At 65.2% G+C, this 57671-nt stretch carries 50 protein-coding genes and 1 pseudogene (1 of these 51 running past the window's edge); 36 read left to right on the plus strand and 15 right to left on the minus strand.

The features are described 5' to 3' along the window. Positions 1 to 314: 314 nt before the first annotated feature. The 11 genes from BLIN9172_RS13315 to BLIN9172_RS13360 all read left to right on the plus strand — a co-directional run bounded on the left by BLIN9172_RS13315 (position 315) and on the right by BLIN9172_RS13360 (position 13912). The gene (locus tag BLIN9172_RS13315; protein WP_240812156.1) at positions 315 to 1535 is read left to right on the plus strand and encodes an aromatic ring-hydroxylating oxygenase subunit alpha; all 1221 of its coding nucleotides are present in this window, start codon (positions 315 to 317) and stop codon (positions 1533 to 1535) included. Continuing rightward, a complete protein-coding gene (locus BLIN9172_RS13320) occupies positions 1532 to 3046 on the plus strand; it encodes a flavin reductase family protein (protein ID WP_101555492.1) in 1515 nt (504 codons plus the stop codon). Before BLIN9172_RS13315 ends, BLIN9172_RS13320 begins: the two co-directional genes overlap by 4 nt. A gap of 69 nt (positions 3047 to 3115) precedes the next feature. Continuing rightward, on the plus strand, positions 3116 to 5674 hold the full coding sequence (locus tag BLIN9172_RS13325) for a GcvT family protein (RefSeq protein ID WP_101555493.1): 2559 nt from the start codon (positions 3116 to 3118) through the stop codon (positions 5672 to 5674). Positions 5675 to 5914: 240 nt separating this feature from the next. After that, entirely contained in the window at positions 5915 to 7078 is a 1164-nt protein-coding gene (locus BLIN9172_RS13330; RefSeq protein WP_101555494.1) for a thiolase domain-containing protein, read from the plus strand. Further along, the gene (locus BLIN9172_RS13335; RefSeq protein WP_101555495.1) at positions 7078 to 8817 is read left to right on the plus strand and encodes an AMP-binding protein; all 1740 of its coding nucleotides are present in this window, start codon (positions 7078 to 7080) and stop codon (positions 8815 to 8817) included. The genes BLIN9172_RS13330 and BLIN9172_RS13335 overlap by 1 nt, the downstream gene beginning before the upstream one ends. Next, positions 8814 to 9737: an SDR family NAD(P)-dependent oxidoreductase gene (locus BLIN9172_RS13340; RefSeq protein WP_205751060.1), complete on the plus strand. Its 924-nt coding sequence runs from the start codon at positions 8814 to 8816 to the stop codon at positions 9735 to 9737. Before BLIN9172_RS13335 ends, BLIN9172_RS13340 begins: the two co-directional genes overlap by 4 nt. Then, positions 9734 to 9868 (plus strand): hypothetical protein, encoded by a 135-nt coding sequence (locus BLIN9172_RS18615; RefSeq protein WP_257904173.1) that lies wholly within the window; start codon positions 9734 to 9736, stop codon positions 9866 to 9868. Before BLIN9172_RS13340 ends, BLIN9172_RS18615 begins: the two co-directional genes overlap by 4 nt. A 46-nt stretch (positions 9869 to 9914) precedes the next feature. After that, complete coding sequence (locus tag BLIN9172_RS13345) at positions 9915 to 10955, plus strand: DctP family TRAP transporter solute-binding subunit (RefSeq protein ID WP_240812154.1); 1041 nt, start codon at positions 9915 to 9917, stop codon at positions 10953 to 10955. A 1-nt stretch (position 10956) separates the two neighbouring features. Further along, positions 10957 to 11511 (plus strand): TRAP transporter small permease, encoded by a 555-nt coding sequence (locus BLIN9172_RS13350; RefSeq protein WP_101555498.1) that lies wholly within the window; start codon positions 10957 to 10959, stop codon positions 11509 to 11511. After that, positions 11508 to 13028: a TRAP transporter large permease gene (locus BLIN9172_RS13355; protein ID WP_101555499.1), complete on the plus strand. Its 1521-nt coding sequence runs from the start codon at positions 11508 to 11510 to the stop codon at positions 13026 to 13028. Before BLIN9172_RS13350 ends, BLIN9172_RS13355 begins: the two co-directional genes overlap by 4 nt. Before the next feature lie 116 nt (positions 13029 to 13144). Further along, on the plus strand, positions 13145 to 13912 hold the full coding sequence (locus tag BLIN9172_RS13360) for an SDR family NAD(P)-dependent oxidoreductase (RefSeq protein ID WP_101555500.1): 768 nt from the start codon (positions 13145 to 13147) through the stop codon (positions 13910 to 13912). Positions 13913 to 14032: 120 nt separating this feature from the next. Here BLIN9172_RS13360 and BLIN9172_RS13365 read toward each other — a convergent pair whose 3' ends face one another. Next, positions 14033 to 14986, minus strand: coding sequence for a PCC domain-containing protein (locus BLIN9172_RS13365; protein ID WP_101555501.1), 954 nt, complete (start codon positions 14984 to 14986; stop codon positions 14033 to 14035). Between the two features lie 63 nt (positions 14987 to 15049). Next, positions 15050 to 15751, minus strand: a complete 702-nt coding sequence (locus tag BLIN9172_RS13370; RefSeq protein WP_101555502.1) for a YoaK family protein — start codon at positions 15749 to 15751, stop codon at positions 15050 to 15052. 203 nt (positions 15752 to 15954) lie between these two features. Here BLIN9172_RS13370 and BLIN9172_RS13375 point away from each other — a divergent pair, with 203 nt between their 5' ends. Together BLIN9172_RS13375 and BLIN9172_RS13380 are read left to right on the plus strand one after the other, a co-directional pair. Continuing rightward, a complete protein-coding gene (locus BLIN9172_RS13375) occupies positions 15955 to 17760 on the plus strand; it encodes a gamma-glutamyltransferase family protein (protein WP_101555503.1) in 1806 nt (601 codons plus the stop codon). Between the two features lie 2 nt (positions 17761 to 17762). Next, positions 17763 to 18446: a GntR family transcriptional regulator gene (locus BLIN9172_RS13380; protein WP_101555504.1), complete on the plus strand. Its 684-nt coding sequence runs from the start codon at positions 17763 to 17765 to the stop codon at positions 18444 to 18446. A 61-nt stretch (positions 18447 to 18507) separates the two neighbouring features. On the opposite strand, the gene BLIN9172_RS13385 is transcribed toward BLIN9172_RS13380, so the two are convergent. Beyond that, a complete protein-coding gene (locus BLIN9172_RS13385) occupies positions 18508 to 18999 on the minus strand; it encodes an SRPBCC family protein (RefSeq protein WP_101555505.1) in 492 nt (163 codons plus the stop codon). Position 19000: 1 nt separating this feature from the next. Next, a complete protein-coding gene (locus BLIN9172_RS13390) occupies positions 19001 to 19411 on the minus strand; it encodes an ArsR/SmtB family transcription factor (protein WP_240812153.1) in 411 nt (136 codons plus the stop codon). A gap of 360 nt (positions 19412 to 19771) precedes the next feature. Here BLIN9172_RS13390 and BLIN9172_RS13395 point away from each other — a divergent pair, with 360 nt between their 5' ends. The 3 genes from BLIN9172_RS13395 (at position 19772) to BLIN9172_RS13405 (ending at position 23131) form a co-directional block, all read left to right on the plus strand. Further along, positions 19772 to 21232, plus strand: a complete 1461-nt coding sequence (locus BLIN9172_RS13395) for an APC family permease (protein WP_101555506.1) — start codon at positions 19772 to 19774, stop codon at positions 21230 to 21232. Beyond that, on the plus strand, positions 21229 to 22146 hold the full coding sequence (locus tag BLIN9172_RS13400) for a universal stress protein (protein WP_101555507.1): 918 nt from the start codon (positions 21229 to 21231) through the stop codon (positions 22144 to 22146). Before BLIN9172_RS13395 ends, BLIN9172_RS13400 begins: the two co-directional genes overlap by 4 nt. 133 nt (positions 22147 to 22279) lie before the next feature. After that, positions 22280 to 23131: a fumarylacetoacetate hydrolase family protein gene (locus BLIN9172_RS13405; RefSeq protein WP_101555508.1), complete on the plus strand. Its 852-nt coding sequence runs from the start codon at positions 22280 to 22282 to the stop codon at positions 23129 to 23131. Between the two features lie 390 nt (positions 23132 to 23521). On the opposite strand, the gene BLIN9172_RS13410 is transcribed toward BLIN9172_RS13405, so the two are convergent. Beyond that, positions 23522 to 25321 carry a hypothetical protein gene (locus tag BLIN9172_RS13410; RefSeq protein WP_101555509.1) on the minus strand — a complete coding sequence of 600 codons (1800 nt, stop codon included), beginning with the start codon at positions 25319 to 25321 and terminating at the stop codon, positions 23522 to 23524. Positions 25322 to 25527: 206 nt separating this feature from the next. On the opposite strand from BLIN9172_RS13410, the gene BLIN9172_RS13415 reads away from it, so the two are divergent. The 10 genes from BLIN9172_RS13415 (at position 25528) to BLIN9172_RS13460 (ending at position 35434) form a co-directional block, all read left to right on the plus strand. After that, on the plus strand, positions 25528 to 26808 hold the full coding sequence (locus tag BLIN9172_RS13415) for a CaiB/BaiF CoA transferase family protein (RefSeq protein ID WP_101555510.1): 1281 nt from the start codon (positions 25528 to 25530) through the stop codon (positions 26806 to 26808). 72 nt (positions 26809 to 26880) lie between these two features. Next, on the plus strand, positions 26881 to 27135 hold the full coding sequence (locus BLIN9172_RS13420) for a dihydrofolate reductase family protein (RefSeq protein WP_101555511.1): 255 nt from the start codon (positions 26881 to 26883) through the stop codon (positions 27133 to 27135). 156 nt (positions 27136 to 27291) lie between these two features. After that, complete coding sequence (locus tag BLIN9172_RS13425; protein ID WP_101555512.1) at positions 27292 to 28239, plus strand: hydroxymethylglutaryl-CoA lyase; 948 nt, start codon at positions 27292 to 27294, stop codon at positions 28237 to 28239. Between the two features lies 1 nt (position 28240). After that, positions 28241 to 29425, plus strand: a complete 1185-nt coding sequence (locus BLIN9172_RS13430) for a CaiB/BaiF CoA transferase family protein (RefSeq protein ID WP_101555513.1) — start codon at positions 28241 to 28243, stop codon at positions 29423 to 29425. A gap of 69 nt (positions 29426 to 29494) precedes the next feature. Beyond that, a complete protein-coding gene (locus tag BLIN9172_RS13435; protein ID WP_101555514.1) occupies positions 29495 to 30559 on the plus strand; it encodes a Bug family tripartite tricarboxylate transporter substrate binding protein in 1065 nt (354 codons plus the stop codon). Next, complete coding sequence (locus BLIN9172_RS13440) at positions 30556 to 31188, plus strand: tripartite tricarboxylate transporter TctB family protein (protein ID WP_101555515.1); 633 nt, start codon at positions 30556 to 30558, stop codon at positions 31186 to 31188. Before BLIN9172_RS13435 ends, BLIN9172_RS13440 begins: the two co-directional genes overlap by 4 nt. 9 nt (positions 31189 to 31197) lie before the next feature. After that, positions 31198 to 32712, plus strand: a complete 1515-nt coding sequence (locus BLIN9172_RS13445) for a tripartite tricarboxylate transporter permease (RefSeq protein WP_101555516.1) — start codon at positions 31198 to 31200, stop codon at positions 32710 to 32712. Between the two features lie 9 nt (positions 32713 to 32721). After that, the gene (locus tag BLIN9172_RS13450; RefSeq protein WP_240812152.1) at positions 32722 to 33420 is read left to right on the plus strand and encodes a helix-turn-helix domain-containing protein; all 699 of its coding nucleotides are present in this window, start codon (positions 32722 to 32724) and stop codon (positions 33418 to 33420) included. A 329-nt stretch (positions 33421 to 33749) separates the two neighbouring features. Beyond that, entirely contained in the window at positions 33750 to 34691 is a 942-nt protein-coding gene (locus BLIN9172_RS13455) for a putative endonuclease domain-containing protein (RefSeq protein WP_145997963.1), read from the plus strand. A gap of 242 nt (positions 34692 to 34933) precedes the next feature. Further along, positions 34934 to 35434 carry an NADPH-dependent FMN reductase gene (locus BLIN9172_RS13460; RefSeq protein ID WP_101555519.1) on the plus strand — a complete coding sequence of 167 codons (501 nt, stop codon included), beginning with the start codon at positions 34934 to 34936 and terminating at the stop codon, positions 35432 to 35434. Positions 35435 to 35617: 183 nt separating this feature from the next. Here BLIN9172_RS13460 and BLIN9172_RS13465 read toward each other — a convergent pair whose 3' ends face one another. The 3 genes from BLIN9172_RS13465 to BLIN9172_RS13475 form a co-directional block, all read right to left on the minus strand. Then, positions 35618 to 35947, minus strand: a complete 330-nt coding sequence (locus tag BLIN9172_RS13465) for a putative quinol monooxygenase (RefSeq protein WP_025777470.1) — start codon at positions 35945 to 35947, stop codon at positions 35618 to 35620. Between the two features lie 82 nt (positions 35948 to 36029). Beyond that, positions 36030 to 36815, minus strand: a complete 786-nt coding sequence (locus tag BLIN9172_RS13470; protein ID WP_101555520.1) for an SDR family oxidoreductase — start codon at positions 36813 to 36815, stop codon at positions 36030 to 36032. A 151-nt stretch (positions 36816 to 36966) separates the two neighbouring features. After that, positions 36967 to 37509: an IclR family transcriptional regulator gene (locus BLIN9172_RS13475; RefSeq protein WP_101555521.1), complete on the minus strand. Its 543-nt coding sequence runs from the start codon at positions 37507 to 37509 to the stop codon at positions 36967 to 36969. On the opposite strand from BLIN9172_RS13475, the pseudogene BLIN9172_RS13480 reads away from it, so the two are divergent. The 5 genes and pseudogenes from BLIN9172_RS13480 to BLIN9172_RS13500 all read left to right on the plus strand — a co-directional run. Then, a pseudogene (locus BLIN9172_RS13480) lies at positions 37460 to 38233 on the plus strand (GMC oxidoreductase); the annotation flags it as partial. The gene BLIN9172_RS13475 and the pseudogene BLIN9172_RS13480 sit on opposite strands and share 50 nt — an antisense overlap. Positions 38234 to 38459: 226 nt before the next feature. Further along, positions 38460 to 39020, plus strand: a complete 561-nt coding sequence (locus tag BLIN9172_RS13485) for a dihydrofolate reductase family protein (protein WP_101555522.1) — start codon at positions 38460 to 38462, stop codon at positions 39018 to 39020. Between the two features lie 117 nt (positions 39021 to 39137). Further along, a complete protein-coding gene (locus BLIN9172_RS13490) occupies positions 39138 to 39896 on the plus strand; it encodes an HpcH/HpaI aldolase family protein (RefSeq protein WP_164742740.1) in 759 nt (252 codons plus the stop codon). A 119-nt stretch (positions 39897 to 40015) separates the two neighbouring features. Then, entirely contained in the window at positions 40016 to 41482 is a 1467-nt protein-coding gene (locus BLIN9172_RS13495; protein WP_101555523.1) for a dihydrolipoyl dehydrogenase family protein, read from the plus strand. Between the two features lie 22 nt (positions 41483 to 41504). Beyond that, positions 41505 to 42446: a phosphoglycerate dehydrogenase gene (locus tag BLIN9172_RS13500; RefSeq protein WP_096168351.1), complete on the plus strand. Its 942-nt coding sequence runs from the start codon at positions 41505 to 41507 to the stop codon at positions 42444 to 42446. A gap of 12 nt (positions 42447 to 42458) precedes the next feature. Here the strand turns inward: BLIN9172_RS13500 and BLIN9172_RS13505 are convergent, their stop codons facing one another. Then, a complete protein-coding gene (locus BLIN9172_RS13505; protein WP_096168350.1) occupies positions 42459 to 43247 on the minus strand; it encodes a hypothetical protein in 789 nt (262 codons plus the stop codon). Positions 43248 to 43385: 138 nt separating this feature from the next. Between BLIN9172_RS13505 and BLIN9172_RS13510 the strand changes: the two genes are divergently transcribed. Then, complete coding sequence (locus BLIN9172_RS13510; protein ID WP_101555524.1) at positions 43386 to 44252, plus strand: aldo/keto reductase; 867 nt, start codon at positions 43386 to 43388, stop codon at positions 44250 to 44252. Positions 44253 to 44313: 61 nt separating this feature from the next. Next, complete coding sequence (locus BLIN9172_RS13515; RefSeq protein WP_101555525.1) at positions 44314 to 47856, plus strand: DEAD/DEAH box helicase; 3543 nt, start codon at positions 44314 to 44316, stop codon at positions 47854 to 47856. 13 nt (positions 47857 to 47869) lie between these two features. On the opposite strand, the gene BLIN9172_RS18160 is transcribed toward BLIN9172_RS13515, so the two are convergent. Next, a complete protein-coding gene (locus BLIN9172_RS18160) occupies positions 47870 to 48226 on the minus strand; it encodes a helix-turn-helix transcriptional regulator (RefSeq protein WP_101555526.1) in 357 nt (118 codons plus the stop codon). 2 nt (positions 48227 to 48228) lie between these two features. Beyond that, complete coding sequence (locus tag BLIN9172_RS18165) at positions 48229 to 48681, minus strand: hypothetical protein (protein WP_101555527.1); 453 nt, start codon at positions 48679 to 48681, stop codon at positions 48229 to 48231. Positions 48682 to 48897: 216 nt separating this feature from the next. Here BLIN9172_RS18165 and BLIN9172_RS13530 point away from each other — a divergent pair, with 216 nt between their 5' ends. After that, positions 48898 to 50193 (plus strand): PepSY-associated TM helix domain-containing protein, encoded by a 1296-nt coding sequence (locus BLIN9172_RS13530; RefSeq protein WP_096168427.1) that lies wholly within the window; start codon positions 48898 to 48900, stop codon positions 50191 to 50193. 44 nt (positions 50194 to 50237) lie between these two features. Here the strand turns inward: BLIN9172_RS13530 and BLIN9172_RS13535 are convergent, their stop codons facing one another. Next, on the minus strand, positions 50238 to 51359 hold the full coding sequence (locus tag BLIN9172_RS13535; protein WP_101555528.1) for a pyridoxal-phosphate dependent enzyme: 1122 nt from the start codon (positions 51357 to 51359) through the stop codon (positions 50238 to 50240). 138 nt (positions 51360 to 51497) lie between these two features. Here BLIN9172_RS13535 and BLIN9172_RS18310 point away from each other — a divergent pair, with 138 nt between their 5' ends. Then, positions 51498 to 51671, plus strand: coding sequence for an Lrp/AsnC ligand binding domain-containing protein (locus tag BLIN9172_RS18310; RefSeq protein ID WP_205751059.1), 174 nt, complete (start codon positions 51498 to 51500; stop codon positions 51669 to 51671). A gap of 8 nt (positions 51672 to 51679) precedes the next feature. Here the strand turns inward: BLIN9172_RS18310 and BLIN9172_RS13545 are convergent, their stop codons facing one another. The 3 genes from BLIN9172_RS13545 to BLIN9172_RS13555 form a co-directional block, all read right to left on the minus strand. Then, the gene (locus BLIN9172_RS13545) at positions 51680 to 52600 is read right to left on the minus strand and encodes a carbon-nitrogen hydrolase family protein (protein WP_101555529.1); all 921 of its coding nucleotides are present in this window, start codon (positions 52598 to 52600) and stop codon (positions 51680 to 51682) included. A 129-nt stretch (positions 52601 to 52729) separates the two neighbouring features. After that, complete coding sequence (locus BLIN9172_RS13550) at positions 52730 to 54703, minus strand: hydantoinase B/oxoprolinase family protein (RefSeq protein ID WP_096168345.1); 1974 nt, start codon at positions 54701 to 54703, stop codon at positions 52730 to 52732. A 10-nt stretch (positions 54704 to 54713) separates the two neighbouring features. Continuing rightward, positions 54714 to 56801 carry a hydantoinase/oxoprolinase family protein gene (locus BLIN9172_RS13555; RefSeq protein WP_096168344.1) on the minus strand — a complete coding sequence of 696 codons (2088 nt, stop codon included), beginning with the start codon at positions 56799 to 56801 and terminating at the stop codon, positions 54714 to 54716. A gap of 143 nt (positions 56802 to 56944) precedes the next feature. Here BLIN9172_RS13555 and BLIN9172_RS13560 point away from each other — a divergent pair, with 143 nt between their 5' ends. Next, positions 56945 to 57671 carry the 5' portion of a helix-turn-helix domain-containing protein gene (locus BLIN9172_RS13560; RefSeq protein ID WP_096168343.1) on the plus strand. The gene runs 425 nt beyond the window's last position, so 727 of the gene's 1152 nt are visible here — the first part of the coding sequence; the start codon lies at positions 56945 to 56947; its stop codon lies beyond the right edge, outside the window.

Here is a 57671-nt window from a genome sequence, read left to right on the forward strand (position 1 = left end):
AGACCTTCGCGAGTGGGTTAAGGCGTGGAACGAGGACCCGCAACCATTCGTGTGGACGAAAACCGCGGAAGAGATACTGGAATCTCTCTCACGACTAATGCAACGAACTACCGGCGCAGGACACTAGTGTGACTGTCGAGATCGTTCCGGCAGCACACGGTTTCCGCGGTCTCTGCCGAGGAATTCGCCCGTTCCACCGGGGGGCCGCTGCAGGCAGACATCAAGGGAGATGAGAATTGACCGCGACCAACCTGGCACCGACGAAGAAGGGCTTCCCTGCCGGCTTCACCGAGGAGAAGCTCGACGAGACCCGCATCCGCCTCGACACTCGTCGGACCGGCTTCTCGCTCGAGGCACCGTTCTACACGGACCCGAACCTGTTCAACCTCGACATGCAGGCCATCTTCGGTCAGCATTGGGTCTTCGCGTGCAGCGTCGCCGAGATCCCCGAGCCGGGTGACTATGTCACGCTCGACTACGGTCCGTACTCCCTCATCGTCCTGCGAGGCGACGACGGCGGCCTCAACGTCCTCCACAACGTCTGCCGGCACCGCGGGGCACGAGTCCTCACCGATCCGCAGGGAACGACGGGCAACCTCGTCTGCGGCTACCACTCGTGGACGTACTCTCCCGAGGGCGACCTCATCCACGCCTCGGCGCCGGGCGAGATGACGTTCGACAAGTCCTGCTACGCGCTCAAGCGCGCGCACGGCAAGATCGCCGCCGGGCTCGTGTTCATCTGCCTGGCCGAGGAACCGCCGACGGACTTCCACGAGACCGCGAAGATCTTCGAACCCTATATCGGCCCGCACGAGCTGGGGAAGACGAAGGTCGCCTTTCAGCAGAACATCGTCGAAGAGGGCAACTGGAAGCTCGTGATGGAGAACAACCGCGAGTGCTACCACTGCGACGGCCACCCGGAGCTCGCGTGCTCGCTGTTCCCGACCTGGGGGCTGACCGACGAGACGATCCCGCCGCACCTCGAAGACGTCTGGGACCGCAACCAGCAGGCGCAGGCCTCCCTCGAATACCGCTGCCGCCGCTACGGCCTGCCCTATGAGGTCGTCGAAGAGCTCGACACGCGCGTCGGCGGGATCCGCATCTCCCGCGAATCGCTCGACGGGGCGGGGGAGTCCTTCTCCGCAGACGGGCGTCGGCTGTCGAAGAAGCTGCTCGGCGACCTGCCCGACTTCCGGCTCGGACGGTGCTCGATGCACCTGCAGCCGAACTCCTGGTTCCACCTCCTCGGCGATCATGTCATCACCTTCGCGGCGTTCCCGATCAGTGCCTCCAAAACGCTCGTGCGCACCACCTGGCTCGTCGCCGATGACGCCGTCGAAGGCGTCGACTACGACCTTGAGACCCTGACGCACACGTGGAAGCAGACGAACCTGCAGGACAAGGCTTTCGTCGAACTCTGCCAGCAGGGAGCGGCGAGCCCGTTCTACGAGCAGGGCCCGTACATGAAGAGCGAATACCAGGTCGAGGCCTTCATCAACTGGTACGTCACTCGGATGCGGGAGCACATCGGATGAGGTCCTCCGCTGTGCCGGCGACACCGCTCGCCCAGCGGGTTCGGGGCCTGGAGATGCCGTGGAACCGGGTGCTGTCGAGTACCGCGGGCCCGGCCGGGGCCGCCACCGCGCTGGGCCCCTGGCACCCGCAGGAGTTCACCGCCGAATGTGTGGAGACCATCCCCGAGGCGGGTGGCATGATGGTCTTCGTCTTCCGTCGCATGGACGGTGCGCCCCTGGCGTTCCGCTCCGGGCAGTACATCAACATCGACTTCCCCGTCGACGGTCCGGGCGCCGAACCGGCCTCCCGCAGCTATTCGATCTCGTCGGCTCCGACCGAACCGTGGACGTTCTCGATCACGATCAAATGCGACGAGAAGGGTCGGGTGTCTCCGTGGGCACACGAGAACATCCGACCCGGAACGACCCTCGACATGCTCGGCCCTGTCGGGGCCTTCCACTTGGCCGACTATGACCGTCGGGCGCGGTTCCTGCTGCTCGCGGCCGGGGCCGGGATCACCCCGCTGATGTCGATGATCCGGACCGTCCATGCCCTGCCCGGGCAGGCCGACGTCGTCCTCCTCTACCACGGTTCGGCCCCCGACTCCTTCGCCTTCTCCGATGAACTCGACTTCCTCGCCAAGGCGGACTTCAGGATCAAGGTCATTTACTGCCTCGGCGATCGCGAGTGCGGTGAGGAGTGGACGGGGCGAACGGGTCGGCTGTCGCAGGAGCTGCTCGAGGAGCTCGTCCCCGATGCCAACGGTCGGCAGGTCTTCGCCTGCGGCCCGGAGGGCTACCTCAATTCCGCGACCGAACTGCTGCGCAGCGTCGGTGTCGACGACACCTCGGTGTTCATGGAGTTCTTCTCCGGCGACCGCGAGATCCGCGCCGAATACGCCGAAGAAGTCGCCATCGCCGGCGAGATCGCCGAGGAGATCGCGGCGACGATCGAGGAGTACTTCGAGTCTCAGCCCGCCGCTCTGGATCTGTACGAACCCGAGTACGACGCCGATGGTCCCGTCGAGGCCGTCGGCGTACCGACCGAAGCGGTCGACGCAGAGGCGGTCGTGCCCGTCGAGGACGAGGTCGAGATCGAGGTCGTCGGCGTCACCGACGACAACCTCGCCGAGGCGGGTCCCGAGTCCGCGTCCGACGCTGGGTCTGCGGGTTCGGCCGGGAGCGGGACGGCCGCCTCGGCGACGGGATCGTCCGACGATGACGAAACGGAGGTCGTCGACCCGGCCGCACTGCCTACTGTGGGTGAGGGTGAGCACACGATGTCGTTCGTGCGCACCGGCCTCAACGTCTGCGTCGGGGAGGACGAAACGGTCCTGCTGGCCGCGCGGAAGGCGGGGGTGAAAATCCCCGCGAACTGTCAGGAGGGCATGTGCGGATCCTGCAAGGTCGTCAAGCTCGACGGGGACGTCGAGATGAATCATCTGGGCGGAATCCGCGCCCGCGAGATCGACGCTGGCAAGTTCCTGCCGTGCTGCTCGACGGCGAAGACCGACCTCGTCATCGACGCCTGAATCACGAGCACCTGTCGGACATCGGCTGCGACATCAGCCTCTACCACCGTCAACAACAAGGAGTACTCAGTGCCGAAGACATCACCACGAGTCGTCATCATCGGAGCCGGCATCGTCGGCGCCAACCTCGCCGACGAACTCGCGCAGCTGGGCTGGACCAACACCCTCGTCATCGAACAGGGCCCGCTGACCATCCCGGGCGGCTCGACCTCCCACGCCCCGGGACTCGTCTTCTCCTCGAACGGGTCGAAGTCGATGACCGAGTTCGCGCAGTACACGATCGAGAAACTCACCTCGCTCAAGGACGCCGACGGGCGCGGATCGTTCCTGCCCGTCGGAGGCCTCGAGATCGCCACCACCGAGGATCGGCTGCAGGACCTGCACCGTCGAGCCGGATGGAACCGCTCCTACGGCGTCGAAGCCGACGTCATCGACGCCGAAGAGTGCGCGAAGCTCTTCCCCATGCTCAACCGGGACATGGTCCATGGCGGACTGCTCACCCCGGGTGACGGGCTTGCATTGGCGGCGAAGGGAACTCAGCTCGTCATCGACCGTGCCCGTGCCGCTGGAGTCGAATTCCGCGACCGGACCACCGTGACCGACATCGAGACGACAGGCGGGCGGGTCAGCGCTGTGATCTGCGGCGATGACCGGATACCGGCCGATATCGTCGTCTCCTGCGCCGGGTTCTGGGGACCGAAGATCGGTGAGATGGTCGGCACCCCGATTCCGCTGCTGCCGCTGGGCCACCAGTTCGCCTGGACCACCGAGGTGCCCTCTTTGGTGGGTGCGAACGAACTGCCCGCCGGGGCGAAGCGCCCCATCCTGCGCTACCAGGACAAGGACCTGTACTACCGCGAATGGGGTGAGCGGATCGGCATCGGCTCCTACGCCCACCGCCCGATGCCCGTCGACCTCGACACCCTGCAGACCTACTCGCCGGACGAGATCACGAGCGAACGGATGCCCTCGAGCCTCGAGTTCACCCCGGACGACTTCGCCCCCGAGTGGGAGGCGACGAAGACTCTGCTGCCCGAACTCGCACAGACGCAGATCCAGCGCGGGTTCAACGGAATCTTCTCGTTCACCCCGGACGGCGGGTCGCTGGTCGGACAGTCCCGTCAGGTCGACGGATTCTTCGTCGCCGAGGCGGTGTGGGTGACCCATGGCGCCGGTATCGCCCGCGCCGTGGCTGAGCTCATCGCCGAAGGCCGGTCGAAGACCGACCTGTCCGGCATCGATCTCAACCGGTTCGAGGACGTGCAGACGACTCCGGACTACGTCAGCGAGACCTCGCAGCAGAACTTCGTCGAGATCTACGACATCATCCACCCGCTGCAGCCGCGAGTCTCCCCGCGTGACCTGCGGTCGAGCCCGTTCCGGCGGCAACAGGAGGAACTCGGTGCGTTCTTCCTCGAAACCTCCGGCTGGGAGCGTCCGCACTGGTTCGACGCGAACGCCGCACTGCTGTCGGAGATGCCGCCCGAGTGGGCGGCACCGGAACGCGACGCCTGGGCGGATCAGTTCCACTCGCCTATCGCGGCGGCCGAAGCGTGGAAGACCCGCACCTCGGTGGCGATGTTCGACATGACCCAGCTCAAACGCTTCGAGGTCACCGGCCCCGGTGCCGGCGAGCTGCTGCACGGGATGACCACCTCGTCGATGCTGCGCAAGCCCGGAGCGGTCAGCTATACGCTGCTGCTCGATGAGGCCGGAGGCATCACGAGCGACATCACGGTCGCGATCCTCGATGAGGAGACCTACCAGGTGGGAGCGAACTCGAACATCGACCTCGCGGCCATCTCGCGGGCGGCCAAGCATCAGTCGGCCGCCGACCCGTCGAAGTGGGGCACCGTGCGCGAGACGACTCCGGGCACCTGCTGTATTGGTCTCTGGGGCCCGCTGGCCCGGGATGTCATCGCCAAGGTCACCGATGAGGACTTCAGCGACGCCGGACTCAAATACTTCCGTACGAAGCCCGCGGTGCTCGGGGGAGTGCCGGTCACGGCGATGCGCCTGTCCTACGTCGGCGAACTCGGCTGGGAGATCTACACCTCGGCGGATCTTGGGTCGCGACTGTGGGACGTGCTGTGGGAAGCCGGTGAGGAATTCGGCATCATCGCCGGAGGCCGCGAAGCCTTCAACTCAATGCGGCTGGAGAAGGGGTTCAGGTCCTTCGGCACAGATATGACCAGCGAACACGAACCGGTTCAGGCCGGACTCGGATTCGCCGTGAAAGCCTCGAAGACCGACGACTTCACCGGCAAGGCCGCGCTGGAGTCGAGGGCGGCGGAGGCGACGACGAAGCTGACCTGTCTGACCCTCGATGTGCCCTCTGACGTCGTGCTCGGCAAAGAGCCGGTGTACGTGGTCGGCGGCTCGGGTGGCGCGGAGGACGGGGCCGCCTCGGCGAAGTCGGACGGATCGGTCGGTTCGGGTGTCGCGGACGGCTACGTCACCTCGGCGGCGTATGGATACTCCATCGGGAAGTCGATCGCCTACGCCTGGCTGCCGAACACTCTGTCGGTCGGTGACGCCGTGGAGATCGAATACCTCGGGCGACGACTGCCGGCCACAGTCACCGCCGAGCCGCTCTTCGACCCGGAGATGACGCGCCTCAAGGGATGAGGTCGGGGGCGGTGAGTCCCTGCCGAAGTTCATCGAAAAACGCATGGAGCGTCGAGAAACGGGTGTGCGCGCCCGTTTCTCGACGCTCCGCCCGTTTTTCGGCGGCTGGGCCTGTGGTGGAGTGGAGAAGGCCGACACGAAAGTTCCATATGGTGGATTTTCTTTGACCAACTGATGGGACCGGGAAAGTATGTGAGGACAGTGCTCGTTCCGCAGAGCCCGGTACCCGAAGGAGTGTCCATGTCCTCACCTGCGATCATCGGCTGGTCCCACGGCAAGTTCGGCCGGTCCGAATCACCGCTGCCCCAGATGATGGCCGACGTCGCCCGCGACGCCATCGCCGAGGCGGGACTGGAACCCGCCGACATCGACGTCATCCACGTCGGCGTCTTCAACAACGGACTCTCCCGCCAAGGCTTCGAAGCCGCCCTGCCGGGCACCGTGTTCCCCGAACTCGCCCGCACACCCGCCCACCGGCACGAGAACGCCTGCGCCACGGGATCTGCCGCGATCTTCGCCGCCCACGACTCCATCGCCGCCGGCCGCCACAAGACAGCCCTGGTCATCGGTGCCGAACGCATGACTCAGTCCTCCGGCCACGACGTCAATGAGGTGCTGCTCAGCGCCAGCTTCCGGGAAGAGGAAGAGCACTTCAAATCCTTCGCCGGAGTCTTCGGCGAGATCACCCGCCAGTACTTCGCCCGCTATGGCGACCACTCGGAGACACTGGCGAGGATCGCCGCGAAGAACCACGCGAACGGATGGCAGAATCCGCTGGCGCATATGCAGAAGGACCTCGGCTTCGACTTCTGCAACACCGTGAGCGAGAAGAACCCGTACGTCGCCGAACCCCTGCGCCGCACCGACTGCTCGATGGTCTCCGACGGAGCCGCGGCGCTGGTCCTGGCCGCCGAGGATGTCGCCGCCTCCGCGCCGCAGGCCGTGACGTGGAGGGGCATGGGCAACGCCAACGACGTCCTGCCGCTGTCCCAGCGCGACCCGCTCGAGATGGCAGGCGCCCGCGCGGCCATGGACCAGGCGCTCACGGCCGCCGGCATCGGCATCGACGACCTCGACTTCCTCGAGACCCACGACTGCTTCACCATCGCCGAACTCCTCGAATACGAAGCCTTCGGCCTCGCCGCCCCCGGTCAGGGCCACACCCTGCTCGACGAGGGCGCCACCGAGGTCGGCGGCCGCCTGCCCGTCAACCCCTCCGGCGGGCTCAAGGCCAAGGGCCACCCCATCGGCGCGACCGGTGTGTCCATGCACGCCCTGGCCGCCGCTCAGCTGACCGGTCGGTCGCCCGGCATCCAGATCGAGTCCCCGGAACTCGCCGGAGTCTTCAACATGGGCGGTGCCGCCGTGTCGAACTTCGCCTCGATCCTCGAGCGCGTCCGCTGATGCGCGCCGTCTCCCAGACCTCCCCGGCCAAGGACTTCACTCCTACACCTCGGCGCGGGGTCAACGTCTCCCACTTCCTCACCCAGACCGCCCGGCGTCTGCCCGACCGCCTCGCCGTCGTCGACGACGATCACGGGCAGCGGTGGACCTGGGCCGAACTCGACGCCCGCGCCGAGGCGCTCGCCGCCGCCCTCCAAGCCGGTGGCGTGGATCGTCGCGACACCGTCCTCCTCGTCTCGGCCAACCACGCCGAGGTGATCCAGTCGTTCTGGGGGATTCTGCGCTCCGGCGGGGTGATCGCCCCACCGAACGCAGCCCTGTCGACCGAGGAGCTGCTCGGCATCAGCGCCGAGGTGGCCCCTGCGGCCGTCATCGCCGACCGCGCCCACTCCGACTTCGTCACGGCACTGAAGGACACGGGCTTCACCGGCCCCGTCCTCTGGATCGGAGAACTGCCTACCGGCGGCACCTCGCCGAGCGCACGACTTGACGTCGACAGCATCCTTTACGAAGAGTCGTCTCGGCGTGAAGGTGTGCTCTCGGCGGAGGTGAGTGATGCCGAAGCCGTCGACTCGGCAGTCGACGAGGACGACCCCTGCTGGTACTTCTTCACCTCCGGGTCGACCGGCCGACCCAAGGCCGCGACGTTCACGCACCGCCACCTCGGCGCGGTGCTCATGAACCACCGCTGCGACCTCTTTCCCAACGAGGACGAGACGGGAGCCTCCCTTGTGCTCGCGCCGCTGTCGCACGGGGCGGGCATCCACATGCTCGGACAGGTCTTCGGCGGCACCCCGTCGGTCATCCACCCCGGTGGCAAGCCCAGCGTGGAGTCCCTGTGGCCGGCCATCGATGCCTACGGGATCACGAACGCCTTCACCGTCCCGACCATCCTCAACCGCATCGTCGCCGGCTTTCCCGACGGCCGCGGACCCGAGGACCACACCCTCGAGCGCGTGATCTACGCCGGTGCCCCGATGCTCGCGACCGACCAGGCCCGGGCGCTCGAGCGGCTCGGACCCTGCCTCGTCCAGTACTTCGGCCTCGCCGAGGTGACCGGTGCGATCACGATCCTCCGGCCCGAGGACCACGGAGTCATCCCCGTCGACGACGCCGGCATCGGCACCTGCGGCCGCGCCCGCACCGGAGTCGAGATCGCCATCGTCGACGAGACCGGCACGCAGCTGCCCGCCGGTGTCCAGGGCGAGGTCTGCGTGGCCGGACCGACCGTGTGCGCCGGCTACCTCGGTCGCCCCGATGCCAACGCCGAATCCTTCGCCGGCGGACTCTTCCACACCGGCGACGTCGGCTACCTCGACGACCGCGGATACCTGTTCCTCACCGGCCGCAAATCCGATATGTACATCTCCGGCGGATCGAACGTCTACCCCCGCGAGATCGAGGAACTCCTCCTCACCGACACCGAGGTGGCCCAGGCCGTCGTCGTCGGCGTGCCCGATGCGCAGTGGGGCGAGATCGGCGTGGCCGTCATCGAACGCGCGACGGTGCCGGCAGGTGCCGATGCTGGTCACGGCGGCGACCGGGCCGGTGCCGCGAATACGAGCAGCGTCGCCGACTTGTCCGAGCGGCTGACCGCGCTGTGCAAATCGGGGCTCGCCGCGTACAAGGTGCCCAAGGAGATTCACATCGTCGAGCAGATGCCGGTGACGGCCTACGGCAAACTCGCGCGCAAGGAACTCAAGGCCGAATACTCACAGGGACGGGGCAGCGCACGATGAGCACAACAGACACGGCAGCCGTGTCAGGGCCGGCAGGTAGGTTAGTCGGCACGACGATCATGGCCATCGGCTGCGGCACTCCGGACGGGGAGGTGAACAACGGCTTCGCTGCGGCTATCGGATTCCTTCGCGAGGGGGCGAAGGTCTGCATCGTCGACCGTGACCCAGGTGCGCTTGACGAAGCGACCCGGGCCCTCGCCGAGGCGGCCGCCCGGGCCGACTCGAACGGTGCGGTCACGGCCGGGCGGGGCCACCTCGGTGGGGCCGCTTTCGATGCCCAGGTTGATCTCGACGCTCAACTGACCACGGTCGTCGCCGATGTCGGCGACGAGGACTCGCTGGCGGCGGCGTTCGCCCATTGCGCCGACCGTCTCGGCGGGCCGACCGTGCTCCATTACAACGTCGGAATCGTCGTCAACGGAGGAGTCGACGACCTCGCCACCGACGGCTTCCGCCGTGTCCTCGACATCAACCTCACCGGGGCGTTCTCGGCGATCAAGCATGCCCTGCCGCATATGCGCACGGCCGGGCACGGGTCGATCATCACGGTGTCCTCGGTCGGCGGGATGCGGTATATGGGCTATGACTATCCGGCGTATGCGGCCTCGAAGGCCGGGCTCATCGAGCTGACGAAGGTCGTCGGCGCGCAGTATGCCTCCGAAGGCATCCGCGCGAACTCGATCGCCCCGGGCCTCATCGAGACCCCGCTCATCCACCGCTCGATCTCGGGCCACTACGACTCGGTCGAGGAGATGCTCGCCGCCCGTCACGCCCAATCCCCGACCGGGACGATGGGCCGACCCGAGGACGTCGCCGACCTCGCGGTGTTCCTCGCATCACGCGAATCGACCTACATCAACTCCACGCTCATCCCCGTCGACGGGGGACTGACCCACTACGCGGGGATGCCGAAACGATGACGCTCACGGACGTGTGCACGGTTCGGGCCGACTCGGTGACGGAGAACCCGGCGAACACGGCGGGGAACTCGAGTGTGAATGGAACGGCCGCCTCGGCGAGGGAATCCACCGTCACCGCGGTCGGGGCCTGACCCCGCCGAACTCAACGACAGTGAGATAACGGAAATCAAGGAGGCAATGGTGCCGAGAACACGGACGACGAGGACGATGCTCGTCTGGTCCGCCGTACTGATGGTGTGCGCCCTGCTGCTGGCGGGGTGCGGAACGAACTTCGGCACCACCGACGACGGCAAGCAGCGCTACCGCTGGAAGATGACGGTGACGACGGGCTCGACGAGCACGTGGTACCTCGCGGCACAGAAGCTGGCGAAGGACCTCGAGGACGAGACCGACGGCCGGATCACGATGAAGATCTTCACGAGCGAACGACTCTCCGCCGGCGAACCCACCGCCGGGGTCGAACAGCTCATGGACGGTGCGAAGGACTTCTCCTACAACTCGCCGATCATCTACGCCGGCGTCGACCCGCGCTTCGGCGCCGTCACCGCGCCCTTCGTCTTCGACTCCGTCGAGGACGGACAGGAGGCGCTCGCCGGTGCCGGCGGGCAGGTGTACAAGGACTACCTCGCCGAACGCGGAGTCCACCTGCTCGGCTTCGGCGAATCCGGGATGCGGCAGCTGACGAACACGCACCGGCCCATCCACACCCCCGAGGACATGCGGGGCATGAAGTTCCGCATTCCCGGCTTCGGCATGTACACCGACCTCTACCGGCAGATCGGCGCGAACCCGACGACGATGCCCTTCAGCGAGGTCTTCACCGCGCTGCAACAGGGTGCCATCGATGGGCAGGAGAACCCGATCGACGTCATCTACTCGGCGAACCTGCAGGAGGTCCAGCCGTACCTGACGCTGTGGAACTACTCCTACGACCCGCTCATCCTCGGCGTCAACAAGGATCTCTTCGACTCCCTGACGCCCGAGGATCAGAAGCTCGTGACCCGACTGGCCGGTGATGCGAACGCGTTCCAGATCAAAAAGAACCGGGACGGTGAGTCCGAGCTCATCGACAAACTCAAGGAATCCGGTATGGAGGTCAACGAACTCAGCGACGAGGAGAAGGACGCCTTCCGCGCGAAGCTGGGTCCGATCTACAGCGAATACCGCAAGGTCTGGGGACCGGACATGGCCCAGGCGTTCATCCCGAAAGGACTGTGAGATGAGAGTCATCAGATTCTTCGAGGACTGGGTCATCATCGCCTCGTTCATGATGATTGTGATCGTCACCTTCGTCAACGTCCTCTCCCGCTACATCTTCAAGGCCTCGCTGGCCTTCTCGGAGGAGATCACCATCAACCTCCTCGTCGTGCTCACGATGATGGGAGCCGTCGTCGGGATCCGCCTCGGCGCGCATCTCGGGTTCACCTACCTCGTCGAGAATGCGAAGGCAGGGACCCGCCGCGGACTGCTCTTCACCGGCACCGGACTCATCGTCGTCTTCCTCGCCGTCCTCCTCATCTGGGGTGGGGAGATGACGATCGCGCAGGGTCTGCGCGGCCGGGCGACCCCGTCGCTGGGCATCCCGCAGTGGCTGTTCACCCTGTCCATCCCGTTGGCCGGTCTGCTCGGAATCATCCGCAGCATCCAGGCCCTGCGGACGGCTCTGGGTGAGGACACCTCCGCCGAGGCGGTCGTCGACAGGCTCGCCGGTGAGGCGACCCCGACCGTCGACTCGTCCGAATTCTCGTCAGATGTCAAGGGAGGTCGGAAATGATCGCGCTTCTGCTCTTCGGCAGCTTCTTCCTCTTCCTCGGCCTCGGGATCCCCGTCGCCTTCGCCCTCGGCCTGTCCGCCGTCGTCACGCTCGTGACCACCGACGGCTTCCAGGTCCTCGACGTCGTGCCCTCGGTGATGTTCCCGTCGATGAGTTCGGGCACGCTGCTGGCGATCCCGTTCTTCATCCTCGCCGGCATCGTCATGCAGTACACGGGCATCTCACAGCGGCTCGTCGACCTCGCGTTCCTCATCTTCGGACGTCTGCGCCACGGCCTGGCCGCGGTGACGATCATCTCCGCGTTCTTCTTCTCCGCGATCTCCGGATCGGGGCCGGCCACCGTGGCCGCGATCGGTGCGATCCTCATCCCCGCGCTCGTGCGTCACGGATACCAGAAGAAGCATGCGGTCTCCCTCGTCGCGGCCTCCGGGTCGATGGGCATCGTCGTGCCCCCGTCGATCGCGTTCATCATCTTCGCCGTCGTCGTCGCCGAGTTCGGCAAGATCTCGATCTCCCGGCTGTTCATCGCCGGCATCGTGCCCGGCATCATCATGGCGCTCGCATTCTTCATCGCCGCACTGTTCGTCCCGCGGGTGCGTGAGCTCGCCGGTCTGCCGGTGAGGGCCACGACCGGCGCCGAGGCGGGGGCCGGGTCGACGTCGACTGCGGCGGGTTCTGATTCCGCCGGCAACGGCGGTTCGGGTGCGTCTGTGGCAGGCGATTCTGCGGCAGCGGGGAAGACTCAGCTGCTGACGACGAACGGGAAGGCCGCCTCGGCGAGTTCCGGATCCACCGGATCGGGCGTCGGAACCGTCGATCCGACGGTCACGGACCATCACGACGGCGGGTTCGGCGAGTTCATGTCCGCGCTGGTCAAGGCCATTCCCGGGCTGCTCATCCCGGTGATCATCCTCGGCGGGATCTACGGCGGAATCTTCACCCCCACCGAGGCGGGAGCCGTCGCATCCGTGTACGCGCTCGTCGTCGGGGTGTTCGTCTACCGGGAGCTGAGCTGGAAGGACATGCCGAAGGTGTTCCTCGAGTCCGGGGTCTCGACCGCGGTCATCATGTTCATCGTCGGCGTGGCCAGCCTCTTCTCCTATGTCATCACCGTCGAGGGGGTGGCCGACCGGATCTCGACGGCGGTGCTGGGAGTGACGGACAACAAGTACCTCATCCTCGCGGCGATCACGATCATTTTGCTCATCGTCGGGGCCTTCGTCGACGCGATCAGCGCGTTCTACCTGTTCGTCCCGATCCTCGTGCCGATCCTCATCGGCGTGGGCGTGGACATGACGACGATCGGTGTGTTCATGACCGTCAACCTCGCCATCGGTCTGTTCACCCCGCCGGTCGGGCTCAACCTGTATGTGGGCGCGGGCATCGGGAAGATCAGACTCGAGGAGGTCGCGCGCGGAATCATGCCGTTCCTCATCTGCGCGATCATCGCTCTGCTGCTCATCACCTACATCCCGGCGATCTCGAACTGGCTGCCCGACCTGCTCGGGGTCGGGTAGTTCGGGCTGCCTGCTGTCGGGGTCGGTGCCTGCGGGAGTCGGCCTCGGCTGGTGGGCCCGGCCATTCGGTCGGGCCGGGAATCTCACGTCTCACTCACCTCTGTCGAAGGAGAATCATGGAACCGTATCTGCTCACGAACAAGACGGCCCTGGTCACCGGTGCCGCGCAGGGCATCGGCCTGGCCATCGCCACCGCACTGGCCAGGCGGGGCGCCTCGGTCGGGATCGTCGACCTCAAGGGTGCGGAGGAGGCCGCGGCCGGGCTGGCTTCGGAGTACCCGGATCAGCGATTCGCGGCGTTCTCACTCGATGTCCGCGACGCCGACGAGGTGACGGCCGCGGTGGGGTCGTTCGTGTCGACCTTCGGGGGTCTCGATATCCTCGTCAACAATGCGGGCACGGCCGCGCGCATCGGCATCGATGAGATCACCGTCGAACAGTGGCAGCGTGATATCGAGACCAACCTCGGTGGGACGTTCAACTTCATCAAGGCCGCCGTCCACCCGCACATGTGGGAGGCCGGGAGCGGGTCGATCATCAACATCTCGTCGATCTCGGGCATCAACGGGGGAGCGGTCTCCGACGGGGAGGCCGGTGCCCGCTCGGGTCCGGCGTATGCGGCGAGCAAGGGCGGGATCATCGCCCTGACGAAATGGGTGGCCAAGGAGTACGGACGCCGGGGCATCCGCTGCAATTCGGTGGCGCCGGGACCGGTCGAATCCGCGCTCACCGTCGGGCAGACCTATGACACCTCGGGTCAGGCGCTCGACCGCATGGGTCAGCCGGATGAGATCGCCGAGGCGGTCGCCTACCTCGCCACCGACGGTGCTGCATTCACGACGGGACAGATCCTGCGCGTCGACGGAGGGGCCGTGATGTCGTGAGTCGCTGACATTGTCGGTCGCTGGAGCGGTCGGTCGCGAGCAGACGATCCCCGCAGCATTCTCAGGATGGTGCGGGGATCGTTGCGTCGGCGGATCTGTCCGGTTGGGCGACGTGCGCGGTCAGTCGGTGCGGCGGACGAAGAGTTCGAAGGTCACCGCCACCGGGTTGGCTCCGGATTCGAGGGTGCCGAAGCTGACCTCTCCGGCGACGTCGACGACTTCGCCGGAGAGGGTGATCTGTGGAGTTGTGTTCTGCGCTCCGGTCACGGCGCCGCTCAGATGGGTGAACTCGACAGCCGGCCACGGGGCGGTGCCATCGGCGAACACGGCTCCGGTCGTACTGCCGAGACTCGCGACCACCTCGGCGGAGTCGAAGCCGGCGGTCCGGCAGACGGCGAGGACCGCCTCGTCGAGGATCTCACCGGGACGGATCCGGGAGACGACGGCATCGGGGAAGGCCGAGTCTTCGACCGCCTCGCCGAGGGGGCGCACCGATTCCGTCGGGCATCTGTCGGCAGGGATCGGCGCGAACGCGGAGAACCCGGTCTCGGGATCGACGTCGCTGATCAGTCGCGCGTCGTCGAGGGCGAAGAGTCGGATGGTCAGCCCTGACGGCCCTGCCAGCGTGCCCGGCAGCAGATGTCCGCCTCTGGCTTCGTTGTCGGGACCGGTCCACGATGCGTGGACGTGGCTGAACGGAGAGCCGTCACGGACGCCGATGGTGGCCGATGCATGACGCAGTCGGGTGGGGACATCGACGCTGAATGCCTCGGTGAAGGACATCGGGTGCTCTGCGTCGGGACCGTAGGCGGGGTGGACGTAGTCGATGTGTCCGAAGTCCCCGGACACGAACTCTGCCATGATGCCGGGAACGGCGAAATCGGTCAGCGACTGCTCGAGGGCGCTGAACAGGTCCGCGCCCTCCGGCAGTTCGAGGAGGTGCTCAGTGCAGCGGGTCGGGACGGAGACGATGCGGGGACTCTGTCGCTGTCCCGCGTGGATGACCGTCGTTCCCGGCGCTTTGAGTGGGAAGGTCGGCTGCGGCAGGTCTGTCGTCTCGGCTCCATTGCTCATGGCTCGATTATCGTCGGCGGCCAGCGTCGATGTCGCCGAGAATCCATGTCGTGGAACGTGAACTCAGGCGTTCGAGGTTACGGCGGCGGCCGCCTCGGCGCGGGTTCGTCTCTTCTTCTCAGCGAGGTGGCCGATCACGGCTGCGGCGGCGATCATGACGGCGACGAGGGCGATGCCGATCCACTGATTGAGCATGAGCGTGGCGGCACCGGCCAGAGCGCCGATGAGGATGAGGACGACGGCCAGTGCCCGGCGGATCCAGCGGACATTGTCACCGCCGGCCAGGCTCGAGTCGGCGGCGAGGCCGACGATCGTCGAGGTCACGACCACGGTGGTGACGTCGGCGATCTTCATCTTCCGTGCGGCCGCGGCCTGCGCACCCATGAGCGCGGACAGGGCCGAGGTGAAGATCGTGCCGGCCAGCCCGATCTCGGGGTCGGGAACGACCGCGACGTAGACGGACAATGCGGCACAGCCGACGGCGACGGCCGAGAAGATCACGGTCGTCCGATGGTGCCAATTCTCGCCGATGTCGCCGAGGACGCGCCCGGACAGTGCCGCGCCGATCATGAAGAACACGAGTGCGAGGGCGGGACGGAGGACGGGGACGCCGTCGGCGCCGGCCAGACCCATGCCGAGGATGACGACGTTGCCGGTCATGTTCCCGGTGAAGACCTTGTCGAAGCCGAGGTAGCCGATCGCGTCGACCATCCCGGTCGAGAAGGTCAGCAGCAGCAGCATGGCCAGGTCGAGGCGACGAGTCATGAGGGTCCTTTCGGGGCGAGTGGAGCCGGCGGCAGTGCCGGAATGTCGCCATAAGGTGTAGTTTGTATACAAAACTGTAATCAGGTGACTGGTGGCATGCAATCGAGAGGCAGTTCGGGATTGTCCGGGTATCGTCGGTATCGACCGCTCGAGGCTTGCCTGCCGAATGATGACCAGCTGACCACTGCCGAAGGACTTCGCCCATGACTTTTACCCCGCCGCCGGCATTCACCACGCGGCCCACCCTCGAAGGCCACTTCGGGATGGCGGCATCGACGCACTGGTTGGCCACAGCAACATCGCAGGCGGTGCTCGAGCGCGGCGGGAACGCCTTCGACGCCGCCGTCGCCGGAGCCTTCGTCCTTCATGTCGTCGAACCCCACCTCAACGGGCCCGGCGGTGACATGACCGGAATCTTCGCCACCGCCGCAGAGCCTGCCCACCCGCAGGTGATGATGGGCCAAGGACCGGCTCCGGCCGCGGCGACGATCGAGCACTACCGCAGCGAGGGCCTCGATATGGTCCCGGGTTCCGGGGCTCTCGCCGCCGCCGTTCCCGGAGCCGTCGACTCGTGGCTCAACCTGCTCGAACACCACGGGACGTGGGACCTCGCCGACGTCCTCGACTTCGCCATCGACTACGCCGACAACGGGCACCCGATCCTCGCTTCCGCTGCCGGGGCGATCGCCAAGGTCAGCGAACTCTTCACCGAACACTGGCAGAGCTCCGCGGCGCAGTGGATGCCCGACAGCCGTGCTCCCGAGGCCGGCGAGCTGGTGTTCAACCACGCCTACGCCGAGGTGCTGCGCAGACTCATCGTCGCCGGCAACGGCCTCGGCTCGCGAGAGGAGCGGATCAGCGCAGCCCGACAGGAGTGGACGTCCGGGTTCGTCGCGCAGGCGATCGCCGACTTCATCTCCACCGCACACCGGCACTCGACCGGAGGCGACCACGCCGGGGTGATGACGCTGGAGGACATTGCGGGCTTCTCTGCCGGCTTCGAAGATCCCGTCACCATCGACTTCCGCGGGTATGAGATCGCGAAGATCGGTGCCTGGGGTCAGGGTCCGGCGCTTCTGCAGACGCTGAAGATCCTCGAAGGGTTCAACGATGAGCGCCTCGACCCGTCGACCGAAAGCGGAGCGCACACGATCCTCGAAGCGCTCAAGCTGGCCATGGCTGACCGTGACACGTACTACGGCGATGCCGACGTCGACCTCGACTGGCTGCTCAGCGAGGACTATGCGGCGGACCGGCGAGAACTCATCACCGAGGGGGCCTCCGGCGAATTCCGGCCCGGTTCCGGCCGGGACGGCTCCGCTCCCGCCTTCGCCACTCCGCTCATTCCCGAAGGCGCGGACAAGGAAGCACTCATCAAGGCGGGCATCGGGGAGCCGACCGTGCAGAAGAACGGCGTCAACAACGGCGACACCTGCCACCTCGACGTCGTCGACCGGTGGGGCAATATGATCTCGGCGACGCCGTCCGGAGGGTGGCTGCAATCCTCGCCGACCGTCCCCGGGCTCGGATTCTGCCTCGGCACCCGGCTGCAGATGATGTGGCTCGACGAGGCGGCCCCCTCGGCTCTGCGGCCGGGGAAGAGGCCGCGCACGACACTGACGCCGACGCTGATCTCGAAGGACGGGCAGCCGGTCCTCGCCCTCGGCTCCCCCGGCGGTGATCAGCAGGAACAGTGGCAGCTGCTGCTCATCCTGCGCATGCTCGTCGGCGGGTACGACGCGCAGGAGGCCATCGATGCCCCCGCTCTGCACACGACATCGTTGGCGGGGTCGTTCTGGCCGCGCACCTGGGTTCCGGGCGGAGCGGTCGTCGAGGACCGCCTCGGCGAGGATGTCATCAACGGACTCATTGCCCGCGGTCACGACGTGACCAGGGCGGGGGAGTGGGAGCTCGGGCGGCTGTCGTGCGTGACCGGGGATCCGGCGACCGGGCGGCTGAGCGCCGGAGCGAATCCGCGTGGGGCGCAGGGTTATGCAGCGGGCCGGTGACCATGGCTGATGCACACGATGGGCAGCACGATGTCGCCGCGCAGATCCGCACCGACATCATCAAGGGCAGGCTCGAACCCGGGGCCAAGCTGCGGGAGGTCGCCCTGGCCGAACGATACGAGGTCTCGCGGATTCCGATCCGGGAGGCGCTGCGTGCGCTCGAGGCCGACGGGCTCGTCGAGTCGCGGAAGTACAGTGGTTCGGTCGTCGCGCCCTCGCCGGCCGACGATGCCGAGGACCTGTTCGAGATCCGCATCGTGCTCGAATCGGCGACGGCGAAACGCGCTGCCCGCCGGGCGGCCGGGCTCAGTGCCAGCGGCGAGCACGATGTGCGGTGGTCGGAGATCCGCGCAGAGATCAATGAGATCCTCGAGGCCGGTGACGCCGTCATCGATCAGGAGCGATTTGAGGATCTCGCGGTGCTGAACATGCGATTCCATTTCGCGATCGCTGAGCTCAGTGGGAGTCTGTCGTTCGTCAGCCTGCTGCGTCAGATCTCGGGCAAGATCGAGTGGCTGTACTCGCTCAACCTCATGCGCCGGGGGCCGCAGGCGTGGCCGGAGCATCGCGAGATCATCGCCGCCATCGACGCTGGACAGGTCGACCGGGCCGCCGAGGCCATGGCCCGGCACGTGCGCCGCAGCCGCGGTTCCTACTTCGCCACGATGTTCGATCCTTCCCGCTAGAACTACCCGACGGCGGCTGAGCAACCTGGCGCCAGGTTGCTCAGCCGCCGTCACGTAGTAATCAGGCGAGGAGGCGGTCGAGTTTGTTGTAGCCCTCGACGATGCCGTGCTCCATGCCCGAGGCGACCATACCGTCGCGGGATTCGACCGAGTCGAAGATCGAGGTCGACGTCAGCCTGGTCCGTCCGTCGCCGAGGTCGGTGAGCGTGAGGATCTCGAGGTTGACCGCGTCCGGAAAACCTTCGAAGGTGAAGGTCTGGACGATGCGCTCGTTCTCCCGTACCTCGTGGAACGAACCGAAGAACGCGTACTCGCCGCGATCATCGGTCGAGACGTAGCTCCAGTTCCCGCCCGTTCTCGGATTCCATTCGCGGATCGTGTTCGTGATCGAGTCCGGACCGCACCACTTGACGAAGAGCTCGGGATCGATGTGGGCCCGGAACACCTTGTCCGGCGTGGCGGCGAAGTCGCGGGTGATCGACACGGTCTGCACACCCTCGGGGACGTCGAGCTTGAGAGTCGAATAATCGGCTGCGGTGTCTGTGGTGGCCATGTCATGCTCCTTTGCGTGATTTTCTGTGGGGTGAGTTGTCATCGGACCCCTTCGCCGAGGCGGCGCTCGGGTCCGAACCGTCCGTTGCCTCGTCCGCGTTCATCGCTTCGAGGACGGTGTCGAGGCGCTGGTAGCGTTCCTCTGCCTGCTGCTTGTATCTTTCGATCCATTTCGTCATCAGATCGAACACATTGTCTTCGAGGTGGACCGGTCTGCGTTGGGCGTCACGGGTGCGGGAGACCAGTCCGGAGTCCTCGAGCACCTTGAGATGTTTCGATACGGCCTGCACGCTCACCTCATAGGGTTCGGCGAGTTCGTTCACCGTCGCATCGGCGACGCTGAGCCTGGCCACCATGTCCCGTCTCGTCGGATCGGCCAGGGCGGCGAAGACCTTGGACAATTGATCGGCCACGTGAGCCTCCCGTGCAACGCTGTCGAAACTGATATTCAACCTTTCGGTTGATTAGAAGCGTAGACCTGGCTGCGCATGGTAGTCAACTGTTTGGTTGAATAAAGTTCGGATGGCTCGTCCGCTTTGCTTCAGGACTACCCGACGGCGGCTGAGCAACCTCGCGCCAGGTTGCTCAGCCGCCGTCGGGTAGCAAATGCGGGGAGGGAGTCGCGAGCAGCATGATCCGCACAAACCGCAGGTCTGCGGGCCCAACCGCCCCTGCCCACGATTTCACCTTGTCGACGCCGCCGGAGCTGCGAACCTGAAGTGCAGTCGAAGCGACGAGGTATACCGAACCGACAATGATGTCAGGAGTTGACCATGCCCACACTGCGACAGCAGCTGTTCCGGATCAAACCGGTTCTGCGGCAGAAGGAAGACGTCGAGACCGACCTCAAGCGCACCATCGGGCTGTTCTCGCTGACGATGGTCGGCGTCGGCTCGACCATCGGCACCGGCATCTTCTTCATCCTCTCCGAGTCCGTTCCGGTGGCTGGACCGGCAGTGATCTGGTCATTCGTCATCGCCGGTGTCGTCGCCGGGCTCGCGGTCATCTGCTACGCCGAGCTCGCCGGCTCCGTCCCTGTGTCCGGGTCCTCCTATTCCTATGCGTATGCGACCCTCGGGGAGCTGCCGGCGATGGGTGTGGCCGCCTGCCTCCTCCTCGAATACGGCGTCGCGGGAGCTGCCGTCGCGGTCGGCTGGTCGCAGTACGTCAACCAGCTGCTGTTCAACCTCTTCGGCTTCGAGATTCCGCACGCCCTGGCCTACGCGCCCGAGGAAGGCGGCATCGTCAACCTCCCGGCGATCCTGCTGCTCGCGATGTGCTGCTTCCTGCTGGTCCGCGGCACCGGCGAGTCCATCGTCGTCAACGCGATCATGGTCTGCCTCAAGGTCGGCGTCCTCATCTTCTTCGTCTGCGTCGGCATCACCGGCTGGGACTCGAACAACTTCGCTGACTTCGCGCCCTTCGGCATCTCCGGAGTCGTCGCCGGATCGGGCCTGATCTTCTTCAGCTACGTCGGCATGGACGCCGTCGCCACCGCCGGCGATGAGACGAAGAACCCGAAGAAGACGATGCCCAGAGCCCTCATCGCCGCACTCATCATCGTCACCTCCGTCTACGTCCTCGTCGCCGTCGCCGCCCTGTCCGCCCAGCCGTGGGAGGAATTCGACGGTCAGACCGCCGGCCTGTCGGCCATTCTCGAGAACATCGTCGGCTCGCAGTGGCCCGGCACGATCGTCGCCGCCGGTGCGGTGATCTCGATCTTCTCCGTCACCCTGGTCTCCATCTACGGCCAGTCCCGAATCCTGTTCACGATGGCCGGCGACGGCATGATGCCCAAGCTCTTCCGCGACGTCAATCCCCGCACGCTCACCCCGGTCAAGGGCACGATCGTCGTCACCGTCGTCATCGCAGTCCTCGCCGGCTTCATCCCGCTGAACTTCCTCGCCGAGATGACTTCGATCGGCACCCTCGTCGCCTTCGTCGTCGTGTCCCTGGCCGTGATCATCCTCCGCGTGCGCGAACCCAACCTCGAACGCGGCTTCAAGGTCCCGTTCTATCCCATCCTGCCGGTGCTCTCGATCATCGGCTGCTTCTGGATCATCTCGAGCCTGCAGGTCATCACGATCGTCGTCTTCGTCATCTGGACCGCCTTTATCCTGGGCTTGTACTTCATCTTCGGCCGTAAGTCCTCCGTCCTCGGCAGACAGCTCGCCGAGGCGGGGCTCACCAATCCTGATTCCGCTGGAACGGACTCCACAGGAGGATCCAAATGAGCATTGTCGTCGGTCTTGCCCCAGGTCAGGACAACAGCGCTGCCATCGAGCTCGGGATCGTTCTCGCCCGGACCTATCGGCGCCGGATCGTCGCGACCGCTGTCGATTCCGCCGCGTTCCCGATAGCACCGGTGCACTTCGAGAGCCAGTATGAGAAGAGATTCCGCACCGTCGCCGAGGCGGCCCTCGACGAAGCGCGTGCGCTCATTCCCAGCGATATCGAGTCCGAATGCGTCCTCCACTCTGCTCAGTCGTCGCGGCGCGGTCTGCTCGAGATGTGTGAGAAGACCGATGCCTATCGACTTGTCGTCGGCCCGTCGGCAGAGGGGAAGTCGGGCAAGATCGCGCTCGGGTCGGTGTCGAACGGTCTGCTGCACAGTGCACGGCTGCCGGTGGCCCTGGCTCCGGCCGGGTTCCAGGCGCCTGCAGGGGCGCGGCTGGAGCGGATCACGGCCGCGTATTCGGGGTCGTCCACCTCGGCGGATCTCATTCTCGGTGCGGCGATGGTCTCGGCGGAGTCGGACGTGGCCTTCCGCATTGCCTCGTTCGCACCGCGTTCGCGCGTGGTCGCCTCGGCGAACGTGCCCTTCGATATGGAGTCGCGCGTCATCGACGAGTGGACGAAGACCGTCCAGCGCGACACGGACAAGATCCTGTGTTTGATCGAGCAGCTGCACATCAAACCTGGTGAGACGGACGTCGTCGTGGGAACGGGCGCCGATTGGGCCGCGGCTCTCGGGGCTGTCGAGTGGAAGCATCCGGAAGTGATGATGCTCGGATCCTCCGGGCTGGGTGCGCTCAAGCGAGTGTCTCTGGGCAGCCACGCGATGCGGATTCTGCAGAACTCTCCGGTGCCGATCGTCGTCGTGCCCCGCCGTGCGAAGGCCGATTACATCCGCCAGCAGGCCGTGTGACGGTCGAACTCGGTGGGCGCTTCGACGCCCGCGGGTGTCCAATGCTTGAGCAATTCCAAATCAACGCTGGCAGTCTCGCTAGCCTGTCGGCAGCTCACAACGTTGTGGCCTGGAGCTAGTAGAGAGGATCCGTATGGAACTGCTGCGACTGGGACCGATCGGGCACGAGATTCCGGCAGTCCGTCACGAGGGAGTCTGCTTCGAGCTGCGTCCACTGTTCGATGACATCGACCCGAACTTCTTCGCCGCCGACGGCATCGGACGCGTCCGAAGCGCGCTCGACGCTGGGGAACTCAATCCGCTCGATGGTGCTGAAGAGATGCGCATCGGCGCTCCGCTGACCAGACCTTCTGCCATCGTGTGCGTGGGCATGAACTATGCCGCGCATGCTCGTGAAGCCGGAGCCGAACCTCCCGAGCGGCCCGTCATCTTCTTCAAGATGCCCTCGACCATCGCCGGGCCCAACGACCCGCTCGAACTGCCGCCGGATGCGACGAAAGCCGATTGGGAGGTCGAACTCGGGGTGGTCATCGGATCACGGGCCTTCAGGGTCGCCTCGGTGGAGGAAGGACTCAATCACGTCGCCGGGTACGTGCTCGGCAACGATCTGTCCGAACGCCGGCTGCAGCTCGAGGAGTCCGGGGGTCAGTGGTCGAAGGGGAAGAATCTGCCCGGGTTCACACCGCTCGGCCCGTGGATCCGCCCCGCCGCCGAGGTGGACCCCGGTGACCTGCGGCTGCGCAGCTGGGTGAACGGCGAAGCTCGCCAGGATTCGTCGACGAGTGACCTCATCTTCTCCGTCGGCGAGATCATCTTCCAGCTCAGTCAGGCGATGGCCTTCGAGCCGGGAGACGTAATCCTCACCGGCACCCCGCAGGGAGTCGCGCTGTCGGGCAAATACCCGTATCTGGCCGACGGGGACGTCGTCGAACTCGAGCTCGAGGGGTTGGGCCGGCACCGCCAGGTCGTGACCGTCACGGAGTGAATGCACGAAGCGACGCACCGATGCTTGGTGCGCCGCTTGTGTTTGCGGATCGGCGCCTCAACGATGACGCCGGATCAGGTGAGGGCTGAGATCAGCGGTTCTCGTCGAAGCCGCCCTGCTGCTGATTGCCGAAGTCGTTCTGACCGCTGTCGTCGTTGCCTGCGAAATCGTTCGATTCCATGTTCAACTGCTCATTCGGTGACGATCATCGCTGTCTGCGACTCGTCTGCCAGTCTTCGGCACCCGCAGTTCGACTGACGACGGAATTGGAGAAAAGTTGCAAAAAGTTCGCTCAAGTCACAATTGCTGTTCAGCCGGACCGAGCACACGAGGGCCAGTGCTCTGATGTCTTCGCGACGCGGGATGAAGAGGTCGTTTGTGCCGGGACCCTCAGTACTCCCAGTCCTCCGGAAGATCGTCCCAGTACGTGTCCCGGTTTGCGATGATGCGCCGCCGCCTGCGCGAGATGAGATAGCGCGGATCGCCGAGGATAACCTCGACGTCGGAGAGCTCGTGGCCGGCGGCATGCAGCATCTTCTCGGCAGTCGGCTTCGGTGAACTCGAGACGCCGAGGTGGCGCTGGAGTTTTCCGATTGTCACGTCGCCTTCGCTGCTCCACTGGGCGGAGAAGAGATTATTGGTTTTTCCGACGATCCAGAACAGTGCCGCGAGCAGAGTGCGGTCGGCGAGGCGGCGGCGGAAGACTGTGGGATCGCCTCGTCCGATCTCCGCCAAGAATCGCAGCGCGGATGTCGCGAGCTCCGGCTCTCCGAACACCTCGTCCGCGATTCGACGGATCTCCGGGACAAACGAGTTGAGGCGGTCGACAACGTCGTCGGCCACGCCCGCAGTGTCGAGGCCTTCGCCGGGCAGCGGCTCATCGGTCAGTGCTTGCAGAGCCTCGATGCCGCCGACCGCTTCGGCTCCGCTGCCGATGAAGATCTCGGCCAGCATCGAAGCCTGATCGCCGAAGAACGATCCCCCACCAAACTCATCACCGAGATCTGACACAGGCTCCGACAGAGGCAGAGTGTCGTCATCGACTCCGGTGAGCAGGCGCGCGAAGAGGGCACTCGTGCTTTCGGGCCGGTCGCCGCGTACTTGAGCCGTGTATTCCTCCCGGTTGTCATCGATCGCGTTAAGAGCGTTCTCCGTGAAGACAGGATCGACTCCGCTGCGATCGTTGGCATAGCGGACGAGCGCTGCCAGGGCGGTGGGCATGAGGAGCAGATCGTCTGCGGGTGACATCACCTTGCGCGGGTAGAGGTCGCACATGAGGCGTTCGACGAAAGTGCCCGACCATCTCAGCGGATCGTTGTTGCCGTAGTTGCACTGGAACTCGAAGAGCAGATGGGCATGACCGATCTCCTCCTCGGTCAGGCTTTCGGCGAAGGGCGAGGCGCGGAAGTCCGCGACGAGTTCCTCGATCTCTTCCGGCTCCCACGTTCTGATCTCGTAGCCGGTGCCGCCTTCGGGAAGCTTCCGCAGCATCCATTCGAGCAGCGGCCGAGTGCCCGGCCAGCTTTCGGTCTCGATCGGCGGGAACATGTGCGTGCTCATCTCGAACGCCTCACTCAGCCTGGCACCGGCATCGGCGAGGCTGAGCGTGACCTCGTCGACGGGCAGTTCGAGCTCTGTTCGGCTGAACTCGACGATATTCGACAGGGGGCCGTCGGCGAGGTAAGCATCTTCGAGATACGGTGAGCCGCTGCGGTCCACTCCCACTGCCAGAGTCACCGATCGGCCGGCTGTGGAGATCTCGAGCAGGATCGTCTCCTCGATCTTCACCGGCGAGATGAGTGCGGCCGCACGGAAGGGTTTGATCTCCTCGGCGCGACGGATCCATTCCGGCAGGCGCTTGGTGCTCGGGGTGGGAAGCATCTTCGCGATGCGACGGCCGAAAAGCTCATCGTCAAGCATCTGGGCCCAGATCCTCACCAGCGGCTCGGTCTCCTTCGGTGTGGCCTCGAGCATCTGCAGAGCGAGTTCGCGAATCGGTGGAATTTCCGTCGGGTCCGCGCCGTCTGCGTCGGTGTCATCGAGATCGGAGTCGTCGAAGGAGGCCACCATGCTGCTCGCAATGTCGAGCAGCATCAGCGGGCTCTCGCTGCGGGTGGCATTGTCGAGCAGGTCGAGAAGCTCGGGCTCGTCAGCGTGCGAGGGATCGAATGGACCGGGAGGCGGAGTCATGGGCTCTACGCTACCGGGGACCGGCTCTGGTCGACAGCGGCCTGGCCCGGCTGCCAACTATGTACTGACCTGGCCGACAGCGACGGGATCATTGAGCGGCCTGCGATGCCACTCATTCGAGATTCCCGGATGCGGATATCCGGGAATGTGGCCCCTGTACCTGGCACCATGGGAGAACCGACCCACGCACAACTAGGAGCATCGTCATGAGCACGCACCGACTTCCCCTTTCCGGTGTGCGAGTCCTCGAACTCGGCAATTACATCGCCGCACCCACCGCCGGGCGGATGCTCGCGGACTTCGGCGCCGAGGTGATCAAGGTCGAACGCCCCGACACCGGCGACGAACTGCGCAACTGGCGGCTCAAGGCCGGGACCACCTCGATGCTCTACCGCACGATCAACCGGAATAAGAAGTCCGTCGTGCTCGACCTGCGCAGCGACGAGGGCCGCGAGGCCGTGCTCGAACTCGTCCGCCGCAGCGACATCCTGCTCGAGAACTTCCGCCCCGGCACCCTCGAGAAGTGGGGGCTCGGGCCCGATGTGCTCGAAGCCGCCAACCCCGACCTCGTATTCGTGCGGATCTCCGCGTTCGGCCAGACCGGCCCGATGTCGTCCCGGCCCGGATTCGCCGCCGTCGCCGAAGGATATTCCGGCTTCCGCGAACTCGTCGGCGACCCGGACCGCCCACCGGTGCGCGTGGGCATCTCGATCGGGGATTCGATCGCCGGAATGCAGGCGGCGTTCGGCGCCGTGATGATGCTCTTCGACCGACAGCGACAGAAGATCGCCGGAGCCGCCGAGGCGGTCGTCGGATCCGCGCACGGCTTCGAAGGCAAGGGTCCGCTGTCGGAGCGGACCGTCGACGTCGCGCTGAATGAGGCGATGTTCTCCGTGATGGAATCCCTCGTCCCCGACTACTCCGCATTCGGCGAGGTCCGCACCCGCACCGGCGGACGGATGGAAGGCATCGCGCCCTCGAACGGCTACCTCTGCGCCGGTGGGAAATCCGTGGTCATCGCAGGAAACGGGGACGGAATCTTCGGCCGACTGATGACGGCCATCGAGCGTCCCGACCTCGCCGAGGATGCCGACCTGCAGACGAATGCCGGCCGTTGGCAGCGGCGCGACGAACTCGACGAAGCCATCGGCGCATGGTGCGCGCAGCGCTCGGTCGAGGACGTCGTCAAGTCTCTGGAGGAAGTGGGCGTTCCGGCTGGGCCCATCTACACGGCCGAAGACCTCGTCGCCGATGAGCAGCTCGCCGCCCGCGGCATGATCCAGAACCTCGACGTGTCCACCGGCGAGGAGGTCCTGGAGGACGTCGCGTTCCCGGGAATCACTCCGGTCATCGGAGGAGAATCGGTCCCCATCGATCACCTCGGGCCTGACCTCGGCGAGCACACCGACGAAGTGCTGTCGTGGTTGGGGCTGGCACCGGAGCAGAATGCAGCCCCGGAGCCAGACCAGGACGGCGGCGAGGACTGAACGCCACGACCGTGCCACGGCTGTCTCCGACGACCTCTTCCCGCGGCGACACCCCAGGTCTATTCTTATGCCATGGGCGAGCTGAGGTACTCGATCAACGTCACCGTCGACGGATGCTGCGATCATCGCGTGGGAGTCATCAGCGACGACTTCCACCGCCACCATGCGAACAATCTCAAGCGTGCCGACGGACTGATCTTCGGCCGCATCACCTACCTCTTCGCCGGACTGAGCAACGTCGTCGACCTCGAACTCGTCGATCGCAGTGAACTCGACGCAGGTCACGCGATCCAGACATACCGGCCGAAGACTAAGGCTTCCCGATAAACGGGACTCAATACAGGCAATTCCCACTGCCCTCTCATATGCCGAACAAACTCTGTTTCGCGCACAGAGGGCCATGTATAACGAATATGACGCCGCACACTGGAGCGCGGCGACGATTCGTTTCCCGTTATTCGGGAACATGCGTAGAGGAGTCCCATGGTCCGGCCCACAACTGTTGACATCCTCGACACCACTCTGCGCGACGGGTTGCAGATCGAAAAGGCGATCGTGCCCACCGACGTCAAGGTCGCCCTGGCCGAGAAGCTCATCGGCTCGGGACTCAAGCACATCGAGGTCGGCTCCTTCGTCAATCCGAAGAAGGTCCCGCAGATGGCCGATACCGACGAACTGCTGCGCCGTCTGGCACCGCACGAGGCCGACGGGGTCGAGTTCTATACCCTCGTCTTCAACCTCAAGGGCGCCCAGCGTGCCGTCGACGCAGGCGCCAAGAACATCAAACTCGTGCTCTCGGCCTCCGAAGGACACTCGAAAGCGAACTCCGACGCCTCCATCGCCGAGGCGTCCAACCGCCTCATGGATGCCGCCGTCTTCGCCCGTGACCAGGGACTTCGCTTCGACATCACGACCGCCGTGAGCTTCATCTGCCCCTTCGACGGCATCACCGAGGCGGGCCACCTCGTCGAGGTCCTCCGCCCCTTCGTCGACGCCGGAGCACACGGAATCGGGGTGGCCGACACCATCGGCAACGCCAGCCCATCGCTGGTCCGCCGCAACACCTCGGCGGTCCTCGCCGCCTTCCCGGGCAAATCCGTCAACCTCCACCTCCACGACACCTACAACTTCGGCATGGCCAACGTCGCCGCCGCCCTCGACCTGGGGATTTCGAACTTCGACGCGGCCATGGGCGGACTCGGCGGCTGCCCCTTCGCCCCGGGCGCTGCCGGCAACATCGGCACCGACGACCTCGTCCACCTCCTCCACCGCGAAGGCGTGGCCACCGGCGTCGACGTCGAAGCGCTCACCGAGGTGCGCGACCCCCTCATCGCCGCCGTCGGCCACGACCTGACCTCGAGCCTGTCGGACATCCCCGCCACCCCCGCGGTCTTCGACGACCGGTTCGCGGCCGCCTCGGCGAGGGGTTGAGATGGAACCGCTGCCGCTCGAAGGCATCCGCGTCATCGAGTTCTCCCATATGGTCATGGGGCCGAGCTGCGGGATGATCCTGGCCGACCTCGGCGCCGAGGTCATCAAGGTCGAACCCCGCGGAGCCGGCGACAAGACCCGCTACCTGCCCGGGTCCGGATCCGGGCTGTTCCCCGCGTTCAACCGCAACAAACACAGCGTCCAACTCGATATCGCCGAGGCGGCCGACCGTGACCGCGTCCTCGACCTCATCGACTCCGCCGATGTCCTGCTCGAGAACTTCCGCGTCGGAAAGATGGAATCGATCGGATTCGGATACGAGGAGCTGTCCGCCCGCAACCCCGGACTCATCTACTGCTCCCTCAAGGGATTCCTCTCCGGCCCCTACGGAAACCGGGCCGCCCTCGACGAGGTCGTGCAGATGCTCGGCGGACTGGCCTATATGACCGGCCCGCCGGGGCAGCCGCTGCGCGCCGGCGCCAGCGTCAACGACATCATGGGCGGAATGTTCGGCGTCATCGGCATCCAGTCGGCACTGCGGGTGCGCGAGACCACCGGCCGCGGAAAACTCATCAACTCCGCACTGTTCGAGAACAACGCGTTCCTCGTCGGCACGCATATGGCACAGTCCCAGATCAGCGGCGAACCACCCCGCCCGATGCCGACCCGACAGGCCACCTGGGCCGTCTACGACATCTTCCGCGACGCCGACGACAACCAGGTCTTCGTCGCCGCCGTCTCCGATGGGCAATGGCGCGACCTCTGCGACGAATTCGGACTGACCGGACTCGCCGCCGACCCGGACATGCTGACCAACCAGGGCCGAGTCGACCAACGCGACCGCATCCATTCAGAACTCCAACAGGCACTGTCCCAGCTGAGCCTGGCCGAGATCGAAGAGAAATGCACGCGCCGCGGACTCCCTGTCGCCCCGGTCAACACGCCCGCCGACCTCACCGACGATCCGCACCTCGTCGCCTCCGGAGCGCTCGCCCACACAGGGCTGCCGACGGGGGCGAGCGTCGATGTGCCGCTGCTGCCGCTGACTTTCGACGGGAACCGGCTCGGACTGCGCAGCGATGTGCCGGAACCGGGGCGCCACAACAGCCACTATCGGGACGGCCCGGCGGTGCCGACGGGTCCACCGGTCGACGGACCCCAGCCCGAGACGCACCGTCTGGACTGACAGCTCAGTCAGAGTCACCACCAGCACACCACCAAATATCGAGAACCGAACACACAAGGGGAACAGCTCATGCGATCAACGACGATCACACGGACACGGACAGCCGCCTCGGCGAAGACAGGACAGGCGAAGACGCGCAAGCGCGCGGCGACGATCGGGGCCGTGCTCGCCTCGGTCGCCCTCGTGGCCACCGCCTGCGGAAACAAGGCACAGCCCCCGGGCGAGGGCGGCGACTATCCGAAGGGGCCGGTTTCGGTCACCGCTCCGGCCGAACCCGGATCCGGCTGGGACACCACCGCACGTGCCCTCGTCGAGGCGCTGCAGAAGGAAGACATCGTCTCCACCCCGCTGCCCGTGCAGAACAAACCCGGCGGCACCGGCTGCTCCTGGCTGACATCGATGATGCAGCAGGAGAAGGGCAAGGACGACCAGATCGCCATCACCTCCCTGGCCAGCCAGACGATGAAGGCGCGCAAGCTGTGCAAGTTCGGCCCCGAGGACGCAACCCTCATCGCCACCCTCTACGTCGAGGACTTCATGGTCGTGACCCCGAAGGACGGGGACTTCAAGGACCTCGACTCCCTGGTCAAGGCGCTCAAGGACGACCCGCAGAAGGTCACCGTCGCGGCCGCCGGAGACGACACTCTGCCCTTCGCCCTGTTCGCGAAGGAAGCCGGCGTCGACCCGGCCGATATCAACTTCGTCAACTACGACGGCGGCGGAGAGCAGACGACCGCCATGCTCAACGGCGATGCGAAGGTCGCCATCGCCGGAATGAGCGAGTTCCGTTCCGTCATCGAAGCCGGTGACATCGAACCTCTCGTCACCTTCGCCCAGGAACCCCTGGCGGCGCCATTCGACAAGGTGCCCACTGCGAAGGACTCCGGCTACGACGTCACCCTGGGCAACTGGCGCGGAGTCTACGGACCCGCCGAAATGCCGCAGGAGGCCGTGGACTTCTGGGCCACAGCACTCGAGGACGTGAGCAAGTCCGACGCCTGGCAGGAGACGGTGAAGAACAACCAGTGGGCCACCGAATTCCACACCGGAGACGAGGCTCAGGCCTACGTCGACGACGCTGCGAAGACGGTGGAAGAAGGCGTGAAGGAAACCGACCTGGGCAACAGCAAATGACCGCTCACCGCACCGACCTCGTCACCGGCGGCGCCATCGCCGTCATCGGCGCGGTCTACTACATCGCGACGTTCTCCATCCAGGAGACCGCGAACATCGTCACCCCGCGCACCTTCCCCGCCATCGTCGGCATCGGGCTCGTCGTGCTCGGCCTCTTCCTCGCCGGCCAGGCCGTCGTCCGGCACCGGAAGGACACCCTCGCCGAGGCGGGGCCCGGGTCCGCGGGGTCCGCTGAGGCGGGCACGGGGTCCGTGCCCGGCCCCGGCGCGGGCGGCGGGACCGCCTCGGTGAGCGGAGACGCGGACCGCAGCGCCGCCTCGGCGGGGGAGTCGTCCCTGGAGACGGCCGGTACGGACGAAGCGGTCGGCGGGGTCGTCCTCGATGCTCCGCCGGAGCCGCAGGTACGCAAGGTCGTGTTCCAGTTCGCGCTCTTCTTCGTCTATTTAGGCGTTCTCATCCCCGTCGGCTTCCTGCTGTCGACGGCGGCGTTCCTCATGGGGCTGACGAGCATCTACTCGCCGGAGAAGTGGATCCGCAATCTCATCTTCTCCGTCGTCTTCGCGGGACTGGTCTACGCGGCGTTCGTCTACGGACTCGCCGTGTACCTGCCTGTCGGGATTCTGGGTTAGGGGGCGGACATGGATACTCTCATCGATCTGGGAGGCGGCTTCGCCTCGGCGGTGGAGCCGGCCAGCCTCGCCTTCGCCCTCCTCGGCGTGCTGTTGGGCACCGTCGTCGGAGTGCTGCCGGGAATCGGACCGATCTCCGCGATCGCGATCCTCATTCCGGTCTCCTTCGGCATGGAACCGGTCCACGGTCTCATTCTGCTGTGCGGAATCTACTACGGGTCGATGTACGGCGGCTCGATCACCGCGACCCTCATCAAAACCCCTGGTGAGGTCGCCAGTGCGGTGACCGCGATCGAAGGCTACGAGATGGCTCGCCGAGGTCGCGGCAAGGCGGCGCTGGCGACCGCGGCGATCGGGTCGTTCCTCGCCGGGACCCTGGCGATCATCGGGCTGACGTTCCTCTCGCCCGTGCTCGTCAAACTCGCGAACGTCTTCGGCGCCACCGAATACTTCCTGCTCATGGCCACGGCCCTGCTGCTCGCGTCGACGATGTCGGCGGGTTCGCGGGCCAAAGCGCTCATCTCGATCTTCATCGGCCTGGCCGTCGGCCTCATCGGGCTGGACTTCCAGACCGGACTGCCCCGGCAGACCTTCGGCGTCGATCTGCTCTCCGACGGGATCGACTTCACGATCTTCGCGATGGCGCTCTTCGCCATCCCCGAGGCGATCCGGAACCTCGCGCTCGGGCGCGGGGCCAAGGACGAGATCCAGGGCTTCGGCGAAGACAAGTGGATGACGAAGCAGGACTGGCAGCGGTCGACCGGGCCGTGGGCCCGCGGTTCGGTGCTCGGTTTCATCATCGGCATCCTGCCCGGCGTCGGTCCCTCGCTGGCCTCGTTCATGTCCTACATCATGGAGAAGCGGATCTCGAAGCGGAAGGACGAATTCGGTCACGGCGCCATCGAAGGCGTGGCCGGTCCCGAGGCGGCCAACAACGCCGGTGTGGGCGGTGCGATGATTCCGCTGTTCAGCCTGGGCATCCCGGGTTCGGCGACGACGGCGCTGCTGCTCTTCGTGTTCACGATGTACGGTCTGCAGCCCGGGCCGCTGATCTTCCGGGACGACACCGGTCTGATCTGGACGATCATCGCCAGCATGTACATCGGCAACATCGCGCTCATCATCCTCAACCTGCCGCTGGTCGGGGTCTTCGTCAAACTGCTGAAGATGCCGAAGGAGATCCTCTTCTCTGCGATCCTCGTGCTCGTGGTCATCGGTGCCTACGCCATCGAATTCAGCCTGTTCGGCCTGATGATGCTCGGCATCTTCGGAGTCATCGGTTACCTCATGGAGAAGGGCGGGATCCCCTTGGCCCCGGCGATCCTCGCACTTGTGCTCGTGCCGCTGCTCGAGGACAACTTCCGGCGCATGCTGCAGATCTCCGGCGGAACGTTCGCGCCCTTGGTCACCAGGCCGGTGTCGCTGTCGATCATCATCCTCATGGTGCTCGGCATCGTGGGGCCGATCGTCTTCCGGTGGTGGGTGTCCCGGCGGAAGCTGCTCGCCGATGTGACGGTGTCGTGAGGAATGGGGATGAAGAGCTCTCAGCAGGCGCCGGCGGAGATCGGTGTCATCGACCGCAGTGCGGCCATCCTCGCCGTCCTCCAGGACTCGCCGATGACCGCCGCACAGGTGTGCCGCCGCCTCGGCTATTCGAAGTCGACGACGTACCGGCTGCTGAACGACCTGCGGGAGCACAATTTCATCGTCCGTGATTCGTCCGGGCTGCTTCGGTTGGGGCCGTTCCCGGGTCGGCGCAATATCGCCACGACGAACTCGGTGCTCGACCATCTGCGGACGATGACCGGAGAGTCCGTGCAGCTGTGGGTCCGCGTCGGTGAGGATCGGGTGTGCGTGCGCAATGTCGAAGCCGACCACGAGCTGCGCGTCTCGCGCGGAGTCGGGGCGGTGCTGCCGCTCGTCGACGGCGGCTCGGCGGCCCTGGCGCTGTGCGGTCCGGGGAATCCGGCGGAGTTCTACGCGACGAAGCAGGCACGGGTGGCCGGGACCGCCTCGGCGAGTGTGGCTTTCACCGTCGGTGCGATCGTGTTCGCCCTCTGCGTGTCCTACCCGCTGACCCGGGAGCCGGACAATGTCGCCGGCGCCTACCGCACCCTGCTCAGCCGGGCCGCCGTCGAGCTGCGGGCGGTGCTCGACGGCAGTGAGGAGCTCGAAGTGCTGCGCGACATCGCCCGACTGGCACTCGGCGCGCGGAAGCAGGCGGGGGAGTAGGGCTGTTCCTTCCTGCCGGAGGGTGCGAGTGCCCACTCAAGCGCTGATGCCTGTGGGTAGAGCAAGCATTTCCGGCGGGGGCCTGGGCTTCGGCGGGAGAAGAATGTCGGTTTCAGCTCGGAATCTCTGCATTCTTCTCCCGGGAAATCCTGAAGAATCTGCCTGAAGGCCCGGTTCTGGCGGGAAGGGAAGGTGGCGTCACTCGTGCGTCTAAGAGCTGTGGACGGCTCCGGACTCGCGTGTCGGCGCCCTGTGGAGACGTCAGCGGCGTCCACAGGGTGGAAGTGGGTGCCTTGCGGTCGGGAGCGTATCCGACTCTCCTACTGGTCATGGACCTCCTCATCGAGCAACGCAGCTATCCGTCACTCTTCAGAACCAGTGAGGCCGAGGAACGGGGGATCAGCCGGCATCATCTGCGGTATGACCCGCGTTTCAGTGCCGTCACGGCGGGCATCCGCCGGGATGAGGTGCGATGTGTCGAGCACCCGACTCCGAGCTGGGCCGATGAGAAGTGGATGGAGGAGAGCCTTCGGCTCAGGGCGATGACCATGGTCGTTCCCGGGATCGTCGCAGGGGGTGCCACGGCCGCGCGACTGTTCGGTTTGCCACTGCCGCACAGACTCATCGATGAGCATCTGCACCTGGTCACTTTCGACCCGGGCAGAAAGGTGGCGCGGAAGGGGACGACCGTGCGCCGACACGCGCGTGAGGAAGCCGGGTACTGGCTTGAGCTGCCGATGCATTCGCCGGTCGGGGTCTTCCTCGATCTCAGCGCCGAGCTGACCCGTGACGAGCTCGTTGCCCTCGGTGATGCGATCGTCGGCGGATGGCACGGACCGCCGTTGTGCAGCCTCGAGTTCCTGAGGACGAAGATCACACAGCGGAATTACCTGAGGCAGCGAGCGCAGGTCGACTCAGTACTGTCACTGATCAGGGAAGACGTAGATTCGCCGCAGGAGACGAACCTTCGACTGTGGGCACTGAGCCGTGGACTGCCGGAACCTGTGGTCCATCCACGGGTCTACTGTCGTCTGCTCAACCGCACAGTCGAGCCGGACTTGGGCTATCCCCACGTGAAGTTGGCGCTCGAATACGAAGGTGAACACCACCTGCTGTCCAAATCACAATGGACAAGTGACATCGCCAGAGACGAGGCTCTGCGGCACGAGGGGTGGGAGGTGCTGAGGGTGACGAGCCAGATGAGCAGGGCGGAGCTTGAGCGGAAGATTCGGTATCACCTCGAGCAGAAAGCTGGCGGTGGCGGCAGATAGCAGGTGGTCGGTCGCGGGTGGTCGGCCGGAGCCGGCTCGGTCCGATTCTGCGGGAGCAGAATGTAGATTTTCGCGCCGTGAAACGACAATCTGTTCCCGCTGATTCGGGGAACCACGTGTGCGATCCCGAGCATCACTGCGATGACGCCAGATGAACGGCAGTGCTTTCGCAATGGCTGACCGCTTCTAGTGTGGGTGTCTGGGCGCAATGACCCGGTGAACACTCGAGGAGAGGGCCCCATATGACCACACGCATCGCCGTCGTCGTCGGCAACCCGAGCCCAAATTCGCGAACCCGCCAAGTTGCCGAAGACCTCACCGCCAAGATCGCCGAGGTGACCGGATCCGAGATCGACGAAACCATCGAACTCGCCGAGGTGACCGACCAGATCTTCTCCTGGAAGTCCGACCGCCTCAACACACTCACCGAGCGTCTGGCCACCGCCGACTACGCCGTCATCGCCACGCCGACCTATAAGGCCAGCTACACCGGACTGCTCAAAGCGTTTCTCGACCGGTACGACGCTGGCGGTCTGCATGGGCTGACCGCGATCCCGGTCTTCACGATCGGCTCCCCCGCGCACACCCTGGCGGTGGAGACGACCCTGCGACCGCTGCTCGTCGAACTCGGCGCCAGTGTGCCGACGAAGGGGCTTGCTTTCCTGACCGAGAAGTTCGAGGATCGCGAGGCCGTGCTCGACGACTGGGTCGAGAGCCAGAAAGTGTACCTGCCGCAGAAGTGATCGTTCAGCTTGGTGAACCTGCGGCGGCTCGGTGCAGGGGCCGAGCTATTGCAGGTTCACCAAGCTGTTAAGTTTGCCGGTGCCTGGAATCTGGCGCGGGTCCGCTGAACGCATCAGCGGACCCGCGCGGCTGTCTCGGCGGGTGAGGTCGTCCCGATCGGGGACGGCCGCCTCGGTGGAGGATCAGTCGACCTGCAGCTCGCCCATCGCATCCCAATCATCACCGTCGATCTGACGGGAGATGATCTTCGGGGTCGCTGTCAGTGCGGAGTGCATCGGCCCGCCCGTGGCGGTCGCGGCCTGGAAGTGATCGGACTTCACATGCGCTTCCGCGGCATCGTCGTCGAAGGCTTCGACGAGGACGTACTCGTTCGGGTCATCGAGGCTGCGCGACCACTCGAACCATTTGTTGCCCGGTTCGGCACGGGTCGCCTCAGTGAACTCGCGGGTCAGCTCGGGCCACTGGTCGGCCAGTTCGGGCTTGACGGGGAACTTTACGACGATGAAGATCATGTCTTCTTCCTTCTCTCTGTGGTTGTTCTCTCGGGTGGAGATGTGGGTGTGGCGGTGTCGGTTTCTGCTCTCAGCGACAACGTTACGAGAACTGCATTCCGCCGTCGACGAGCATGGTCTGTCCGGTGATGTAATCGGAGTCCTCGCTGGCGAGGAACGACACCAGGTTAGCGACATCCTCGGGCACGGACACCCGGCCCATGAGGATGTCACCAGCATATTTCTTGATCGCCTCACCCTTGGCCAGCCCTTCCTCGGCGGCGAGCTTCTCATCGATGAGATCCCACATCGCGGTGCCGACGATGCCGGGCCCGTAGGCGTTGACGGTGATGCCGTGCTTGGCCCACTCCATCGCAGCTCCCTGAGTCAGTCCGCGCACCGCCCATTTCGTCGCCGAATACGGTGACAGCAGCGCGAAGGGACGGAACGCGACGATCGAGGCGGCGCCGATGATCTTGCCGCCGTTGCCCTGCTCGATCATCTGCTTCGCCGCGGCCTGATACGACAGGAAGACGCCGGTGAGATTGACGTCGACGATCGTCTCGAAGTCGGCCTTCGAATAGTCGATGAGGGGTTCGACCTGAGCGATTCCGGCGTTCGCGACGAAGACGTCGAGTTTCCCTCCTGCGTCGACGGCCACCTTGACTAGGCGGCTCAGCGAATCCTCGTCCGTGACGTCCACTTCGGCGCCGGTGGCCTTCCCGCCTGCGCTTTCGATCGTTGTGACTGTCTCCGCCACGCTGTCGTGCATGGTCGGCAGGTCGGCGACGATGACATGATGCCCATCGGCTCCGAGCCTCTGCGCGATGCCCTGACCAATTCCCCGACCGGATCCCGTCACCACTGCGACGCTGTTGTTCGTGCCCATTTCTCCTCCTTGAGTTCTCAACCGTGAGCGAGCACGATCATTCTCAGCAGAGTCGGCAGTCGGAGGACACGGTTCTTCTCATGTGGCGATAAAGCTGGGGGTCACGCGGAGCCGGCTGAGGGGAAAATGGTCACCGTCGGGAAGTCGCTGCTCACGCGTGCTCGACGACGGGGACGGTGACCGAACCGCCGCGCAGGTAGCTCGATGCCAGGCCCGCATGCTCACGCAGGGTCGACTCGACCAACTTCGCCCGTCCCGTCATCTTCGATGAGGGAGTGCTGACCGCCATCGCCCCGACCTGCATCCCCGTGCCATTGCGCACCGGCACGGCCGCGCAGGTCTGACGCGGCAGGAACTCCTCGTGCTCCCAGGCGATTCCGCGGGTGGCCACCTCGACAAGGTGAGGGTCGAGGGCCTCCCGGCTGATCATCGTCTGGGGGGTGAGCACCTGCATTCCGCGCGCCTCTAGATAATCGGTGCGCTGGGGTTCGGGCATTCCGGCCAGGAGGATCTTGCCGAAAGCGGTGGCGTGCGCCGCCTCGTGGAAACCGAAGCGCAGAGGCCGCAGTCGCGGGTGCTTCTCGCAGTCGGAGCAGTAGGTGAGGATGATGTCCGAACCGCGATAGATCGCGAAATAGGCGGCAGTTGCTGGCAACTCGATCGAGACGCCGAGGCTGCTTCTGCTGTCCGGCACACCGTCCTTCCCCGACGGGTTGGCGAATTCCTCCGGCCATGTGGGACGGAACTATATGCGCCACCTGACCGGCACCGTGTGGGGTCACTTCGCCAAGCCCGTTCGGATGTACCGCGGGGAGACGATGGCCGGGGTCATCGCCGACGAGTCGATCCATGATCCCGACCGCGGATTCTCCGGTGGTTACTACATGGAGACGATCTCGCTGGGCCCGGCATTCATGGCCTCCTTCGTCGAACCCGGCGGGTGGGGACCGGACTTCGCGGCGCTGCTCGACCGGTACCTCAACACCGCGGGAATGTGGATCGTCGGTGAGGACATGCCGCAGGAGAACAACCGGGTGACGCTGAATACGACGGTCAAGGACACGAACGGACTGCCCGTGCCCAACGTCCACTACTACGATCACACCAATGATCTGGCGATGCGCGAACATGCCTACGCAGCAGGGCAGAGAGTCTACGAGGCGGTCGGGGCGCAGACGTCCCACCACACTCCGCCGTACCCGTCGACGCACAACCTCGGCACGGCGCGGATGAGCGAACGTCCCGAAGACGGGGTCGTCGACAAGTGGGGCCGGACCCACGACGTGAAGAACCTCTTCATCTCCGACGGATCGGTGTTCACCACCGGCGCCGCGGCGAACCCGACACTGACGATCGCGGCACTGGCGATCCGGCAGGCCGAGTACATCGCCGAGGCGCTGCGGACCGGGGAGGTTTGAGGCTAGGTTTCGGCTGATCGTCTGGGTGGTTGCCACTCCGCGGCCGGCCTCGGCTTGGTGAAACTACAGCAGATTGGCCCAGGGGCCGAGCTGCTGCAGTTTCACCGAGCTGGTGAGAGGCACTCACCTGCATCGGCCTGCGCTGCAAGAAGTGCCCTGCCGCGCGGCACCCTCGGCAGGAGGCCCCATAGGATGAAAGGGCGACCGACTCAGGAGGAGACTGCCCGTGGCACGTACCGTCTACTACACCGCGACCACGCTCGACGGGTTCATCGCGGACCCGAACGACTCACTCGAATGGCTGCTGCGCCAGACCGAAGAACCGCCGGATGACGGGTTCATCGACGGCGTCGGAGCCGTCGTCATGGGCGCGACGACGTACGAATGGGTGCTGCGCAACCTCGACGGACCGTGGCCCTACGAGGTTCCCGCATGGGTGCTGACTCACCGGAAGCTCGGCCTGCCCGAAGCCGGGACGGACGGGAAGACCCCCGATATCCGATTCGCCAAGGGCTCGGTCTCTGACCACTATTTCGAAATGTGCACCGCCACCGGCGACCGTGACCTGTGGGTGATGGGCGGCGGCGACCTCGCCGGGCAGTTCGCCGACGAGGGACTCCTCGACGAGATCATCACCTGGACCGCGCCGGTGGTCCTCGGCAAGGGACGGCCGCTGCTGCCGCGCCGCCTCGACCTCGAACTCATCGAGGTCGGGTCCAGCGCCCCGTTCGTCATCGCTCGCCACCGAGTCATCGGCCCCCTCCTTGAGGACAGCCCGGCAGAGTGATTCCCCTCGCCGAGGCGGGACGACGGTGCGTACGGACGTGTAGGGCCGCCTCGGCGAGGTTCATCCGGATATCGGGCACCCCTGGTGGGCGGTGGGATTCCGTGATTCGATGCAGTCATGACTGCTGCGATTGAGAACCATCGGGCTCGCCTGCGCGCGGGGGAGATCTACAACGGACTGTGGTTGATGTCGACGAGTCCGGAGCTGGCGAAGGCCGGGTCGGCGGCCGGATTCGACTATGTCTGCCTCGACCTGCAGCACGGGCTGGTGCGGCCCACCAATGTGCTGCGGCTGACCGATGCCGTGCGCGCCAGCGGGGACGCGCTCGTGACCGCCCGGGTCGCGGCGAACCGATTCACGGAGATCGGTGCGCTCGCCGACGCCGGAGTCGAGGCGATCATCGTTCCGCTCGTGTCCTCGGTCGACGAGGCGCAGGCCGCGGTGGCCGCGCTCGACTATCCCTCGCGGGGCGGGGACCGTTCGTGGGGACCGACAGCCGAGATCATGCACGGCGCTGTGCAGGACACCCGGGATGAGCGGCCGCTGCTGTTCGTCATGATCGAGAACGAGGAGGGACTGGCCGCGGTCGAGGACATCTGCGCCGTGCCGGGAATCGACGGGGTGTACGTCGGTCCGTCGGATCTCGCGTTCGCCGTCGGCGCGCTGCCCGGCCAGCACAACGAGGCCCACGCCGAGGCGCTCGTGCGGATCCGCACGGCCGCCGATGCCGCCGGGGCGGTTCCGGGAATCCACTGCGGCGACGGCGAGGAGGCGAAGCTGCGCAAGGAACAGGGCTTCCGTTTCATCACCTCATGTGGTGATTTGGGTGCGGCGGGCCGAGCCTTCCGCGAGGATCTGGGCGCAGCCCGGGGATGAAACGTTCCCCAATTACTACCCGACGGCGGCCCAGCAACCTGGCGCGAGGTATCTGGGCCGCCGTCAGGTAGCATTAAGGGGCGAGTACAGTGACAGGCACCGACTCGAGAGGACAGAGCATGACCACAGAGACAGTGATACAGCAGGCCACCTCGCCCGAAACCACGACAGCCTCGACCGAGACCACACCCACCTCCACCACCACCGGAGCCGACCACACCGAACACGTCGACCTCCTTGTCATCGGCTGGGGCAAGGGCGGCAAGACCCTGGCCGGAACCATGGCTCGCGCCGGCAAGAAGGTCGCCGTCGTCGAACAGTCGGAGATGATGATCGGCGGCTCCTGCATCAACATCGCCTGCATCCCCACGAAGATCCTCGTCCACGACGCCGAGAACAAACGCGCCGATGACGACGTCGACGAATACTTCGCCAAGGCCGTCGAACGCCGCGACACCCTGACCGGGGCGATGCGGAAGAAGAACCACTCGATGCTCGCCGACCTCGACTCGGTGCTGCTGGTCAACGGCCACGCCGAGTTCACCGGCGAACGCGAGGTCCGTGTCACCGGCGGCGCCGACACCATGACGATCACCGCCGACACCGTCGTCGTCAACACCGGATCCGTCGCAAACATCCCACCCATCGACGGTGCCCAGCTCGGCGGCCGCATCCACGACTCCGAATCGCTGCAGCACGTCGACCCGTTCCCGAAACGCCTCGTCATCGTCGGCGGCGGGTACATCGGACTCGAGTTCGGATCGATGTTCGCCCACTTCGGCTCGCAGGTCACCGTCCTCGACCGCGGACCCCGCCCGCTAGCGAACGAAGACGACGATGTCGCTGACGTGGTCGCCCAGGCTCTCGCCGACGACGGGGTCACCATCGTCAACGACGCCTCCGTCACTGCAGTCGACGACGGCGCTGACGCCGCGACCGTGACCTACGAGGTGGGCGGTGAGACCAAGACCATCGATGCCGAGGCGGTCCTCCTGGCCGTCGGACGCAAACCCGCGACTGCGGACCTCGGCCTCGAGAAGGCCGGCATCGACACCGATGATCGCGGGTTCATCGTCACTGATGAGTACCTGCGCAGCTCCGCCGAGGGCGTGTACGCGTTCGGCGACGTCAACGGCGGACCGATGTTCACCTACATCTCGCTGGACGACAATCGGATCCTCGCCGATCAGCTCCTCGGCGACGGGAAGCGGTCGACGAAGGATCGCGGTTCCGTTCCGTACACAATGTTCCTCACCCCGCCCGTCGCCCGCGTCGGCCTGACCGAGAAGGCCGCTCGCGACGAAGGCTATGAGATCAAGGTCGGAGCGAAGCTGCAGGCCGATATCGCCGCAGCGCCGAGGGCGAAGATCGAAGGCGACCCGCGCGGAATCGTCAAGTTCGTCGTCGACGCGAAAACGGACCTCGTCCTCGGCGCGGCCCTCGTTCATGTGCACTCACAGGAGGTCATCAATACCGTGGCGCTCGCCATGCGCCACGACGTCACCGCGACCGAGCTGCGCGACACGATCTACACCCACCCCTCGGCCACCGAGGCGCTCAACGAGGTACTCGGCGCACTCAAGTGAGAGCCGCGATAGGCTCACCATCATGAGCCGTCGCATCGTCATCACCACCGATTACCTGGAGCCCGGCGACAGCGTCGACCGGCTGCTGCGGGAGAACGGGCTCGATCCCGTGTATTCCCCGGCGGCTGGTCGACGCACCGAGGATGTACAGCGCAATCTCCTCAAAGGGGCCGTCGGTGCCATCGTTGCGAGCGAACCGATCACCCGTGACATGCTCGCCGAGGCGGCCGACCTCCGGATCCTCGCCCGCAGCGGAGTCGGATACGACTCCGTCGACACCACCGCGGCCCAGGAGTTCGGCATTCGCGTGGCAAACACGCCCGGCGTCAACCATCACGCCGTCGCCGAACTCACGCTCGCTCTCATGCTCAACTGCGCCAAACACTTCAGTGACGTCATCGCCGGCACCAACGCCGGTCAGTGGCCACGCATCGCAGGCACGGAACTGCGCGGCAAGACCCTCGGCGTCATCGGATACGGGCCCAGCGGCAAGGCAATCGCCGCAATCGGTGCAGCTCTGGGCATGAAAGTCATCGTCGGCACTTCCCACCCCGACACCGAGGCGGGCCCGAGCATCGAATTCGCCGACGTCGACACCGTCGTCGCGGCCGCCGACTATCTCACCCTCCATGCCCGAGCGGCCGGCACCCCGATGATCGACGCCGACCGGCTCGCGGCGATGAAGGACACCGCGTTCCTCATCAACACCGCCCGCGGGTCACTCATCGACGAGGCCGCTCTCGTCGACGCGCTCGAACGTGGCCAGATCGCCGGTGCCGCCCTCGATGTGCTCGAGACCGAACCGATGTCGAAAGACAACCCGCTGCGGAACTTCGACAACGTCTGGATCACCTCCCACCTGGCCGGTCAGACAGTCGAAGCCAGAGAGCGCGTCGGCATCGCCGCAGCCCGAACCGTCATCGATGTACTCGACGGAAAGGAACCCGTCGGACTAATCGTCTGAGCGCATCCGAGCTCACACCTCAGCGCCCTTACGCCTCCGCGACCGCACCCTGACGATGATGAGCACGGCCAACCCCACCGCCGCCAGGACCAGCCCGGCGAGGAACCCGTAGAAGGGGAACCCGTACTGTGTCACGGAGAACTCCTGGCCGGTGACGGTGTCGCCTGAGCAGGTCAGGCTCGGCGGGAGATAGTCGGCGGTGACGGAGAATCCGAGCACATCGTTGCCGCTGACGGACTCCGGGCAGATCCCGAATCCGTCCGACTTCGCATACCACTGGAGGCGCTGGCCGACCATCATCAGCGGGAGCACGAAGACCCCGATCCCGATGAGCAGCAGTGCCCATCGATCCACGCCGCCGTCACCCCGAGGGGATCGGGCCGAAGCGAGCAGTCGGGTCACCGTGAACGCAAGCAGCACACCGAGGAGCACAGCGGAGCCGAGCGCCGCGAGCCCGGCCGAGGTGATGAACATCGCCGAGGTGGCCCCGGAGTGTTCGATCATCGCCGTACCGCCGTCGTAGGTCGAGGCTTGGCAGACGAATCCGAATGGGGCGCGATCGATGATTTCCACTGCATCCGGATCGACACCGAAATCCGTGACCAGATCAGAACAGGCGCCGGCGCCTCCGCGTGCCTGGGCGAGTGCGGTCGAGATCCAGGAGGTCACCCACTGCGCCACGTGGAGAAGCAGAGCGATCGCCATGGCAGCGCACGGAAGCAGAATCGCCATCTGCCAGCGCGAGAGCCGACGGACGAAGCGAAAAGGTCCCCGCGCTGCGGCCCGCACTGTCGTCTCCATGCGTCCACATTAACCGGAAGAATATCGCGACAACCCACCTTGAGTGATGCTCAGGGTCTTCTCACAGGAAGAGCTCACCCTCGGCATCGGCGGTGAACGCCCTGGCCAGAGCCGCCTCGGCGGTCATAGGGTGAAGGTATGGCGAACTCAGCAGATTCCTCAGCCCAGAACTCACCCACCCCCACCCTCGACCTCAACGACGGACGCGCGATCCCGCAGCTCGGGCTCGGTATCTACGCGATGAAAGGCGAGGAAGGCGTCGACGCCATCGTGGGTGCCGTCGACAACGTCGGCTACCGCCTGCTCGACACCGCGGTGAACTACGAGAACGAGCGCGAGGTCGGTCAGGCCATCGCCGACTGCTCCGTCGCTCGCGAGGACCTGTTCGTCACGAGCAAGATCCCCGGCCGCCATCACGGCTTCGACGAGGCGATCGCGAGCACCGAGGAGTCCCTGGCCCGGCTCGGTCTCGATTACCTCGACCTCCACCTCATCCACTGGCCCAATCCCAGCGTCGGCAAGTACGTCGACACCTGGCGCGGGCTCATCGAACTGCGCGAGCGCGGGCTCGTGAAGTCCATCGGCGTCTCGAACTTCACCGCGGACATGCTCACCGAACTCATCGACGAAACCGGGGTCACCCCCGCCGTCAACCAGGTCGAGCTCCACCCGTACTTCCCGCAGGCCGATCTCATCGCCTTCCACCGCTCCATCGGCGTGCAGACCGAAAGCTGGTCCCCGCTCTACCGTGACCAGGGGCTCTTCGACGAAACCCCCATCGCCGAGGCGGCCGCCGCCCACGATGTCACCCCCGCCCAGGTGGTCCTGCGCTGGCATATCGAAGTCGGTTCCATCCCGATCCCGAAGTCGGCGAACCCCGAACGCCAGCGCCTCAACGCCGCCGTCTTCGACTTCGCCCTCACCCCCGCCGAGGTGGCTGCGATCTCCGGGCTCGAGCGCGGTCGGATGAAGGACCGGGATCCCCTGACGCACGAGGAGATGTGAGGCCGGGCCTCATTGCTGCCGGCTGGCCACGCATGTCAGCTGCAGATGGAAGACTGGCGGCATGGATCGAGCCATGACCGTCGTCCCGAAAGACGAGCTGAAGGCCTTCGTTGACCCTGGAACCTTCGCGCGCGGCACCGATTATGCGCGCAAAGGTCAGGTGCTGCGGATCCTCTGGCACGAATCCGACCGGCAGCTCGTCGCCGATGTGGCCGGCTCCGCGGGGTTGTATCAGACCACGATCACCTTTGATGATTCAGACGACGGCGGACCCGGCGAGATCGTCGACACCGTCTGCACCTGTCCGGTCGGCTACGACTGCAAGCACTGCGTGGCCGTGGTCATCGTCAACAATCAGCAGATGCTCGAACAGCGGACCTCCGCGATCATGGACGACTATCGTCGCGCGATCGGAGAAGACGAAACTGAACACGTCAGGGGTGCCGACCCTTCCGACTTCGGCGCGATCATTGGTGGCGGGCGATCGACAGTCAGACAGGTTCGGGTACCGGAATGGAGACAGCGGCTTGACCGCATCATCGAGGTCTCGCGTCGGCCGAGCGCGCAGCCCGAGACCGTGGCACTCGGCTTCGAACTCCACCGCGCCCCACAGCGCAGCTACTTCAATAGGTCACCATCGAGACTCAAGGCCGCTGAAATCCCTGATGAGGCGGAACCGCAGCTGCACGTCCGGCCGCTGATCCCTGGAGCGAAGAACAACTGGATCAAGGGGCAGGCCGGCTGGCACTGGTTCACCTCACGACTCAACGCCTCGCGCTTCGACGCCGACCAATTCGAATGGTTCTACCGACTGGTCACCCTCGACGACGGGCTCGGCCGATTCGGCCATGCACAGTCGTCGGCAACGATCCGGCTCGACGACTTCGGCTCCCCCTTCCTGTGGGAGCTGCTCGGTCAGGCCGCTGATCTCGACATTCCACTTGTCAGCGCCGACAAGCAGATCGCAATCCGGCTGGGGCAACGGGCCGAATTCCAGCTCGATGTCACGCGCAGCGACGACGACCTCGTGCTCAAGTCCGCAGTCGTCATCGACGATCAGCCGGTGCAGGCTCACGAAGTCCGGCCTATCGGACTCGGCGGCGTGTACCGCCTGGACATGGTGGGCACGGCGAAAGCCGTGGTCACACTTGCGCCACTGACCGAGCCGATGACCGAGGCACAGCGCACCCTTCTCGAAGGGCCCGCGGCCACAAGGATCCCCGAACAAGGGCACGAAGATTTCGTTGACCGCGTCCTCCCGCTGCTGCGGAAGTCGCCCGAGAGGCGCGGCGGGATCCGGGGAGTCGGGAACGGGAAGAAGTCCGACCTCGGCGCCACGAACAGCGGTGCCGGTGACCGAGTCATCAGCAGCGACGGATCCGTGCACCTGCCCGTCGAGAAGTCCCCGCACCTCAACCTCCACATCAGCTACGACAACCCCGACCAGCACAGGTCCGCCAGAGGCGGCTCAGACAAGAGCGACCGCGGCCCGGGCCGATCCAACCCGACGATGCGTCTGAGCTGGTCATGGACCTACTACTCGCCACAGCGGACATTCCACTTGGTGCCCCATCGCAGCGAACTGTCCGACCAGGTGCGCGGTCGCGACCAGAAGTTTGAGCACGCCGTCCTCCGTCGCCTGCGCACCATCGACCCCGACGCCGCCCGAACGGAATCGACCATCCTGACCGGCATCGACGCCGCCACCTTCAGCACCCGGATCCTGCCCCGAATCCAAGAACTTGATGACGTCACGGTTACCTTCGCCGACAGCGACAACGCCCCGGAATTCCGTGAACTCGACGCGACCCCGCAGGTCAGCCTCCGCACGCAGGCGACCGATGACTCGGACTGGTTCGACCTCGGCATCGACATCACGGTCGATGACCACGAGATCCCCTTCGTCGAACTCTTCACCGCGCTCGCGAGGGAGCAAACCCACCTCATCCTCGACGACGGATCGTTCTTCTCCCTCGACAACCCCGCCTTCGGCCGTCTGCGTGAACTGCTGACCGAAGCGAATGCCCTCGATGGCTTCTCGCCGGAGAACCCGCAAATCAGCCGCTACCAGACCGCCCTGTACGACGAACTCGAGGATCTCGCCGACGACATCGCCGACGATCCGAAGTGGATCGAACTCATCGGCGGGCTGAGGGACCTCGATACGATCGCCGAGGTGGCCGTGCCCGACACCGTGAACGCGCAGCTGCGGCCCTACCAGGTGGAGGGGTTCCGCTGGTTGGCGTTCCTCCGGCAGCACCGCCTCGGCGGGATCCTCGCCGACGATATGGGTCTGGGCAAGACCCTGCAGACGCTCGCTTTCATCGACCACGACCGCACCGAAAGCGAGACCGAGACTCAGGCCCCATTCCTCGTCGTCGCCCCCACCTCGGTGGTGGCGAACTGGGTGCTCGAAGCCCGCAAATTCACCCCGCACCTGAGCGTGACGGCGGTGGGAGAGACCGCGAAGAAGCGCAAGCGCTCCGTCGCCGCGGCGGTCGCCGGTGCCGACATCGTCGTCACCTCGTATGCGGTGATGCGTCTCGACATCGACGAATTCGCCGCCCTCGACTGGGCAGGCCTCATCTACGACGAAGCCCAGTTCATGAAGAATCACCAGGCGAAGACGCACCGCGCGGCGAGGCGACTCGAGGCGCCGTTCCGGCTGGCGATCACGGGCACGCCGATGGAGAATTCGCTCACCGACGTGTGGTCGCTGGCCGCGATCACCTCGCCAGGACTGTTTCCGAACGCGAAGCGCTTCAGGGAGGACTATGTCCGCCCGATCGAATCGGGAGAGTCTCCCGAGCGGATGGGTCGGCTGAGGTCGCGGTTGCGGCCATTCATGCTGCGCCGGACCAAGGATCTCGTGGCCGCAGACCTGCCGGAGAAGCAGGAGCAGATACTCGGGGTCGAGCTGGAGCCAGCGCACCGGCGCCTCTACGACACGGTGCTGCAGCGCGAGCGTAAGCAGGTGCTCGGCCTCCTCGGGGAGTTCGAGAAGAACCGGTTCGCGATCTTCCGGTCACTGACGCTGCTGCGGATGCTCGCGCTCGATCCGGGGATCGTCGCCGAGTATGCGGACTCCGGGATCGCCTCGAGCAAACTCAGTGTGCTCATGAGCCACCTCGCCGAGGTCCGGGATGAGGGTCATCGGGCGCTCGTGTTCAGCCAGTTCACGAGCTACCTGCGTGCGGTGGCGGCCGAACTCGAGGACAGCGGGATCGACTACGTCTACCTCGACGGGTCGACCAAGGACCGCACGAAGGTCATCGAAGCCTTTCGGGAGGGCGACGCTCCCGTGTTCCTCATCAGCCTCAAGGCTGGGGGATTCGGCCTCACCCTCACCGAGGCGGACTACGTATTCCTGCTCGACCCGTGGTGGAATCCTGCGGCAGAGAATCAGGCAGTCGATCGGACCCACCGCATCGGGCAGACCCGGCAGGTCATGGTCTATCGACTCGTCGCCGAGAACACGATCGAGGAGAAGGTGCTGGCGCTGCAGACGAAGAAGGCCGAACTCTTCACCGCGCTCATGGACGACGGAAGCGCATTCAGCGAGGTGATCTCGGCGGCGGACATCAAGGGCCTGCTGGAAGGGTGAGCTGGGGCCGAGGTCAGTCGCCCGGAACCTCGACGAGGTTGCCCCTGATTCCGTCGAGAAAGCTCGCCCCCAGCGGGGTCAGGGACAAGAGTTTGCGTTTCGCCCCGGTCCGCGGGGCGGCGACGGCGGTGCTCTGCAGCAGGTCGGAGTCCTGTAGGCGTTTGATCGTACGGTAGAGACCGCGCTCGGTGATCTGCCAGCCGGTGGCGGCGGTGACCGCCTCGGCGATGGTCGAGATCTCGGCTGGTTGATGCGCGGCGACGAGGGAGAGCGTGACCGGGGTGAGCATCGACTTCTTGTACGTCTCAACCCAGGAGTCGACTCGATGGTCGATCCACTCCTGCTCCTCCGGGGAGGGGGACACGGCCACACTCAGTCCTCCCAGCCGCGGCCGAGGACCGCGCCGACGAGGTGGATGAGCAGGCCGAAGCCCCAGAGGGCACTCATGACGATGGTCACCCCGAACCACGAGCCACCGAGGGCGGCCTGAGCAATGTCCGAAGCGCTCTTGTCGACAGCGCCCTCGGCCATGAGGCGAACGATCGCGTGCAAGTTGTACGACGTGCTCACCGTGACGAACGCGATGACATGAGCGATGACGACTCCGAAGCGCACGCGTTTGAGGACGCGCCGGTTCCGCCACAGCCATACTGCGATGCCCAGAGCCACGACGGCGGTGAGGATCCCGGCGAGGATGGTGACCTCTCCGCCAGTGGCGGCGATGACGACCTGGACAATGGTCATGGCGATGATGAGGCCGAGCGCATAGGGGAGCAGGAGTGTGCGGACGTTGGCGGGCGATGACATCTGCGGCAGTGTAGACATACTGGTACTGTACCTATGGTTCACTACATGATTCAAGAGTCACATTCTTGCGGCGAGGACCGCCACAGCCAGCTTTCTGACACTCATCACATCCGCACATCGGCTCCCATGAGCCGATGCGATCTCTGCTGACCGCACTCGGTCTACCCGGCTGACCCACGCCTGTCCCGGGTGGACTGTGCGTGCCTCGGCGCAGATCCGTCAGAAAGCATCATCATGACAACATCCTCTGAAACCGTGCCCGAAAACTCGGGCCGACATTGGTTCGGCCCGTTCCTGCGGCGCCTCCACTTCTACGCCGGAATCCTCATCGGCCCGTTCATCCTCGTCGCAGCGCTCAGCGGGGCGGCCTACGCGATCAGTCCGACATTGGAAAAGTTCGTCTACGCCGAACAGTTGAGCGTTCCCCCGACCGCCCACCCGCTCCCGCTGGCCGCGCAGATCAAGGCGGCGAACGCGACGATCGGGGACGGCGCCGCGCACTCGGCAGTGCGCCCGGCACCCGAGCCCGGAGACACCACGCGCGTGATGTACTCCGACCCCAAGCTGGGGGAGAGCGGATCCCGGGCTATCTTCGTCGATCCATCCACCGCCGAGGTGGTCGGTGACCTCACCGTGTACGGAACCTCGGGAGCCCTGCTGCTGCGCACCTGGATGCTGTTCCTCTCCGCCACCGGAAGCACTTGGTCCCAGCTCGGCGGCGAGAACGTCACGAAGCTGCGCGCGGCACTGAGCTGGGAGACACCGGCGATCTCCACACAGCTGGCAGGAGAGTCGGCCACGGGGTCGGCTGATGCAGGCGGTGCCGGCGACCACTCCGGCCATGAAGGACACGAAGGACACGAGGGACACGAAGGACACGAGGGACACGAAGGCCATGACGCCCACGCCGAGCACAACGGCGACGAGGCCGGCACAGGACAAGGGTCGACGACCGATACCGCCGACGTCGACCCGGCCGATTTCGACATGATGCTGGCCATGGCACACGGGGTCAACATCGACACCAGAGCGGTCGAAATTCTGCCGGCTACGGACACGAACTCGGCGTGGGTGGCCCGGGAGATCCAGCGCAACTATCCCACGAAGGTCGACGCCGTCACCTTCGATCCGACGACGATGGAGGTCACCGATCGCGTTGACTTCGCCGACTACGGTCTTCCGGCGAGGCTCGCCCGCTGGGGCATCGACCTGCACATGGGCTCGCTGTTCGGTCTGGCCAACCAGTTCGTGCTCTTCGTCCTCGCCATCGGAATCGCGGCGATGGTCGTCTGGGGCTACGTCATGTGGTGGCAGCGCCGCCCGAAGCACGACCCGACGAGACGATGTGGGGTAAAGCCACCCCGTGGAGCACTGCTGAACGCGCCGTGGTGGGGAACCGGCGTCATCGTCGTCGCGGGAATCGGCATTGGAATATTCCTGCCGATGGTGGGGATCAGCCTGGTCGTGTTCCTCATCATCGATGTGGCCCTCGGCGTCTTGGCGCGACGACGAGAACGAGTGACGGACTGATCCCGGCGAAGCCCCGGTGCCCGACGTGCCCTAGGCATCCAGCCTCAGGCGTCGGGCACCGGGTTCGCTGCGGAGCCCTCGGTGACGGTGAGGACGATGACGCTGCCTGAGTCCACGCCCAGGTGCCGGCGCCGGGACTCCGCGTCCACACCGGCGAGTGCCTCTCTGACCCCCGCCAACGAGGCGGCTCCGCAGGGTCCCGCGGCCACCCCGAGATCGGCGAGCCGATGCGCGGCATCGATCGCGGCAGCGTCGCTGACCGTGACCGCGGCATCGAGGCCGTCACGGACCAAGGGCCACGCCAGCGACGAGGGGGTTCCGCAGTTGAGGCCGGACATGATCGTCTTCCCGGTCTCCACGGTCACCGGATGCCCGGCATCGAGGCCCGGTCCGATGCACGCCGCCACTTCCGTTTCGACGGACACGACTGCCGTGTCCACGGCGCCGGCCGCTCCCGTACGGGAGGCATCGTCGCCGACGCTCGCCCGCCGGTAGTGCGCGAGCGCGGCCTGCAGCAGAGACCCGACTCCGGTCGGCACGGTGATGAGGTCCGGTGCGTGATGGCCGGCCTCACTCAGCTGAGCGTCGATCTCACGAAACAGCGTCGAGTAGCCTTCGACGATCCAACCGGGAACCTCTTCGTAGTCGTCCCACGCGGTGTACTGGACAAGCACCCCGCCGTTGGCGGCCACATAGTCGGCGGCCGCTTCGACGGACTGGTCGTAGTTGGCGTCGAGCTCGACGACCTCAGCATCTTCACCGCGGATCGCGGCGACAGCGCTCGGGTGGATGCCGCCTGCCGGCACGAAGATGCGAGCCGGACGACCAGCCTCCCGGGCGAACCTGGCTACGGCACGACCGTGGTTTCCATCCGTGGCGGTGACCACCTCGGCGTCGGTGTCCGCCTGCGCCGCCTCAAGGGCACGGTGGACGGCCCACGAGGCACCGAGTGCCTTGAACGCGGGCATGCCCAGCCTGGTCGACTCGTCCTTGGCGAAGACCGCGGCGACCCCGAGTTCGCGGGCGAGCTCCGGCAGTTCGATGAGCGCGGTGGGCTCGTAGCCGTTCAGTGTGCGGTGGAAGTTCAGGGCCGCACCGTCCTGGTCGGGACTTGACCAATTGTGGTCACGGTCGTTGGCGGTCCATGCGGCGGTTGTCGTGGTCATGAGCGGTTCCCTTCGGGCAGGCGTGAGGTGACGAGTGCGGTAAAGAAGTCGATCCCCGCACCGAGGATTGCGTCGTTGAAGTCGAAGTCGCGGCTGTGCAGCGGTGCCGTGCCGCCGTCGGCAGTGCCACTTCCGACAGTGCCACTCGTGGCCGGGGAGTGGGACTTCGTCCTCATCCTCCTGGTCCAGGACATGGCCGAGTACACGGAGCTGACGAGGCAGTTGTTCTTCGGCGACGACAACATCCGCCGCTTCAGCACCCAGGTCGTCATGGACGCCGCAAAGGTCGGTCTCACGGTCCCGTTGGGGTGATCAGCCGATCAGTCGAAGCTCACCGAATTCCTTGGCTCGGTGCGGACCGTGAGTTCGAAGACGTCCGGGCGGGAGTAGTGGCCGACGACGTCGAAGTCGAGGTGGGAACGCGTCTTCGCCGTCGGATCGATCTCGGCATAGAGGATCGTCTCCTCGTCATAGACAGGGCCGGCCAACACTTCTCCGGTGGGTGCGACGATGATGCTGCCGCCGCGGATGGCCGTGCTGCCATACGGCAGGTCCACTTCGAACGGGTGATCATTGGGATACGCGTCCGTAGTGATGAACTGGCAAGCGGAAAGCACATGTGTGCGCCCTTCGAGCGCGATGTGCGTCATCGTCGCGGCCCACGTCGGCCGGTCATCGACGGTCGGAGCGCAGTAGAGCTCCACGCCCTTCGCATACATCGCCTGTCGCAGCAGCGGCATGTAGTTCTCCCAGCAGATGACCGACCCAACGCGTCCGAGCGGAGTATCCATGGTGTCGAGGGTCGACCCGTCGCCGAAGCCCCAGATGAGCCGTTCCGAACCGGTGGGCATGAGCTTCCGGTGTGCGCCCGCGACTCCGACCTCGGGGTCGAGCATGAGTGCAGTGCAATAGAGTGTGTTGCCGAGTCGTTCGATGATCCCGATGACGACGAAGAGTCCGAGTTCTTTGGCAGGCTCAGCCAGTCGTTCGACATCCGGCCCGTCGAGGGTCACCGCGCCGTTGCTGTAGCGCTCGTACTGTCGGCGCCCGTCATCCGTGCGCAGTCCCACCGGTGCGCCGAAGGTGCTGCCCTTCGGATAGCCGCCGATGAATGCCTCGGGGAAGACGGCGATCTCGGCGCCGTTGTTGCGAGCCTCGGTCATCAGGCGAATCGCCTTGTCGACGGAGGCGTCGATGTCGAAGGGAACTGATCCTGCTTGGACGACTGCTGCTGTGGGCATGTGGCTGACCTTCCTCGCTCTGCCGAACACTTCTTGCTCTCACTTTCGACCGCGAGGTGGGAAAGGTCAACTCCACGACAGCGGAGACGCCCGCCTTCAAAGGACGAGCGCCTCCGCTGATCGCATTCGTCAGTTCCAATAGGAGGCTGAACGCGATCGCATGCTGTCGCGGAACTGAGCGGTCGACTTTTCGAGCAGCTCACCGGTGCCCCAGTCGAGGACGACGCCGTGTTGACGGACGACGTCGTGAACAGACAGCTCGCCGTCACGGTAGCGACGTGCGACCTCGGTGGCATCAGCGTCCAACCAGGAATCGCGCTCGGCGCGGATCGTTTCGCGCTCCCGTGCTGTCGCCGCTTCATCGATCTCGTACTCGTCGAGTTCCGCATCGATCTCATGGACGACGACACCGTAATCCTTGGCTGCACGATCGATGGAGACGTAGCCGTCGATGACATCCTCGAGGACCTCACCGGTTGGACGCTCCAGCGGATCGCCGAAGCCGCCTCCACCAGCGCTCGGGCGCTCGAATGTGTCGCCGGGGCTGATTGACACGTTCGAGAAAGTCGCTCCCAGATAGTGGGAGTTCTCCGATGCGGGGTTGAGCCATACACCGTGAGGGATCGACGGAAGGCCACCGTTGATTCCCCACGTCGTCGACCGGCCGCGATCACAGCAGTAGCTCATCACCGCGCCGGCCGCGTCTGTGAGGATGCCGCCCTTGTTCACCCCGCAGCCTCCGCGGAAACGCCCGGGTCCGCCGGAGTCGGTGTTGATTGAATGCTGTGTGGTGATCACCGGTGTCAGCCGTTCCTGACCTTCGACCGGCTGCACGGCAAGCCCGGTGCCGAAGACCGGTGAGGTTGCTGAGGACCCGTCCTTGGTCGACCGACCGCCCCAGCCCCCGGCCATCCAGTCATACCACATGAAATACGGATTCGACTGCGACCGTGCATCGTGCCCGCCGACGAGCAGGTACTCCAGGTTGAAGGCGCAGGCCATCGCTCGTTCGGGAATGATGTGAGACCACAGTTCGAAGATCGCGTTCATGACCTTTTCGTAAGGACCCGAGCAGAAACCGGTCACAGCATGCGGCCAACCTGCGTTGACGACCGTTCCCTCTTCTCCGATCTCTGCTGTCACAGCTTCATAGAAGCCCGAGTTGAGTGGGACCTCTGGGAAGAAGGTCTTCGTGCCGGCATAGATTGCAGAGAATGTCGTTCCGTATCCGGAGTTGAGGAATGTTGAAACGGCTTCGGCCGATCCGGTGAGGTCATAGTGAATGCCTGAGCCGTCCAGTGTGAGCTTGACCCGGATCGGCACCAGGCCTTCACCCTTAGCGGGATCGCCATCGAGGTAGTCGACAGTCTCCCACTCTCCACGGGGTAGGTCGCCGAGGCTGGCGAGCACGGTGCGGCAGACATAGTCCTGTGTCTCCTGCATTGCATCGAGAACCGTGTCCTTCGAGTATTTGTCGACAAGGCGCAGGACCTCGCGCTCACACACAGCTGTTGCTTCAGCCTGGGCATTGAGGTCGCCGAGTGCTTGATCAGGGGCACGCGTATTCGACACGAGCAGCTGAGCCACATCGTGGAGGAACCGGCCTTTGTGCCATACCCGCAGCGGGGTGATGCGGAGTCCCTCGCCGAAGTGCTCGCTGGCGGAGACGTCGAACGACCCGGGCACGGATCCGCCGATGTCGGCCCAGTGGCCCTTGTTCTGCGCGAAGCCGATGATCTCGTCGTCCGCGAAGATCGGGCGAATGAAGCTGACGTCATTGAAATGAGTGCCGCCGCGGTAGGGGTCGTTGATGAGGAAGACGTCTCCGGGATTGATATCGTCGCCGAACTCTTCCATCACTGCTTTGCATTGGAAGTGAAGGGTGCCGACGTGGACGGCGATGTCGGCGCTGCCCTGCATCACGGTATTTCCGTGACGGTCGCAGAGTGCAGATGAGAAGTCCCTCGAATAGATGACGAAAGAATAGCAGGTCCGCAGAATCTGCTCACTCATGAGATCAACACTGGTCGCGAACGCGTTTTTGAGTACTTCGAAGGTCACCGGGTCGAGCGTGGAAGTCGACTTTTCCGTTGTTGTCGTCATTGGTCTCTCCTCACAGGCCGTTCTGTGTCGAATCGGCGGAAGCGGTTTCCAGTGCGGGCACGTCTGCCTCGGTTGTCAGTGCAATGCGGATGTTGAACCACTCGTCGATCACCGCGGAGGAATCCGGCGGGATGACCGTAGTCGAATCGATCTGGTTGAGAATTGCGGGCCCGATGAATGCAGCTCCGGACGGAAGGTTCTCCCGCTGGTAGACAGGCGTCGAGTGCCATTGACCGTCGAAGAAGACTTCCCGCACCTCGATGGGCTCTCCTGGATCCTTGCCGCTGGCCGGTGTCGGTTTGAACGTCGGTTTCGGTGTCTTGCCGAGAGCCTTCAGGTGCAGTTGATAGATCTCGACAGGGGTGTCGTCCTGTCGGAACGCGTACTGCTTTTCGTGTTCTTCGTGGAACAACTGAACTGCCTCGCGCAACGCGTTCGGCCCGGAACCCATTTTGACCTGCAGCGAACGCCACTGACCGTGATAGCGCATCGAGATCCCCCGCTCGAACACGGCATCTTCTTCTGCCACCTTTTCGTGACGTAGGCGATCTCGTCCCTCGAGCTCGAGCTCACGGAAGTGCTGTTCGACTGTTTCGGCGTCGGCTGAATCTGCGACGCCGGTGAACATTTGGGACAGATCGTGCTGGATGTCGACAAGCAGACACCCGAGGGCCGAGGTGACTCCGGGGCTTGGCGGCACGATTACAGAAGGAATATTGAGTTCGCGAGCGACATCGGCTCCATGCAATGCTCCAGCACCGCCGAAGGCAATGAGTGCGAAATCGCGGGGATCGAGTCCGCGGCGGATAGACACGAGACGGACGGCATCCGCCATGTTTGCGTTGGCCACCTTGACGATGGACTCGGCCGCGGAATCGACATCGAGCCCGAGGGGATCGGCGATCTTCTCCTTGATGGCAGATTTTGCACTTTCGCGATCCAGTGTCATCTCTCCATCGGCAAGATCCGTGCCGAGCCGATTGAGCCAAAGGTTGGCATCGGTGTTCGTCGGTTCTGACCCACCGCGGCGATAGCAGACCGGGCCAGGATCGGCACCAGCCGACTGCGGTCCGTTCCTCAACGACCCGGCAATATCGATGTGCGCCAGGGATCCGCCTCCCGCACCGATCGTGAGAACTTCGATGCTGGGGAAGACGATCGGGTGACCGTATTCGACCTCCCACTCATTGGTTTCACGCAGCTCGCCATCGGCAATGAGCGAAATGTCCGTCGAGGTGCCGCCCATGTCGAGGCCGACTGCATTGGCATGACCGCATTGCTCGGCGACATGTTGAGCGGCAATAGCGCCGGCGGCGATTCCCGAGGCCGCCAGGCGGACCGGGAAGTGTTTGACCATCTCGGCGGTCATGGACCCGCCGCCCGAGTGGAGCAGCAGAAGCTCACCGGTGTATCCGTCGTCAGTCAGGTTGTTATCCAGTTGTTCGACGTATCCGGAGACCAATGGGCCGAGTACCGCATTGGCTACGGTGGTATTGAAACGGTTGTGTTCAAAGATCTCCGGAAGAACTTCGGCCGAGGTGGAGATGCTAGCCTCGGGGAGCTCCTCACTGAGAATCTCTCGCATGCGGATCTCATGTGCGGCATTCGCGTAGGAATTGATGAAGCAGACAGCCACCGTATCGACCCCGCGCTTCTTCAGTAAGCGCCCGAGCTGTCGCGCTTCATCTTCGTCGAGTACGGTGACGATGTTGCCTGAGAAATCTATGCGCTCAGTGACCTCGAAACGGTCACGCCGACGGATATAGGGACCGGATACGTCGGAGTACGCATCCCAGAGATCGTTCTTCGTTCCGTCTCGAATCTCGATGACATCACGGAAACCTTTGGTTGTCACCATCGCAGATTTGGGAAAATTACGAGTAATGAGTGCATTGGTGGCAACTGTCGTTCCATGGGAGAAGAGCTCGACTTGTTCGAGGTCGACGTCAGCCCGACGCACGCCGTTGAGGACTGCTTCCATTGGGTTGCTGGGGGTCGAAGGGACCTTCGTCACCCGCATTTGTTGGGTGGATTCGTCAAAGATGCAAATGTCAGTGAAAGTACCGCCAACGTCGACGGCGACTCGCAGATCAGCCACGGGGCTCTCCTTTGATTGTGATGTGCTTCATAGCCTGACTTCAGCCTGGCCCCTTGGTCAATGGAGCAATCGAAAGTTCTGTGGGACGATTTTGTGAAACTTACAAAACCGATTCATGGCCGCTGTCGGCAGGAGAATACGTAGTGCGCGCACGCCAGGAAATATCGCAGGAGCGGATCTTCGACGAGTTGCTCATGTCCTTGGATGCTGTCGACCCAGTGGAGTCGATGCTGAAGAAGGTTGTCCGGCTCTGTGGTGGATCCGCGCTTGTGATCAACGAGCTCGGTGAGGTCGTCCGTTCGGTCGGCGCTGCGCCGAGCCACCTTGTTTCTGAGTGGATACGGTCTTCGGTGTTCTCCGGTGACACCGGGCCGGGTTCACATTTGGAGACGATTCGCGGGACGATCGGTCGGTGGGGTGTTTTCGCCCGGACCATGAGGATCCGATTGCGAGACCACGCCGTCGTCGTTGCCAGTCATGATGATGAGGAAGCGGTTGCAGACCGGCGTGCCGAGGTGGATGCCGTACTTGACACCGTGTCCAAACTTTTGCGCGCCTTTGCCGGCTTCGAGTCGTTTTCCATCAGCAATCGCAATGAGGAATCGGCACGCCTGTTGCGGGACCTTGAGGCGGGAATCTCTGTTGGACGCGAGTCGAGTCTGTGGCGATCGCTGGAGCGGTTCGGGTTTTCGGCATTCGAGCCGGTACGAGTCCTAAGGATTCGGACGGATCCCGAACAGACTTCAACGGAACTGCGACGAGCCGAAGTCGGCAACGGACTGCTGCTGAGTGATTCGGGGACGATGCCGACCGAGATTGAGATGATTGCTCTCTGTAAGGCGGACTATGAAATCAGGCAGAGGTTTGATG

It is taken from the genome of Brevibacterium linens ATCC 9172 (assembly GCF_900169165.1).
In the GTDB taxonomy this organism is placed as follows: Bacteria; Actinomycetota; Actinomycetes; order Actinomycetales; family Brevibacteriaceae; genus Brevibacterium; species Brevibacterium linens.

Coding starts and splice junctions, on each gene's coding strand:
- BLIN9172_RS13320 (WP_101555492.1), top strand. CDS start 1,532: ATGAGGTCCTCCGCTGTGCCGGCGACACCGCTCGCCCAGCGGGTTCGG.
- BLIN9172_RS13330 (WP_101555494.1), top strand. CDS start 5,915: ATGTCCTCACCTGCGATCATCGGCTGGTCCCACGGCAAGTTCGGCCGG.
- BLIN9172_RS13335 (WP_101555495.1), top strand. CDS start 7,078: ATGCGCGCCGTCTCCCAGACCTCCCCGGCCAAGGACTTCACTCCTACA.
- BLIN9172_RS13340 (WP_205751060.1), top strand. CDS start 8,814: ATGAGCACAACAGACACGGCAGCCGTGTCAGGGCCGGCAGGTAGGTTA.
- BLIN9172_RS18615 (WP_257904173.1), top strand. CDS start 9,734: ATGACGCTCACGGACGTGTGCACGGTTCGGGCCGACTCGGTGACGGAG.
- BLIN9172_RS13345 (WP_240812154.1), top strand. CDS start 9,915: ATGGTGCCGAGAACACGGACGACGAGGACGATGCTCGTCTGGTCCGCC.
- BLIN9172_RS13350 (WP_101555498.1), top strand. CDS start 10,957: ATGAGAGTCATCAGATTCTTCGAGGACTGGGTCATCATCGCCTCGTTC.
- BLIN9172_RS13355 (WP_101555499.1), top strand. CDS start 11,508: ATGATCGCGCTTCTGCTCTTCGGCAGCTTCTTCCTCTTCCTCGGCCTC.
- BLIN9172_RS13360 (WP_101555500.1), top strand. CDS start 13,145: ATGGAACCGTATCTGCTCACGAACAAGACGGCCCTGGTCACCGGTGCC.
- BLIN9172_RS13365 (WP_101555501.1), bottom strand. CDS start 14,986: ATGAGCAATGGAGCCGAGACGACAGACCTGCCGCAGCCGACCTTCCCA.
- BLIN9172_RS13370 (WP_101555502.1), bottom strand. CDS start 15,751: ATGACTCGTCGCCTCGACCTGGCCATGCTGCTGCTGCTGACCTTCTCG.
- BLIN9172_RS13375 (WP_101555503.1), top strand. CDS start 15,955: ATGACTTTTACCCCGCCGCCGGCATTCACCACGCGGCCCACCCTCGAA.
- BLIN9172_RS13380 (WP_101555504.1), top strand. CDS start 17,763: ATGGCTGATGCACACGATGGGCAGCACGATGTCGCCGCGCAGATCCGC.
- BLIN9172_RS13385 (WP_101555505.1), bottom strand. CDS start 18,999: ATGGCCACCACAGACACCGCAGCCGATTATTCGACTCTCAAGCTCGAC.
- BLIN9172_RS13395 (WP_101555506.1), top strand. CDS start 19,772: ATGCCCACACTGCGACAGCAGCTGTTCCGGATCAAACCGGTTCTGCGG.
- BLIN9172_RS13400 (WP_101555507.1), top strand. CDS start 21,229: ATGAGCATTGTCGTCGGTCTTGCCCCAGGTCAGGACAACAGCGCTGCC.
- BLIN9172_RS13405 (WP_101555508.1), top strand. CDS start 22,280: ATGGAACTGCTGCGACTGGGACCGATCGGGCACGAGATTCCGGCAGTC.
- BLIN9172_RS13410 (WP_101555509.1), bottom strand. CDS start 25,321: ATGACTCCGCCTCCCGGTCCATTCGATCCCTCGCACGCTGACGAGCCC.
- BLIN9172_RS13415 (WP_101555510.1), top strand. CDS start 25,528: ATGAGCACGCACCGACTTCCCCTTTCCGGTGTGCGAGTCCTCGAACTC.
- BLIN9172_RS13420 (WP_101555511.1), top strand. CDS start 26,881: ATGGGCGAGCTGAGGTACTCGATCAACGTCACCGTCGACGGATGCTGC.
- BLIN9172_RS13425 (WP_101555512.1), top strand. CDS start 27,292: ATGGTCCGGCCCACAACTGTTGACATCCTCGACACCACTCTGCGCGAC.
- BLIN9172_RS13430 (WP_101555513.1), top strand. CDS start 28,241: ATGGAACCGCTGCCGCTCGAAGGCATCCGCGTCATCGAGTTCTCCCAT.
- BLIN9172_RS13435 (WP_101555514.1), top strand. CDS start 29,495: ATGCGATCAACGACGATCACACGGACACGGACAGCCGCCTCGGCGAAG.
- BLIN9172_RS13440 (WP_101555515.1), top strand. CDS start 30,556: ATGACCGCTCACCGCACCGACCTCGTCACCGGCGGCGCCATCGCCGTC.
- BLIN9172_RS13445 (WP_101555516.1), top strand. CDS start 31,198: ATGGATACTCTCATCGATCTGGGAGGCGGCTTCGCCTCGGCGGTGGAG.
- BLIN9172_RS13450 (WP_240812152.1), top strand. CDS start 32,722: ATGAAGAGCTCTCAGCAGGCGCCGGCGGAGATCGGTGTCATCGACCGC.
- BLIN9172_RS13455 (WP_145997963.1), top strand. CDS start 33,750: ATGGACCTCCTCATCGAGCAACGCAGCTATCCGTCACTCTTCAGAACC.
- BLIN9172_RS13460 (WP_101555519.1), top strand. CDS start 34,934: ATGACCACACGCATCGCCGTCGTCGTCGGCAACCCGAGCCCAAATTCG.
- BLIN9172_RS13465 (WP_025777470.1), bottom strand. CDS start 35,947: ATGATCTTCATCGTCGTAAAGTTCCCCGTCAAGCCCGAACTGGCCGAC.
- BLIN9172_RS13470 (WP_101555520.1), bottom strand. CDS start 36,815: ATGGGCACGAACAACAGCGTCGCAGTGGTGACGGGATCCGGTCGGGGA.
- BLIN9172_RS13490 (WP_164742740.1), top strand. CDS start 39,138: ATGACTGCTGCGATTGAGAACCATCGGGCTCGCCTGCGCGCGGGGGAG.
- BLIN9172_RS13495 (WP_101555523.1), top strand. CDS start 40,016: ATGACCACAGAGACAGTGATACAGCAGGCCACCTCGCCCGAAACCACG.
- BLIN9172_RS13500 (WP_096168351.1), top strand. CDS start 41,505: ATGAGCCGTCGCATCGTCATCACCACCGATTACCTGGAGCCCGGCGAC.
- BLIN9172_RS13505 (WP_096168350.1), bottom strand. CDS start 43,247: ATGGAGACGACAGTGCGGGCCGCAGCGCGGGGACCTTTTCGCTTCGTC.
- BLIN9172_RS13510 (WP_101555524.1), top strand. CDS start 43,386: ATGGCGAACTCAGCAGATTCCTCAGCCCAGAACTCACCCACCCCCACC.
- BLIN9172_RS13515 (WP_101555525.1), top strand. CDS start 44,314: ATGGATCGAGCCATGACCGTCGTCCCGAAAGACGAGCTGAAGGCCTTC.
- BLIN9172_RS18165 (WP_101555527.1), bottom strand. CDS start 48,681: ATGTCTACACTGCCGCAGATGTCATCGCCCGCCAACGTCCGCACACTC.
- BLIN9172_RS13530 (WP_096168427.1), top strand. CDS start 48,898: ATGACAACATCCTCTGAAACCGTGCCCGAAAACTCGGGCCGACATTGG.
- BLIN9172_RS13535 (WP_101555528.1), bottom strand. CDS start 51,359: ATGACCACGACAACCGCCGCATGGACCGCCAACGACCGTGACCACAAT.
- BLIN9172_RS13545 (WP_101555529.1), bottom strand. CDS start 52,600: ATGCCCACAGCAGCAGTCGTCCAAGCAGGATCAGTTCCCTTCGACATC.
- BLIN9172_RS13550 (WP_096168345.1), bottom strand. CDS start 54,703: ATGACGACAACAACGGAAAAGTCGACTTCCACGCTCGACCCGGTGACC.